A 55,587-nucleotide genomic window follows, 5' to 3' on the forward strand; every position below is an offset into this window, starting at 1 on the left:
GCCGAGCAGCAGCACCGCCCACACCACGCCGATCGTCAGCTGCGGAACGGCTTCGCGCATCGCGTTGCCGAGCCGGTCGATGTCGGTGGTGATCCGGGACAGCAGGTCACCGGTCCCGGCCCGCTCCAGCACGCCGGGCGGCAGCCCGACCGACCGCACCAGGAAGTCCTCGCGCAGATCGGCCAGCATCCGCTCGCCGAGCATCGCCCCGCGCAGCCGGACCTGCCGGACGAACACCGCCTGGACCAGCAGCGCGACCACGAACAGCGTGGCGGTGAGTTCCAGCCGCAGGTCCCGGGTCGGGTCCGGGACCCGTTCCACCAGGCCGCCCAGCAGGTAGGGGCCCACCATGGAGGCGAGGACGGCGACCGTGTTCACGGTGACCAGCAGGACGAAGGCCCGCCGGTGCCGGCGCAGCAGCTCGGCCACATAGGCGCGGACGGTCGTCGGGGCCCCCACGGGCAGGGTGCCCGCCGTGGTCGGGGCCGCCGGGTCGTAGGCGGGTGGGGCCACGCCGATCATGCCGTCTCCTCGATCTCTTCCCGTCGTGGCAGGGCCTCGTCCCCGTGGGGCACCGGCTGCCGCGGCCCGCCGATCGCCTCCCCGCGACGTGCTCCGCCGCTGTCCTCCGCGCGGACGGCCCCGGCACCCGGCGCCGTCGCAGAGCCGGCCTGCACGCTCTCGACCCGCGCACCCCCGGCCCGTACACTCCCGGCGCCAACGGCGTCGACGGCGTCGACGCCTTCCTCCGTCTCCCGCGTCACCACGGCCCGGTACCGGGGCTCCGTGGTCAGCAGCTCGCGGTGGCCACCGGTGGCCACGACGGTTCCGTCGTGCAGGAACACCACCCGGTCCGCGCGGTCCAGCAGCAGCGGGGACGAGGTGAACACGACCGTGGTGCGCCCTGACCGCACCCGGCGCACGCCGCGGGCGATGCGGGCCTCGGTGTGCGAGTCGACGGCCGACGTCGGCTCGTCCAGGACGAGCACCTCGGGGTCGGTGACCAGCGACCGGGCCAGCGCGAGCCGCTGGCGCTGGCCGCCCGACAGGGAGCGTCCGCGCTCGGTGATCCGGGCGTCCATCGGGTCCTCGACGGCCGTCGAGCCCTGCACCAGGGCCGCCAGCACGTCCGCGCACTGCGCCGCCTCCAGCGCGGCGGCCGGCTCGGTCCGCCCGGAGCCCGGCACGTCGAGCAGTTCCCGCAGGGTGCCGGACAGCAGCACCGGATCCTTGTCCTGGACCAGGACGGCGGCACGCGCGCAGTCCAGCGGCAGTTCGTCCAGGGGCACCCCGCCGAGCAGCACCGAGGCGCCCTCGGACGCGGCGTGCCCGCCCAGCCGTTCGGCCAGCCGTCCCGCCGCGTCCGGGTCCCCGCACACCACTGCCGTCAGCCGGCCCTCGGGGGCGAGCAGCCCGCTCTGCGGGTCGTACAGGTCGCCGGAGGGGTGGACCGCGGGCCGCGATCCCGCGGTGTCGGTCGGCCGTTCGAGTGACAGCACCCGCGCGGCACGCGTGGCCGAGGGCCGCGAGAAGGAGTACGCCATCGCGATCTCCTCGAAGTGCCGGATCGGGTACGCCAGCAGCATCACCGAGCTGTACACGGTGATCAGTTCACCGACGGTGATCCGCCCCTGGCGGGCCAGGTGGACGCCGTACACGACGACGGCGATCAGCAGCAGGCCGGGCAGCAGAACCTGGACGGCGGCGATCAGCGCCCACATCCGGGCGCTGCGCACGGCGGCGTGCCGGACCTCCTGGGAGGCGCGGCGGTAGCGGTCGAGGAACAGTTCCTCACCGCCGATGCCGCGCAGGACGCGCAGGCCGGCCACGGTGTCGGAGGCCAGCTCGGTGGCCCGGCCGGACTTCTCGCGCTGGATGTCGGCCCGCCGGGTGGCCGGGGGCAGCAGCGGCAGGACCGCCAGCGCCATGACCGGCAGTCCCACGGCGACGACGACACCGAGCGCCGGCTGGTGGACGACCAGCCCGGCACAGACCGCCACGATGGTGACCGCCGCCGCGGTGAACCGGGACAGGGCCTCCACGAACCAGCCGATCTTCTCGACGTCGCTCGTGGAAACCGCCACCACTTCACCGGCCGCGACGCGCCGGGTCAGGGCGGAGCCGAGCAGGGCGGTCCGGCGGGCCAGCAGTTGCTGGACGCGGGCGGCGGCGGTGATCCAGTTGGTGACGGCGGCCCGGTGCAGCAGGGTGTCGCCGACCGCCAGACCGGCCCCGGCCAGCGCCAGCAGACCGCCGGCCAGGGCGAGTCGGGTGCCGGACCGGTCGACGGCGGCCTGCACGGCGATGCCGACTCCGAACGGCAGGGACGCCACGGCGACGAAGTGCGCCAGCCCCCAGGCCAGGGCCTTCAGCTGCCCGGCCAGTTGGCTGCGGAAGAGCCACCACAGGAAGCGGGGGCCCGACCGCGCGTCCGGCACACCCGGATCGGAAAACGGAAGGTCTTGGATCTGCATGACGTCGTCGCGGCTCGTCTCGGGGCGGTCGGTTCGGCGGCGGGCCGCACGCGGCGGCACGCGGCGCACGTGCGGGCAGGGGTCGCGCGCCGTCCCGGGACGGCGGGCAGCAAACCGTGACAGGTTGACCCCGCAGCGTGTGCGGAAGCAAGCGGTTTTCCACGCCGGGCGTCCGGAACCGGCGGGCCCTGCAGCTCCCCCCGGAGGTGCCGGCCGATCCCGCCGGAGGTGCCGGCCGGTCCCCCAGAGGTGCCGGCCGATCACCCCCGCGGTGACGGCGCCGAGGCGGTCAGCCCACGGTGTGGCGGCAGGGCGGGGCGACGGCCCCGTCGACCAGGGTGTCCAGCAACTGTCCGAGGACCGCGCGCTGTTCGTCCTCCAGCGGTGCGAGGATCTCCTCGGCGGCGGCCCGGCGCGCGGCGTGCAGTTCGCGCAGCGCTGTGCGGCCGGCGTCCGTGAGCTCGATGCGGATCACCCGGCGATTGGCCGGATCCGGTACCCGTCGCACCGTGCCGCCCGCCTCCAGCCCGTCGACCAGTGTCGTCACCGCCCGGGGCACCACTTCGAGGCGCTCCGCCAGATCGGCCATGCGCGGCGGCGACGGGTAGTGGGCCAGCGTCCGCAGCAGCCGGGACTGGGCCGGGGTGATGCCGAGCTCACGCCGCTCCAGATGGTGTTTCTGGATCCGGTGGACCCGGCGGGTGAGCCGCAGCAACTGCTCGGCCAGCTGGCCGTCGGGGTCGGGGGAGGTCATGCGGGAACATTATCAGGATGCCGTTCATTGTGAATACAGGTAACAATGAGCGGGGTTCCGACGTCTGCCGCGGGACCGCCATCCTCCGGAGGAGACGTAGAAGGAGACCATGTACCCCGACCGCCAGCCCGCCTGGACCCCGCCCGCCGACGGCGGGCAGCAGCCCCGGCAGGTGCGCCGCATCCTGCGGTTGTTCCGGCCCTACCGGGGCCGCCTCGCCGTCGTCGGCCTGCTGGTCGGGGCGGCGTCGCTGGTCTCGGTAGCCACCCCGTTCCTGCTGAAGGCGATCCTCGACGTGGCCCTCCCGCAGGGCCGCACCGGACTGCTCAGCCTGCTCGCCCTCGGCATGATCCTCGGCGCCGTCCTCACCAGCGTCTTCGGAGTCCTGCAGACGCTGATCTCCACGACGGTCGGTCAGCGGGTCATGCACGACCTGCGGACGGCCGTCTACGGGCGGCTCCAGCGGATGTCGCTCGCCTTCTTCACCCGCACCCGCACCGGCGAGGTCCAGTCCCGCATCGCCAACGACATCGGCGGCATGCAGGCCACCGTGACGTCCACCGCCACCTCGCTGGTGTCCAATGTGACCAGCGTGGTCGCCACCGTCGTCGCGATGCTCGCGCTCGACTGGCGGCTGACCGTGGTCACCCTGGTGCTGCTGCCGGTGTTCGTGTGGATCAGCCGCCGGGTCGGCGACGAACGGCGGAAGATCACCACACGGCGTCAGAAGCAGATGGCCGCGATGGCCGCCACGGTCACCGAGTCGCTCTCCGTCAGCGGCATCCTGCTCGGCCGCACGATGGGCCGTTCCGACTCCCTGACCCGGGCCTTCTCGGACGAGTCCGAGCGGCTCGTGGACCTCGAGGTGCGGTCGAACATGGCGGGCCGCTGGCGCATGGCCGTCATCACCGTCGTCATGGCCGCCATGCCCGCCGTCATCTACTGGACGGCGGGCATCGCCCTGCACACCGGCGGGCCGGAGGTCTCGATCGGCACCATCGTCGCGTTCGTCTCGCTCCAGCAGGGCCTGTTCCGGCCCGCGGTGAGTCTGCTGTCCACCGGCGTGCAGATCCAGACCTCGCTCGCGCTGTTCCAGCGCATCTTCGAGTACCTCGACCTCCCCGTCGACATCACCGAGCGCGAGGATCCGGTCCGCCTCGACCGGATCAAGGGCGAGGTCCGCTTCGAGAACGTCACCTTCGGCTACGACGGCAAGGGCGGCCCGGTCCTCGACCGCATCGACATCACCGTCCCCGCGGGCTCCAGCCTCGCGGTCGTCGGCTCCACCGGGGCCGGCAAGTCCACGCTCGGCCACCTCGTGCCCCGTCTGTACGACGTGACCGGCGGCCGGGTCACACTCGACGGGGTCGACGTCCGCGACCTCGACTTCGACACCCTCGCCCGCGCGGTCGGCGTGGTCTCCCAGGAGACGTACCTCTTCCACGCCTCCGTCGCCGACAACCTCCGCTTCGCGAAGCCGGACGCCACCGACGAGGAGCTGTACGCGGCGGCGGAGGCCGCCCAGATCCACGACCACATCGCCGGTCTGCCCGACGGCTACGACACGATCGTCGGTGAACGCGGCCACCGGTTCTCCGGCGGCGAGAAGCAGCGTCTGGCGATCGCGCGCACCATCCTGCGCGACCCGCCCGTGCTGGTCCTCGACGAGGCGACCAGCGCACTGGACACCCGTACCGAGGCCGCCGTGCAGAAGGCCATCGACGCGCTGTCGGCCAACCGCACCACGCTCACCATCGCCCACCGGCTGTCCACCGTCCGGGGCGCCGACCAGATCGTGGTGCTCGACGCCGGACGCGCCGTCGAGCGCGGCACCCACCGGGAACTGGCGGAGCGGGACGGGCGCTACGCGGCTCTGGTGCGCCGGGACGCCCAACTGGAGCCGACAAGATGACGATATGCCAGGTTTGCGGCGTTTCGCGGGTTACCGTGCCCGCATGCAGACGAACACTCCGCCACGGAGCACGATCCGACTGACGCGCCGAGGCCGTCTCGCCCTCGTCGTGACCGGGGCCGTCGTGGCCGGCACCGCCGTGGCGGTGCCGCTGCTGACGCTGGGCGACGACGGGGAGTCCCGGCCGACGACGCTGGTGATCCCGGAGGGCCGGCGCGCGAGCCAGGTGTACGCGGCCGTCGACAAGGCCCTCGCCCTCCCCGCGGGGACGACCCGCAAGTCCCTGCCCAAGGCCGGCCTCAAACTGCCCCAGGAGGCCGAGGGCAACCCGGAGGGCTACCTCTTCCCGGCCACCTATCCGCTCGAGGACAAGGCCACCCCCGAGAAGCTGCTGTCCGCGATGGTCGACGCCGCCAACAAGAAGTTCAACGGCGCCCCCGTCGCCGCCGGCGCGCAGCGCAACGCGATGAACGTCTACCAGGCGGTCACCATCGCCAGCATCGTCCAGGCCGAGGCGGACGACCCGGCCGACATGGGCAAGGTGGCCCGGGTGATCTTCAACCGGCTGGAGCGCGGCATGCCGCTCCAGATGGACTCCACCATCAACTACGCCCTCAACCGCTCCTCGCTGAGCACCACGGCGACCGACACCAAGATCGACAGTCCGTACAACTCGTACGAACGCATGGGTCTGCCGCCCACCCCGATCGACAACCCCGGTGAGGCCGCGGTACGCGCCGCGATCAACCCGACGCCCGGCGACTGGCTGTACTTCGTCACCGTCAAGCCGGGCGACACCCGCTTCACCGCCGACTTCCAGGAGCACCAGCGCAACGTCGCCGCGTTCAACGCCGAACAGAAGAAGGCCGCGGAGCAGAAGAAGAGCTGAGGGCGTGCGGTCACCGGGCGGGCGTCAGGCCGCGACCGGTTCCTCCTCCAGCAGCCGCCGGATGTCCCGCACGGCCGCGCGCCCGGCCCGGTTGGCACCCACGGTGCTGGCCGACGGGCCGTAGCCGACCAGGTGGACGCGGGGATCGGCGACCGCCCGGGTCCCCTCCACCCGGATGCCGCCGCCCCGCTCCCGCAGCCGGAGCGGGGCGAGGTGCTCCACGGCCGGCCGGAAACCGGTCGCCCACAGGATCACGTCGGCGCTCACCTGCCGCCCGTCCGCCCACGCGACACCGTCCGGGGTGATGCGGTCGAACATGGGCTGCCGGTCCAGCACCCCGTCGGCGAGACCCTGCCGGATCGCGTCGTTGAGCGGCAGCCCCGTCACCGAGACGACACTGCGCGGCGGCAGCCCCTGACGCACCCGCTCCTCCACCAGCGCCACGGCGGCCCGCCCCGCCTCCTCGTCGAACGGGCCCTCCCGCCACACCGGCGGCCTGCGCGTCACCCACGTCGTCTCCGCCGCGAGCGGGGCGATCTCCAGCAGGTGCTGCGTACCGGAGGCGCCGCCGCCGACCACCACCACCCGCAGCCCCGCGAACGCCTCCGGCCCCGGGTACTGCGCGGTGTGCAGCTGCCGTCCCCGGAACGTCTCCTGTCCCGGGTAGCGCGGCCAGAACGGCCGGTCCCAGGTCCCGGTGGCATTGATCAGCGCACGGGTCGACCAGTCGCCGTCGGACGTCTCCACCAACAGCCGTCCACCCGTCCCCTCCCGCACGGCCCGGACGGCCACCGGGCGCCGCACCCGCAGGTCGAAGGCGCGCTCGTAGCGGTCGAAGTACTCGCTGATGACCTCGGAGGAGGGCCGCGCCGGATCAGCGTCCGTGAGCTCCATGCCCGGCAGCGCGTGCATCCCGTGCACCTTGCCGTAGGTCAGCGAGGGCCACCGGAACTGCCAGGCTCCGCCGGGGCCGGGGGAGTGGTCCAGCACCACGAAGCCGCGCCCCGGCTCGAAGCCGGTGCGCCGCAGGTGGTAGGCGCTGGACAGCCCGGCCTGCCCGGCACCGATGACGACTGCCTCGACCTCACGGATATCGTTCACATTTCTACTAACGCGGGGACGGTCGTGGATCTTCCCCACGGCCGGGCGCCGGGCAGCCGACCGCCGCAGCCGCCCCCGCTCAGCCCAGGAAACTCAGCCGCACCGTGCGACGGCTGCACCCGTCAGGCGGACGGCCGCATGATGACCGCTGACCTGCGCATCCTGCATCCGTGCGATACCGAGGAGGGGGGCGAGGGTGAACGTCGGCCTGCTCAGCGGCACCGCCATCGTTCTACGCCGCGGTCAGCGTCGCAAAGACCACGACATTTCCCTGGTAGCCGGTTTCTTCAGCGTATGGGCCCCCACAGGTGATCACGCGCAGTTCGGGCCGGTGGGAGTTGCCGTAGACCTTCTCATCCGGAAACGCCTTCTTGTCGTAGAGTTCCACGGCGTCGATCGTGAAGACGGCTGTCCGCCGGTCTGACCTGATGATCTCGATGGTGTCGCCCTTGGCGAGTGCTCCGAGGCGGTGGAAGACTCCGGGTCCTTGCGGCGTGTCGACATGCCCTGTAGTGACGGCTGTGCCGACTGAGCCAGGAGGTGTACCGGCGCCGTACCACCCGGCAAAGTGGGGCATGTTGAACGATGGCGGGCGCAGTGCTCCGGTGTCGTCGAGGCCCAGTTTCGTCATTGGGGCATTCACGCCGATGGCGGGGATTCGCAGCCGGACCGGAGCCGACGGGGGTAGGGGCGACACGAAGGGATACCGGGTCGAGGCGGTGCTGTTGGGTCCGGGTGACACGGGGGAGAAGGACTGCGCGGTCGAAGGTTGCGGAGGCCCTTCGCCTCGGAGCGCCGTGATCACCAGCAACATGCCCGCCAGTAGAGCGTAGGCGAGATGCTTGGCGGACGGGGTGGACGAGGGGGAAGTACCGCAGGGCTCGTGCCTCGGTTCCATCGCTGTGGAGCCTCCGCTTCGCGATGATCCCCCCAGCCCTCGGACACGGGCCTGGGGGCTGGGTCGGCAGGGCAGAGCGTCAAAGGCGGGTACGTGCCCTGGGGCGGCGCATCTTGATCGCGCCGCCGGCGGCGGCTCCGGCGAGCAGCACCGCCCCGACGGCAAGTTGCGTGCTCTTGTCGTTCGCCGTCCCGAAACCCGCGTCGATCGCCCCGCTGGGGTTGCCGGTGCCGACCCAGTATGTGCCCGTGATCTTGACTCGTGGCGGGCACTTCAGAGTGATGGTGTAACTGCCGGCCGCGGTGCCGCCCGGCACCTTGAATCCGCCGGTCAGTACACCCTCACTGTCGCCTGGGAGGAGATGGAACTTACCTCCTGCCTCAGACTCGCCCTTCCCGTAGACCTCCGAGCCACAGGCTCCGGTGCTGACCGTGACGGTGGAACCTGGGGCGGCATGGCGCGGGCTGATGTGCATACCTGGATCATCGGTGGGGCCGTTCGCGGCTGCGGCGGCCGGGCTCGAGAGGCCGACGACGCCGACAAGGAATCCGATGCCGATGCCGGCGCCTGCCCACTTGATACGCATGAAGTTCCTCCGAGATGCAGTGGCCGGGCGGAGTGCGCGGCGCCTTGTTGTGCTCCGCTCATGAGGAAACCGACAGACCGTCAGGGCTGCAACACGCATACGGACAGATGGGTCATCCGGCCGGGCCCGGCGGCCGCACTCCTTCGATCGTTTACGCAGGTGAGTGCTCCTGAGGGCGACTTAGGAAGAACGCACCGCACGGGCGACACGGGGGCCGGCGTCGCTTCGGGACGATCTTGAAAAGGCACAGGACACCCTGTGGCTGCCACAGCCGTCATACCCCCTCCTGCGCGGCGCGACGACGGGCGCGGTGACGTCGAGAGCCGGCCGGGGGCATGCCGTATCACTTCCGGTCGGCTGGGTGTGCCCGGTTGTCGGCTTGTTCTGTCGCCACCGGCAGTCAGGTCCATCTGCAACCGGCGGCGTCGCCTGCTGTTCCGGTGATGTGCCTGACTGACGAGAGAACATCGGGGAGTCGCCGCTGTCAGGGCTCTATACCGTGGCCCGCGAGGGCAAGCAACGGTGGTCGGCCGCCGGTTGTCACCGACCACGCGTTCCACACCGTCCTGCGCCGTCGGGCGAACGGCGAGACGGCCGATCAGATCCAGCCCGACCTGATCATCCCCACCGGCAGGCGCAAGGGCCACCACTCGAGCCCGGCGAACACCTACCGGGCGCTCGCCGAGCACCACAAGCGGCAGGCGTACCAGCGGCCCGGACCGACGTCACCGCTCTTCAGCAGCGCGACCGCAGTCCCAGGTAGTTTCTCAGCGCACGTGTCCGTTCGCCGAAGCCCCACGAGAACAGGGCCGCGGCGGGTGCTGCGGTCGCGGTCGCCGAGCGCATCCCCTCCTGTTCGAAAGAGGGTCGGCCAGTCCCGGGCTGCCGCCCATTCCCGCAGGTCACAGCCCTGTGCAAGGGGGGCGGGTGGGACTTGAACCCACGGCCGATGGATCATGAGTCCGCTGCTACGTCCAGCCCATCCGAACCACGGCCGATCAGAGACAAGGCCCGTGCTCGGGCAACAAAGCAGCACCCCTGCCTCCGGTTTCCTCAGTCACCGCATGGCTCGAAGCCAGGTGCGGGTGGACTGCTGACTGCGAGATCCAGACCCGTTTGGTTCGGCCGGACTTCAGACCTGCAGTCGGCACCCTCGTCACGCAAGGAACGACAGTCGAACCTGCCGACGAGGGTTGTCCTTGTTGGTGTCGACCAGACACACCGACTGCCAGATGCCCAGCTCCAGCCGCCCGCCCATCACCGGGAGCGTCGCGTGGGGCGGGACGATGGCGGGCAGGACATGGTCACGCCCGTGCCCGGGACTGCCGTGACGGTGCTGCCAGCGGTCGTCCGCGGGGAGCAGCGTGTGCAGGGCGGCGAGCAGGTCGTCGTCGCTTCCGGCCCCCGTCTCGATGACCGCGATCCCGGCGGTGGCGTGCGGCACGAAAACGTTCAGCAGCCCGTCACGCCCCGCCGCGGCCTCTCGCAGGAACGCCTCGCAGTCACCGGTGAGATCGACGACCCGCTCCTCGGAGCCGGTGGAAACGGTCAGGACTCGGGTGGTGAAGGTGCCAGACATGCTCCCCATCCTGACCCATCCACCGCCCCACACCCGGCAGCGCGGCACGAGAACCGGGCTGTGGGAGCGTGCCTGCGGCTCGCTGCCGCGAGCGACCTGGCGTCACCGGGATTCGCCCTGGGCTCCGGACTCCGCCACCTGTCGAACCGCTGGTCCAGCCAGTTGAACACCGTCCTCGACGCCTGCGCCCGCATCGCCGACCACATGCGGGTGACCAAGAAGATCCACAACGGGGACGAGGCCTACCTACAGCGGCAGATGAACAGCATCGACGTCCCCGACGCCGATTTCGACGAACGGGTCGGCGGATCCAGGGCGTTTCATCGTCCCCTTCACGAAGGCCGTCGAGACGTCGGACGCGTGTGACGGGCCCTGAACCGGTGGGCCGGCGGCCCGGGGCGCCTGGTGCCCCGGGCCCGGTGCCACGCCCGAGGCTCAGCTTCGTGGGCAGGGGAAGGACTTCAGGGCCACCGCGAGGCCGGATTCGTCGGTGCCGATCTTGCGGTAGACGGAGGAGAGCAGGTGCCGGACGCCCTGCTCGGTGAGGTGGAGGTCGCCGGCGATGGCCGGGGCGGGGACGCCCCGGGCGGCCAGTTCGGCGGCCTTGCGTTCGGCGGCGGTCAGGGTGTCCGTCTGGCCGTACCGCAGGGGGAGTGGACGCAGGCCCGCGGCGGCCAGTTCGTCCCGGGCCCGGACGGCCAGTGCCTCCGCGCCGCAGTGCACCGCGCCCTCCAGTCCCTGGTAGAGGCGGTCGGCGGCCTCCTGGAGCCGGCCGTTGCGGGAGAGTGCGGCGCCGTGCCCGACGAGGGCGCGGGCCAGATCGTAGGCGGCGGGGGAGCGCTCCAGGTGGTCGACGGCCTCCGCGTACAGGTCGGGCGCGGCCGGCCCGCCGGTCACCTCGGCCAGGGTGTGCACCGCCCGTCCGATCGCCGAGGCGGCGCCGAAGTCCCGGGCCCGTTTCACCGCCTCCCGCGCATGACGGACGGCCAGGTCGGGTGCGCTGCGGGCGAGGGCCGAGGCGAGGCCGGACTGCCAGGGGCACCAGGCGGGGTTGCGCCAGTCCCGCCGGTCCAGCCACTCCCCGACCTCGGACAGCAGGGCGGCGGCGTCGGCGTGGCGGCCCTCGGCGAGGAGCAGTTCGGCGTACACGGTGCGCGGGTCGGGGTAGATGACCGCGTTGGGGACCAGCTTGCCGAAGCGGTAGCGGTCGGCGAGCCGGCGGGCCGCGGCCGTCCGCCCGCGGGCCAGCAGCGTCTGGATGAGGATGCCTACGGCGAACCACTGCGCGGGCACCGCGCCCTCGACCCGGTCGGCGATGCGCAGCCCCTCGCGGACCAGGTTCTCGGCCTCGGCGAGGCAGCCCCGCCGGTAGCGGATGTACCCGGCGAGTGCCTGGCCGAGGGCCAGGTGGGAGCCGCGCCAGCCCTTGTCCTCGCACTCGGCCATGCCCCGGGCGAACAGCTCCTCGGTGCGCCGCGGCTGGTCGCAGTACATGAACACCAGGGCCACCGAGACCGGAACCTCGAAACCCCGGTTCTCGTCGGTCCAGCTGAGCCCGCCGCGCAGCGCCTCCTCCGCGTGGTGGAGCGCCGTCCCGCGGGGCTCGCCGCACAGCACGGCGTCCCAGGCGCGCAGGCCCAGGATGTAGCGTTCCTCCAGCCCGCGGCCGGTCACCCTCGCGGCCAGCCGGGCGAGCCGGCGGGAACGAGCGGCCGAGTCGGGCTCGTCGGTGCGGAAGGCGCTCCAGACGAACGCGTCGGCCTGCATGCGCAGCCGGATGCGGGGGTGGCGGGCCCGCCGGGCCTCGTCGCCGGCGACCGTGGCGGCCTCGGCCATCCGGTCGGTGTGGGCCAGGGCCTGGGTGAGCCGGTACACGATCGAGGCCCGCAAGTCCGGTTCCACCCCCGGCTCCGTCAACGCCTCCCGTAAGTGGGCGACGGTGGCTGTGGGCTTGATGAGGAAGGTGGAGCAGGCGAGTTCGTGCAGCAGGGCGGCGCGCTCCTCGGGCAGCGGCGGTTCCTGAAGGGCCCGGGTCAGCAGGCGCCGCGCGGCCTCGGGGGCTCCCGCGCGGGTGTATGCGCGGGCGGCCTCGCGCAGGCAGGCGACCGCCTCCGGGCGGCCGTCGGCGGGCACTTCGAGCAGGTGCCGGGCGGCGGCGGCCGGGCCGAACCCGGCCGCGCGGATCGCCTCGGCGGCAGTGTTGTGCAGGCCGACGCGCAGCCCGGTGGGGATGGCCCGGTAGATGGTGGTGGCGATCAGCGGGTGGATGAACGCCAGGCCGTCGCCGCTGCCGTCGTCCTCGGCCAGGATCCGGCCGGCGCGCAGCCGCTCGGTCGCCTCGGCGGCGGCCTCGCTGCCGACCACGGCGAGGGCGGCGGCGAGTTCCTGCGAGACGGTCTCGCCCAGGACGGCCGCCGCGTAGGCGAACCGGACGGTGGTGGTGCCCATGGCGTGCAGGCGCTCCATCAGCCCCGGGCCCTCGATCGCCGCGGCGAGGTCCCGCATCGCCCGCAGGTCCTGCCGGGTGCCCTTGAGGTTGCGTTCGCCCAGCTGGATGGCGAGTTCTACGGCCTCGAAAGGGCTGCCCCCGGTGACCGCCCAGCACTCGTCGCAGAACGCGTCCTCCGCCTCGTCCCCGACCTCGTCGCGGACGATCCGGGCGACGCTTCCGGCGCTGAGCGGAGCGAGCTCGTAGGGGCGCCCGCCGAGGCCGCCGGGCAGGGTGCGCAGGGGCTCCGCCTCGGGCGGCAGGTCGTCGGGCCGGTAGGCGAGGACGATCAGCAGGGGCAGGTCGGCCACCCGCGGGGCGAAGGAGATGAGCCAGCCGAGCGATTCGGCGTCCGCCCAGTGCAGGTCGTCCAGCAGCAGCACCAGCGGGGCCCGCTGCACGGCGAGGCGGGTCACGACCCAGTCGAGGCCGTCCCGGACGCCGGTCGGGTCGGGGACGTGGGTGGCGTGCCCCGCCTCCAGGCCGAGCGCGGCGCCCACGATGTCGTACCAGCTTCCCAGGGAGTCGCGCAGTTCGGCCTCGGACATGGTGGCCAGCGCGGGCTGCAGAAGCCGGCGCACGACACGGAACGCCAGCTCCTGCTCGTTGGCACCGCCGCTGCCGGAGAGCACGTTCACACCGTGCGCGGCGGCGAGGTCGCGGGCGCGGGCCAGCAGGGTCGTCTTGCCCATCCCTCCCCGGCCGGTGAAGCTGAGCAGTCCTCCGTGCGGCACGTTGTCCCCGGTGTCCCGCAGGGCCGCCAGCGCCCTTTCGAGGGCATCCAGTTCGCGTTGGCGCTCGAACAACGGCCTCGGCCGGGTGGGAAGGTGCCGCAGCTCGTTCGCCATGTGCCGTACCGCTTCCTGTTGTTCGGCATGGGTGGCAGGAGAGCGTACGCCGCCCACCGGACCCGGGACGGGTGTCCGGGACCGGCGGAACGAGTACGGGTGAATCACGTCGGGTAGGGGGTTGGTTTTCTTCCGTCAGGGGTAAGGAAAGGCGAATGGGCGCCGCCAGGACGGCAGTTGCGGTCGTCAGGACAGGGCCGACACCGAGGCTGTGTCCGCGTACCGCGGGACGGTGCGGGACCAGTGGTAGCACCCGCGGATCCAGCCGGCCATGCCCTCCACGTAGCCGATGGCCGAGGGGCTCAGCCGGGGCCTGATGTCGGCGAACAGCTCCTCGAACTCCCGCACCGCCGCATTGATCTGACGGATCGCCAGCACGGTGGCGACCGGAAGGGTGCACCGGTGGGCGCGCTGGTGGGCGAGGGCCAGGTTGATCAGCTCGCCCGCCTGCTGTTCCTTCACCGCGGAGTACAGGTCGGGTATCCACACGGCCGCGTCGGCCGACAGCCGGGTCAGCCGGCGCATCACCGGGTGGTGCAGTTCCGCCCCGGTCAGTTCCTCGGGCTGGGCCGCCTCGCACAGGGGGTGGAAGGGCTCGACCCCCGCGGTGAGCGCCCGGATCGAGGTGCACAGGGCGGCTCCGGCCGGCGGGGTGTGCGCCTGGGCGACCGCCTCGTGGAGCAGGCCGTGCACGTACTCCCGGCTCTTCCAGGCCCATCGGTCCGCCTGCGCGGGAGTGCACCGCTCGCGGACCTGTCGCAGCAGGTCGGCGAGGGCCGCGCCGAGGGCCGTGCCGGGGGAGGCGTCGTCCCGCAGCACGGCGATGCTCTCGTGCAGCAGGGGCAGCAGCCGGCCCGGCTTCCGCTTCCCGACCTCCTCCGCGAGATCGTCGAACACGAACTGGTAGGCGATCTGCCGGGCCACGATGTGCAGTACATCGCGGTCCATGTACGGGCTGTTGAAGGAGGCGAGTTCGGCCGGCCGGGTGCGGGCGATCATCTCCGTCACGCCGGGCTCCGCCGCCAGGCCGGTCTCCCGCAGCCACTGCCCGACCCCTTCGGTCACCTCCCGCTCGTGCGGGCTGCGGGCGAACGGGAAGGGCATGTACAGGTGGGCGTCGATCAGCTCCGGGAGACTGGATCCGGTCCTCACGTCCGCCGTGGCTGTCATGGTCACCTCACGCATCGTCGACACCGGTGGCACCTGCCTCTCGGGATTCGCGAACCGCGGACGACGGGCCGGGCCGGGCGGCCCGGGCGCCCGTGGGCGCGGCACCTGCCGGGGCGGGCTGTCCTGGGCGTCGCTCGCAGCGCATGACCAGCGACCTCGGCCCGAGCGTCACCGCGGGCCGTACGGGAGGGACCGGGCCCGGGGGACGGCGCAGCCGCCACCGGCGGGCGATGGTCGCGAGTGTCACCGTGGCCTGCGCGAGGGCGAAGGTGTCCCCGAGGCACTTCCGGGTCCCGGCGGCGAACGGGACCATCGCGCTGTACGGTCCGCCGCCGTCCCCGCCACCCTCCCTGCCGGCCTGCCACCGCTCGGGCAGGAACCGCTCCGGGTCGGCGAACGACCCGCGGGAGTGGTGCAGGAGGTAGGGGCTGTACAGCACGGTCGCCCCGGCGGGCAGCAGGCGTCCGCCGAACTCGACCTCCCGGGTGGTCAGCCGGGTGAACAGCCAGCCGGGCGGCGCGAGGCGCAGGGACTCGTCGACGACGGACCGGGTGTACACCAGGCGCGGCAGGTCGTCGAGGGTGGGCCTCGTCCGTCCGGCGAGCACGGTGTCGACCTCCTCGTGGAGCCGGTGCTCGGCCTCGGGGTGCCGGCCGAGGAGGCCGAAGGCGGAGGAGAGGCACAGGGCGGCGCTCTCGGCGCCGGTGAGCAGCAGGGAGACGAGCTGGTCCTGTACCTCGCGGCCGGTCACCTCCGGCGCCGGGCCGTCGGCCGCGGCCAGCAGCGTGCCGAGCACGTCGTCGCGTGCCTCGCCCGTGAGCCGTCGCTGCGTGACGACCTCGTCGACGATCGCCCGCAGCCGGGCGACGGCCCGGGTGTAGCGGCGGTTGCCGGGCGTGGGGAGACGGAAGAAGGCGTCGACCGGCACGACGGTGCGGACGAACAGCCCGCGCACCACCGTGGTCAGACAGTCCCGCACCTCGGCGGCGCGCCCCACGTCCAGCGCGTCCGAGAACAGCACCCGGCCGACCACGCCGGTCGTCACCGTCATCATGGCCGCGCTGACGTCCACCTCCTGGCCGTCCCGCCAGTCGCGGCACAGGGCCTCGGCCTCCTCGGCCATCGGTTCGGTGAGCCGGGCGACCCGGGCCGGGCGGAAGGCGGGCTGCAGCAGGCGGCGCTGTCTGCGGTGGTCCTCGTGCGGGCAGGTGACGACGCCGTCGCCCATCAGGGCCCGCAGCCGGGTGTAGAGCGGGCCGCCCTTGTCGAAGGTCCGGGTGTCCCGCAGCATCTCGTGGACCAGACGGGGGTGGCAGACGACCCACGCCCTCCCCGGGCCGAGGCGTATTTCCACCAGATCGCCGTGCGCGGGAAGGGAATTCAGGAAGCGCAGCGGACGCCGGAACAGAGAAATACCATGGGTGACGGACGGCAATATTCCGGGAGCGGTTCCGGATGTCCAGGCTGTGGGTGGGTGTTCCGCGGTGCAGTGATTCATCGCCTACCACCTGTCTCGCGCGACACAAGGAATGCAGCGATGTCCCACGTGTGTGGGACGTGAATCCTCTTCCTGCCCACTCAAACCGGCCACCCGATGTGGCGAAACCTTTTTCCATGGGGGCGCACGGGAGCGTGGCGGAGCATTCACCACCAGGGCGGACGCTGTTGCCCCGCGGTACAAACGATGCTTCCCCCAGTGGCCCGCGGCCCCGCCCGGTGTCGTCAGTCCTTGCCGCGGACGACCGTCACGGGGCAGTCGGCATGGTGCAGCAGCGCCTGGCTGACCGAGCCGAGCAGCATCCCGGCGAACCCGCCGTGCCCGCGCGCCCCCGCCACTACCAGCTGGGCGTCCCGGGTGGCCTCCAGCAGCGTGTGCCGCACCCGTCCCCGCTCCAGCCGCAGGTCCACGGCGACGCCGGGATGCGCGGCCCGCCACGGTGCCACCGCCTCCTCCAGGCGCCGCCGATGCGCCTCACGGAGGGCGTCGAGATCCACCACCACGTTCAGCGGATCGGCCGGACCGTCGTACGGCGTCGGCTCGCTCCAGGTGTTCCACACATGCAGGGCGACCAGCGGGGCGTCGCGCATCGCGGCCTCCGCGAAGGCGAACCGGGCCGCGGCGGCCCCGGCCGGTGAGCCGTCCACGGCCAGCAGCACCGGTCCCTGCGGGTCGGTCCGGCCGCGGACCACCATGAGCGGGCAGTGCCCGTGGGCGGCCAGCTGCACGACCGTCGACCCCAGCAGCAGATCGCCGAACCCGCTCCGGCCCCGGCTGCCGAGGACCGCCAGCACCGCGTGGCGCGATTCGCTCTGCAGCACCGTCAGGGTCTCGCCGGACGCCACGGTCCTGGCCATCTCCAGGCCCGGAGCACGCTCGTGGGCACGGCGCTCGGCCCGGGCCAGCACTCCGTGGATCATCGGGTCCAGGTCCACCAGACGGCTGAACGCGTGCACGATCCGCAGCTGTGCGTCCCGCAACTGCGCCTCACGGGCCGCGACGTCGACCGCCGCGAGACTGGACGACGAACCGTCCACTCCGACGATGACCGTGTCCCTCACCGCTCACTCCCGTCCCCGTCCCCGCCCGGTCCTGGACCGGCCGACGCGGTGCCCCGATGTCCGGACGCCGGCAATTACGTGCGGAGTACCCGCCCGACGCCCCGCCTACCCGTCGCCCGGCCCGGGCGCGGCCCCGGAGCGCGCACCTCCGGAAGAACCGGGGCCGTCCCCTTTCGGATCGGGCCGGATCAGGCCGGATCAAGCCGAATCCGCACCCGCGTCCTCGCGCTCGCCGCGCACCACTGCCACCGGGCAGTGCGCGTGATGCAGCATCGCCTGGCTCACCGACCCCAGCAGCAGCCCGGTGAACCCGCCCCGGCCCCGCGCCCCGACCACCAGCAGGCGGGCCGTACGGCTGGCCGCGATGAGGGCCTCACGGCTGCCTCCCCGCACCAGCTCGTGCCGCACCTTCACACCGGGGAACCGCTCCCCGTACCCGCTCAGCGCCTCGGCGAGCAGCCGCTCCTCGCTCGCGGCCAGCGCCCCCGGTTCGTTCGCGTACGGCACCGTGGCGTCCTGCGGGGCCGGCAGCGGCGCGTTCCAGGTCGTCCAGGCGTGCAGGGCGACCAGCTCGGCCCCGCGCGCGGCCGCCTCCGCGAAGGCGAAGTCGATCGCCTTCCGGCCCGCCGCGGAACCGTCGACGCCGACCACGACCGGCCCGTCCGGCGTGCCCGTCTCGCGCACCACCATCACCGGACACTTGCCGTGAGCCGCCAGATGCACCGCCGTCGAACCGACCAGCAGCCCCACGAACCCGCCCATCCCCCGCGATCCGACGACCACCAGGTCCGCCTGACGCGACTGCGCCTCCAGCACGGTCAGCGGCTCACCGGTGATCACCGCGTGCGAGACCTCCACGTCCGGCGCCGCCGACCGGGCGTGCTCGACGGCCTCGGCGACCAGCCGGTCCGCCGCGGCCTGCAGCCCCCCGTCGGCCGGCCCCATCGGCGGGGCGCCCAGGGGCACGTGCAGCGCGGGCCACAGGAACGCGTGCACCACACGGAGCCCCACCCCGCGCCGCTTCGCCTCCCCGGCAGCCGTTTCCACGGCAGCCAGGCTCGATTCCGAACCGTCCACCCCGACGACCACCGGACCGCTCATCACGCCTCCTCGTCTCCCTGTGTCCGTGTCCCTGCTGTCCCCCTCCTCTCCAGGATGTGCCACCGCGCCCTCCACGGCGCGGGACCAATGGGCCCGCGCCGTGGGCCGAACGGCACCGGACCGGCTCTGCCGCACGCCCGGCAGAGGCCCCGACCGCGGCGGGGCGCCCCGCGAGCAGCCCCGTCGGTCATGGGCTTGTGCCGAGTTCGGTGTCCATCCGTGACACCACCCATGTCCTCAGCATCGTTGGGGGATGGCACGATGTGCGTCGTGGGTGTGGATCAACCGTGCGAATACGGGTCGGCACCCATGACGGACATCGAAGAGAAGACCTGGAAGGGGACGGGCTGTGCCTGCTCCACGGATGAGCACCACGCCGCTGCCCGGCATCGGCGTGCAATACGACCTCACCACGCGTGAGCACCAGCATCTGTCCGTCATCGCGCACCGGGACGGCGCGCGCACGGTGAACGTCTACCGGTCCGACGACCCCGACGCCTGCGCCCAGTCGCTGCGCCTGACCACCGCCGAGTCGGCCGCCCTGATCGACGCGCTGACGCCCGATCACCACAGCCCCAGCGTGCTCCACACGACCGACCTCGGCCTGGTCGCGGAGCGCATCGAGCTGTCCGCGGTCTCGCACTGGAACGGCCGCGTGCTGGGCGAGACCCGGATGCGCACCGACACGGGTGTCTCGATCGTGGCCGTCCTGCGCCGTGCCGAGGCGATCCCTTCCCCGGCCCCCGACTTCCGCCTCGCCGGTGGTGACACCCTGATCATGATCGGCACCCGCGAGGGCATCGACGCCGCCGCCGAGATCCTCGGCCGGGAGTGATCGCGTGCACTCTTCCGCGATCTTCCTGATCGAGTTCGGCGCGATCATCCTCGGCCTCGGCCTGCTGGGGCGCCTCGCCGGACGGCTCCAGTTCTCCCCCATCCCCCTCTACCTGCTGGCCGGGCTCGCCTTCGGCGAGGGCGGCCTGCTGCCGCTCGGCGCGAGCGAGGAGTTCGTCGCGATCGGGGCCGAGATCGGCGTGATCCTGCTGCTGCTCATGCTCGGCCTCGAGTACACGGCCAGCGATCTCGTCTCCAACCTGAAGACGCAGTACCCGGCCGGCCTCGTGGACATGTGCCTCAACGCCGTGCCGGGTGCGCTGCTGGCCCTGCTGCTCGGCTGGGGACCGGTCGCCGCCGTCGTCCTGGCCGGCGTCACCTGGATCTCCTCCTCCGGAGTCATCGCCAAGTGCCTCGGCGACTTCGGCCGGCTCGGCAACCGGGAGACCCCGGTGATCCTGAGCATCCTCGTCCTCGAGGACCTCGCGATGGCGGTCTACCTGCCCATCGTCACCGCCCTGGTGGCCGGCGCCGGTCTCGCCACGGGCAGCATCACCCTGGCCATCGCGCTCGGCGTCGCCGGGCTCGTCCTCTTCGTCGCCGTCCGCTACGGCCGGATCATCTCCCGCTTCGTCTCCAGCGACGACCCGGAGAAGCTGCTTCTGGTGGTACTGGGCCTCACCCTCCTGGTCGCGGGGCTCGCCCAGCAGCTCCAGGTCTCCGCCGCCGTCGGCGCGTTCCTCGTGGGCATCGCCCTGTCGGGGGAGGTCGCCGAGGGCGCCCACAACCTGCTCGCCCCGCTGCGGGACCTGTTCGCCGCCGTGTTCTTCGTCTTCTTCGGGCTGCACACCAACCCGGAGTCCATCCCGCCGGTGATCCTGCCCGCGTTCGGGCTCGCCGTCGTCACCGCCCTCACGAAGGTCGCCACCGGGTACTGGGCCGCCCGGCGGGCCGGCATCTCGCCCAAGGGCCGCTGGCGCGCCGGCGGCACGCTGGTGGCACGCGGCGAGTTCTCCATCGTCATCGCGGGACTCGCCGTCACGGCGGGGGTCGAACCGCGCCTGGGACCGCTGGCCACGGCCTACGTCCTGGTCCTCGTCGTGATCGGCCCGCTGACCGCCCGTTACACGGAGCCCGTCGCGCTGTGGCTGACCCGGCGCCGCTCGCCGGTCACCGACACCGCCGCCGTGGCCGCCCCGGTGACGGTGCCCGCGGAGCGCCGGGAGACCCCGGACGACCTGTCGAGCGAGCGCGCGTAGCACCGGCATCGCGCCCCGGCGGGTACGGCCACGCCGGGGCCCGGTGCCTCCGCGCCGCGGGGCGGTTGCGCAGACCGGGCAGCCCTTGGCCCCCCGGGTGTCGGTTCGTGTGCGAGCGGGTCGCGTTCTGAACGGACGGCCCCGTCACTGAATACCTGTTTGACCGGGCCGTTGCGCCGTACGGGTGACGGCTTCACCCGACCCGGCGGACGGGGAGCCTCCCGCGTACCGCCGGTACGCGGTGCGCCGTTGCCCCGACATGGACAGGACTGAGACGGCGCGGCGCCTTCTCGGGAACGACGCCGCGCACCGGCCGTACGCGGGACCCTCCGGGGGGTCCGACGGTCACACGCCGATCTACACGGCCCTCGTCGCTGAGTGGCGGGCCAGGGGACAGACGGTTCCGGGCCACCGGGAAGCCCGCTGGGCCTTTTTCGCCGCCGCCACGGTGAGCGGACAGGAGACGCCCGCGCCGACCGTACCGGCCGCGCGGTCCGTCCCCTTCCGCGTCCCGGTGCCCGTGCTGCCTCCGGAGCCCGCGCGGGCATCCGGCAGGGAGCCGGAGGCCGACGCGGACGCGGGCGCTGACCGTGCCGGCCCCGGCCTCGCCGGGGCCGGCGGCGGAGGCGGGACGAACGCCCGCGTGACAGACGCCCGCGTGACGGATGCCCACGCCGACGTTGACGCCAACGCCGGGATGGGCGCGCACGCCGGTACGGACGCCAGCGCCGGGACGGGCACGGACGCCGACACGGGCGCAAACGCCGGGACGGATAGGCACGCCGGCATGGACTCCCACGCCGCGACGGACGCCGACCGCCCCGGCGGCGCCCACCCCCACCGCTCCCGCGGCGACGCCCCCGCCCCGGGCGGCCACCCCGCGCTCCACCTCCGCGCGGCACCGCCCGGGGAGGCCCTCACCAGCCGTCCGGCCCCACCGGCTCCGCACTGACCGGCGCCAGCACGGCGAGCGTGCCGGTGGCCTTGCGCAGAGCCAGCTCCAGCGGGCCGGGGGAGTGCAGGGTCCCGCTGCCGTCCGGTGGGACGAGCCATTCCAGCCGCCCCGCGGCCCGGTACGGCGGGGGAACGGCGACCCAGGAACCCGGGCCGACGTGCCGCACGCCGAAGCCGACCCACTCGCTGACCGGGTCGGGCGGCAGGAAGAAACCCACGCGGCGGGCAGTGACGTCCACCAGCGTGGGTCCCGGCGTCTTCAGCGGGTCGCGCCACAGGACGTCCAGGGCGAGCAGCCCGAGACGGTCGGGCACGCTCAGCACGTCCCAGTAGCGCCCGGCGGCCAGCAGGGCCGTGCCGTTGCCGTGGTCCCAGGCCCGTTTGCAGGCCTGGGGATCGGTGGCCGCCGCGGCCAGCCACTCGACGGCCTGCTTCCACATGTGGCTCTGCATGTCCCACCCCGGGCACGGTCGGCTGCGCCTCACGAGCGCGTGCTGGCCCCATGCTGGTAGATATTTCTATCCGCCGGAAGGGGTGGCGCGGGCTGGCGTTTCCGGCGCCCGGAGTCCGGGCGGCGGACCGGGCCGGATCAGTCCTGCCCGGCGGCGCGTTCCGCGTCCCGCTTCTTCAGCCGCGCGTTCTCCTTGCGGACCTCGGCCTGGGTGGCGCGCTCCCGCTCCAGCCACTGCGGAGACTCCTGCTTCAGCGCCTCGATCTGCTCCGTGGTGAGCGGTTCCGTGACCCCGCCGCGGGCCAGGCCGGCGATGGAGACGCCCAGCTTCGCCGCCACCACCGGGCGGGGGTGCGGGCCGTCGCGCCGCAGGTCCCGCAGCCACTGGGGCGGGTCCGCCTGGAGCGCGTTCAGCTCGGCCCGGGAGACCACGCCCTCGCGGAACTCGGCGGGGGTGGCCTCGAGGTACACACCCAGCTTCTTCGCCGCGGTCGCGGGCTTCATGGTCTGGGTGTTCTGGTGCGACGTCATGGAGCCCAGGGTATCGAGCGTGTGCACGACCGCCGACCACGGCCGGTAACCTGGCCAGGTGACAGGCTCGGAAGTGCCCTCCTCGTTCCGGCTCGTGTACGCACCCGGGGTGATGCCCGGCAAATGGGTGCGCATCTGGAACGAGCGACTGCCCGGCGTACCCCTCACCCTCACCCAGGTCCCCGCCTCCCGGGCCCCGGAGCTGCTGGTGAGCCGGGACGCCGACGCGGGTCTCGTCCGGCTGCCCGTCGACCGGACGGTGCTGAGCGCCATCCCGCTCTACACCGAGCAGACGGTCGTGGTGGTCCCCAAGGACCACCTCGTCACCGCGGTCGACGAGGTCTCCGCGGACGATCTGGCCGACGACATCGTGCTGCACCCCCTCGACGACGTCCTCGACTGGGACCGGCTGCCCGGACGGCCCGCCCTGGAGCGGCCGGCCACCACGGCCGACGCCGTCGAGCTGGTCGCGGCGGGGATCGGCGTCCTGGTGGTGCCGCTGTCCCTGGCCCGGCTGCACCACCGCAGGGACCTCACCCACCGCCCCCTCACCGGCGCCCCGGAGTCGCGTGTGGCCCTGGCCTGGCCGGAGGACGCGACGACGGACCTGGTGGACGACTTCATCGGCATCGTCCGCGGCCGGACGGCCAACAGCACCCGCGGCCGCCGGACGCAGCAGCCGGGCCGGGAGCAGGCCCCGCAGAAACAGGGACAGCAGGGACGGCAGAAGCAGGGACAGCAGAAGCCCGGGAAGACCGAACGCTCGGGGCGGGAAGCCGGCCGCGGGCAGCGGGCGGCGGAGCGGACGTCCGGCAAGGGCCGCCGGGCGGGCGGCGGCCCCACACCGAAGAACCCGCGCCGGGGCAAACCCCGGCGCGGGTCCTGAAGCGGTGAGGGTCCGTCGTGACCCTCACGAAGGAGCGGGCGTCACTTCACCGTCGGAGCCGGCGTCGGCGCCGGTGAGGCGGTGTTCAGGTCCTCCAGCTCCTTGGGGATCTTCAGCACGAGCACCGGCGCGCCCGCGGCCGGCGCCGGCGGAGTCACCTGCTCCTCCGGCATCTTCGGCGGGCTCGTCTGCTGGAAGTTGACCTGCTCGTGGTTCACCAGGCCCGTCTTCTCCAGCACCGTGATGTGGTCCAGCACCGTGTCGTTGGCCTGGTCGGCCAGCTGCCGGACCAGCGTGTTCCGGGTGTTGGCCCGGACCTTGGCGATCACCGGGAAGATCTGACCGTGCGTCACCCGCATGATGTTCACCGCCACGGAGTCGAACTCCTTGCCGGTGGTGGACTCCACGGTCTGCACGAACCCCTCCTGCTGGGGCGAGGCCTGGTTCGGCAGAGTGATCCCCATCTCCAGGGCGATCTTGCGGCAGCTCTCGTCGAGCCGGCCGTGTCCGACCACCAGGTGCTCGCCCGCCTCCTTCATCTCCGGCGTCGTCCCTCGCTCGATGGCCATCAGCCCCAACGGGTGCTCCCACAGCCCCGCCGCGCGGACCTTGACCACGAAGTCCCGGTCCGCCTCGGTCAGCGGGCCGTAGTTGGTGTTGGCCACCACCCGGTCCTGCTTGGTCGAGGTGTTCTGCACGCCCAGCATGGTGGGATAGGCCAACGCGGTGAGAGTGAGGATCATGGCTCCGCCCACGAACGCGGTTCCTGCCGTGCTGCGCGAGATGCGCATCGTGCCTCCTGGAATAAGAACGGCCCAACACCAGGGAGTACGGATGGAAGCGGCAAGACAATCACCGTTCGGGGAGAAATTTTCGATCGAGGTGCCGGTACGGCGTGATCCGTGCGGTCACCTCCCCCCGGCCGCCCGACTTGTCGGCTCAAGGTGCCCCACCGGTGCCCCGGCGGCCCGGCCCGGCCGGTCCCCCCGTCAGCCGGTCCCGGCCAGGTGCTTGAGCCACTCCACGGCCGCTCCGGCCGTGAACTCCCGCTGCCCGCCGCGCAGCAGCAGACCGGCGGTGGCGAACTCCGGGGCGTCGGCCTGAGCGGCGACGTAGGGGATCGCGATGCACTGCATGCCGGCCGCGTGGGCAGCGGCCGCGCCGGGAGCCGCGTCCTCCAGCACCACGCAGTCGGCGGGGTCCGCGCCGATCCTGCGGGCGGCCTCCAGGAAGACGTCCGGCGCCGGTTTGCCGTGCGCGACCTCCTCGGCGGAGACGACGGTGCCCAGCCGGGCGTCCAGCCCCGTGACGGCGAGGATCGCCTCGATGGCCTCCGGGGACGAGCCGGAGGCCACGGCCGTCGGCACGCCCTCCGCCGCCAGGACGTCGACGAACGCCCGCATCTCCGGATAGGCGCGCGTGGTGGAGCCCGCCAGTTCCAGGTAGTGGCGGTTCTTCACGGCGAGGATCTCCTCCGCCGGGGCCCGCAGCCCGTAGCGCTCGCGCCAGTCGGCGATCGTCTCCCGGGTACTGATGCCGACGTAGCGTTCGTGCTCGTCCCAGGTGAAGTCGGGGACGCCGTACTCGGCGAGGGTCCGCCGGCCCGCCTCGTAGTAGTTCGGCTCGCTGTCCACGAGCGTTCCGTCGAGATCGAAGATGACCGACAGGGTACCGAAGGTGCTCATGGGGCCCAGGATGCCAGGAGCTACCGGCCCACCGTCCGGCCGATCGACTCCACCAGCGGCAGCAGCCGGTGCGGGACCCGCTCCCGCAGCGCCACCTCGGTACGGGTGCGCACCACGCCCGGCAGGTTGATCAGCTTCTGGACGACGTCCTCCAGGTGCGCGTTGTCCCGCGCCACCACCCGGGTCATCAGGTCCCCGCCGCCGGTGATGGAGAACGCCTCCACGATCTCCGGCACCGCGGCCAGTGCGTCGCCCACCTCGTCCAGGTGCCCCTGGGTGACCTCGATGTGCACGAAGGCCAGCACGGGGTGGCCCAGCGCGGCGGGGGACAGGGCCGGCCCCGTCCCGGTGATCACGCCCTCGCGCTCCATCCGGTCCAGCCGGGCCTGCAGGGTGCCGCGCGCGATATGGAGGATGCGGGCGTACTCGCGCACGCTGGTGCGCGGCTGCTCCAGCAGCAGCCGCAGGATGCGGGTGTCGAGTTCGTCGACGGCCATGGCGTCCGGCCTCCTGGTCCCTCGATGGTCGCTCCGACTGTACCAACGGCCCGGCGGAGTGCCGGGTGGCTGGACCACCGGAGACGGACCAATGGCGCTCCGTGGTCCCGCCCGTGCCCACCCCCACTGGGCCGATGGACCAGTCGGACGGGTGCCGGTTGAGCCGTCGGTGCCGGGGATGCTGATATAGGGACGTCGATGGCGCTGCGGACCCCCGCGGCGCCTTTTTCATGCCGGTTCACACGGATCATCACGGGGGGACACGCAGTGCTGAAGAGGGTGTTCATGGCGCCGGACCCGGGCCGGGTGCGGCTGCGCTTCGCGGCGCGGGCCGTGCTCGGCATCGCGGCGGCGGTCGCCCTGTGCGGACTGGCCGGACACTCCCTCCCCGGCGCCGTCACCGGTGGGCTCGCGGCCCTGCTCGCCCTGTTCACCGTCACCGACGCGACCGTCAGGGAGCAGGCCGTCACCACGGCCCTGCTGCCCGCCGTCGGCCTGCCGGTCCTCGCCGCCGCCGCGGTCCTGCACGACCAGCCGGCGGCCCGCGACCTCACCTTCCTCGCCGTCGTCGGGCTGGGCGTGTACGCCCGGCGCTGGGGTCCGCGCGGGCACAGCCTCGGCGTGTTCGCCTTCATGACCTACTTCGTGGCCCAGTTCCTGCACACCACGCCGGGACAACTGCCCGAGATCTGCGCGGCCGTCCTGCTGTCGGTGCTCGCCGCGGCCGGCACCCGCTTCGGGCTGTGGTGCTACGAGCGCCGCCTGCCCCCGGCCGTCTCGCCCGCCCCGCCCGAGGGCCGCGGCCTGGCCCGGATCACCACCCGGCAGGCCGTGCAGGCCACCGCCGGCGCGGGCTTCGCCCTCCTGGTGGGCCAGCTGGTGTCCGGGGAGCGGTGGTACTGGGCCGTCGGCGCCACCTGGTGGGCCTTCGTGAACACCGCCTCGCGCGGCGAGACCCTGGTCCGGGGCTTCCGACGGGTGCTGGGCACCGTCCTCGGCGTCGCCCTCGCCCTGGGCGTCGCCGTGCCCGCGCACGGGGCGGCCCTGCCCACCGCCGTGATCGTCGCGGTGTCGGTGTTCGGCATCTTCTACACGGCCGCCCTGTCCTACACCTGGATGATGCTCTGGGTGACCGTGCTCGCCGCCATGCTCTACGGCCTGCTGGGCGTCCTGACGCCCGGCCTGCTGGCCCTGCGGCTGGTGGAGACCGGTGTCGGGGCACTGGGCGCCGCGCTGGCCGTGGTGTTCGTGCTGCCTGTGACCACCCACAGTGTCACCGACCACTGGATCCGGCGGGCCCTGCGCTGTGTGCACGCCTGCACCGCGGAGGCCGCGGCACGGCTCGCCGGGGCCGAGGACGCGGACCCGGAGCCGAGGATCGCCGAACTGGAGCAGCTGCTCGCCCGGGTACGGCTCTCGGTCGCCCCGCTGGTGCACCCCCTCCACCCCGTGCTCGGCCGCAAGCGGCGCGCCCGGCGGGTGCTCGCCCTGCTCGACGACTGCGCCCGGGAACTCCGCGGCCTGGCCGCCGTCGCCGCCGACCCGGAGGCGTCCCACGACGCCCGGCTCGCCGCGGCCTGCCGACGCGTCGAAACGGCCGTCGAAGCGCTCACCGAGGGCCGGGCCATCACCTCCGGCGACCACCGGGCCGCCCCGGAGCCCGCCCTGGCCCACCTGCACGGCCTGGAGCGGGCGCTCGCCGAGCTCGCCGCGCCGCTCCGGGCGCCCTCGGGATCACCGCTGGTCGGAGCCTGAAGCCCGCCCCGAAGCCCCCCTCTGTGGTCCAGACCTGAGGCGCGCGACTGCTACGGTCGCCCCGGACCGGCAGTGGCGAGAGGGGTCAGTGGTGGCGGACGGCGCTCGGCGGGCTTTCATCGGATCGTTCACGGCGGCGGGCGGGCCGGGCATCGTCACCGCCGCGGTCGCGCCCGACGGCGGACTGACCGCCCTCAGCACCGCCAACGGCGTGCCCGACCCGTCCTATCTGGCCCTCGCGGCCGACGGACGCACCCTGTACGCGGTCAGCGAGACCGACGAGGGCGCGGTGGCGGCGCTCCGGGTTGCCGGGGACCGGCTGGAACCGGCGGGCGGCCCGGTGGCCGTCGCCGCGAGCGGGCCGACCCACCTCGGTCTCTTCGACGGGCACCTGCTGACCGCCAACTACGGCTCCGGCAGCGTCACCGCCGTCCCGGTCCGCCCCGACGGCACCCTGGCCCGGTCGGCCTCCGGGGTGTTCGAGCACAGCGGTTCGGGACCCCACCCGCAGCGGCAGCAGGGCCCGCACACCCACCAGGTGCAGCCCGACCCGAGCGGCCGCTGGGCCGTCGCCGTCGACCTCGGCACCGATTCCGTGCTCGTGTGCACCCTCACCGACGGCGCACCGGTCCTGCACCGGGAGATCGCGCTGCGGCCCGGCTCCGGGCCGCGTCACCTGGCCTTCCATCCGGACGGCCGCCACGCCTACGTCCTCAACGAACTCAGCCCCACCCTCCTGGTGTGCCGCTGGGACGCCGACGGGGGAATGCTGCAGCCGCTCACCGAGGTCCCGGTGCTGCCCGGCGCCCCCGCCGGGGACGCTTACCCGTCCGGCATCGCCGTCTCGGCGGACGGCCGGCGCCTGTGGACCGCGACCCGCGGCGAGGACGTCCTGTCCGTCCTCGCCCTGGACGCCCCCTCGGGCGGTGGCAGGACGCAGCCGCGCCTGCTCGCCACCGTCCCGTGCGGCGGCCGGTGGCCGCGCGACCTGACCGAGGCGAACGGCGTCCTCTACGTGGCCAACGAGCGCTCCGGCGACGTGACCTGGTTCGCGACCGACCCCGACACGGGGCTGCCGCACCGCGGGGGCTCCCTCCCGGTGACCGCGGCCTCCTGCCTCGTCCTGCGCTGACCCGCCCGCCGAGCCGGACGCGCGGCACCGGCAGGCAACGGCAGGGGCCCGCTCCCCGGGAGGAGCGGGCCCTGTCGGCGTCGTGTGTACAGCGGGGTCAGCGGACCGGCGACCCCTGGGCCTGCGGCGTGGCGATGCCCAGCGCCGTCGTGTACTTGGCGAGGGCCAGCTTGCCGATCGCCGGGTAGGGGCCGAGGGACTCGGCGGCGGAGCAGCCGACCTCCTTGGCCGCGGCCTCGATCAGGCTCGCGTCGATCTCCGGGCCGATGAGGTACGGCGCCAGCGCCAGCTGCTGCGAACCGGCGTTGCGCAGCTGCTCGGCGACGGAGGCGATGGAGCCCTCCTCGTCCAGGGCGGCGGCCATCACCGGGACGGCGAGCCGTGCGGCCAGCAGCATGCCGGTGATCCCGGCCGCCTGCACGGCCTCGTCCCCGCCCACGGACGCCAGGACGATGCCGTCCGCGGCGGTCGCCACGGTGAACAGGCGGGCGCGGTCGGCGCGGGCCAGCCCGGCCTCCGACAGCCGCACGTGCAGCGCCTCGGCGAGCAGCGGGTGCGGGCCGAGGACATCGGTCAGGTCGGCGGCGACGCGGCTGTCCATCACGGCCTGGCGCACCCGGCGCAGCAGGGCACTGTCCGGGCCCGCGAGCAGCGGGACGACGACCGCGACGGGGCCGTCGGGCTCCTTGACATCCATTCCGGCGGCGCGGGCCTGCTCGAAGCGGGCGGTGCGCTCCTCGGCGGCGTGCGCCAGCACGGCCTGCAGCGTGGGGAACTCCTGGTCGTCGCCGTCCAGGTAACCGATGCGGGCGTCCAGGCCGGGCAGCTCGGAGCGCGCGATGCTCACGACCTCGTCGGCGAGGGAGCGGGTGGCACTACTGGGCGTACCCGGCACGGCGAGGACGAGCGCGGGCGCGCCCTCGGGAGCCACCAGGGGTTCGGGGCGGCGGTGCCTCCCGGGCTGGCGGGGGCGCGGCATTCGTACTGGCAGGCCGGACGCGGGCCCAGTGGGGGTGCTCATGGTGCGGCATGTTAGTGGTTTCCCGGGTTCCCCTGTTCGGGGAGGGTGCAGGTGAGCGGTATCCGTCCGCATTTGTCGGATGAGTTACGTCCGGATATCGGGCAGCGGGACTGCCTGTTCACCTGCCAGGCCCGTTACGGACGCGCGTCGACCACCACGTACAACAGCGCGTCATCACCCGGAAGGGTGAATGAGTCGGTCGCGAGGTCCGTCGCCATCCGCACCGACCCGTGCAGGGGATCCCCCTCGGCCGTCACCCGCCGCGCCCCGGGCAGCCGTTCCGCCAGCTCCTCGGCCAGGGGGGCGAGCAGCGGGTCCCCGATCCCGGTGAGCCCGCCGGTGACGGCGACCAGCGGTTCGACGCCGTCGACGGCCGGGCAGACCGCGGCGGCCGCCTCGGCCATGTGACGGGCCGCGGCCCGCAGGATCGTGCGGGCGACCGGGTCGCCGTCCGCGGCGCACGCGCCCACCCGGGGCGCGAAGGAGGCCAGCACGGCGGGCCGGTCGGAGCGCGGGTACAGCCGCCCCGGCAGACCGGCCGCGGGGCCGAACACGGCCTCGGCGTGCGCCAGCAGCCGGGCGGAGCCGCCCTCCCGCCCGTCGTACGCGCGCAGGGCGGCCTCCAGTCCCGCCCGGCCGATCCAGGCGCCGCCGCCGCAGTCGCCGAGCAGATGGCCCCAGCCGTCCGCGCGCCGCCAGCCCGACAGGTCGGTCCCGACCGCGATCAGCCCTGTGCCGGCGGCGACGACGGCACCCGGGCGCGGGCCGAGGGCGCCGACATAGGCGGTGACCGCGTCGGCCGCCAACGCCACCCGCCGCACCCCCAGTTCGCGGGCCAGCGCGCCCGGCAGTTCGGCGCGCAGTGCGTCACCCAGGCTGGCCATGCCGGCGGCACCGACGACGGCGGTCTCCAGCCGGCCGATCCCTACCCCGGCCGCCAAGGGCCTGACCAGGGCCAGTAGTTGTGCCATGAGGTGGTCCGGGTCGATGCCCCGGTCGCCGGTCCGCACCGGTTCTGTGGAGGCGTCCCGGGCCAGCGGGCCGCTTCGGGTCGTGCCGACGACCACGCGCAGCCCGGAGCCCCCGGAGTCCACGGCCAGGAACCCCGTTCCGCCGGGCGCCGCGCCCGTCGCCGCCCTCGTCGACGTCGGCGTCGGCGTGTCCCCGGTCCGGGTGCCGGTCACGGCAGGCGCCAGTCCACCGGTTGTCCGCCCTGACGGATCAGCAGGTCGTTCGCCCGGCTGAACGGGCGGGACCCGAAGAAGCCGCGGTCGGCGGACATCGGCGAGGGGTGCGCCGACTCCACCGAGGGCAGGTCGCCCAGCAGGGGACGGCAGTTGCGGGCGTCCCGGCCCCACAGGATGGACACCAGCGGCTTCCCGCGCGCGGCCAGCGCCCGTATCGCCTGTTCGGTGACCTCCTCCCAGCCCTTGCCGCGGTGGGCGGCCGGTCTGCGCGGGGCGGTGGTGAGGGCCCGGTTGAGCAGCAGCACACCCTGCTCCGTCCACGGGGTGAGATCGCCGCTGGAGGGCTGCGGCAGGCCGAGGTCCTGGTGCAGCTCCCGGAAGATGTTGATCAGGCTGCCCGGCAGCGGCCGCACGTCCGGCGCGACCGAGAAGGACAGCCCGACGGCATGCCCGGGTGTCGGGTAGGGGTCCTGTCCGACGATCAGGACGCGTACCTCGTCGAAGGGTTGCTGGAAGGCGCGCAGGACGTTCGCCCCGGAGGGCAGGTAGGTGCGTCCGGCGGCGATCTCAGCGCGCAGGAAGTCCCCCATCTCCGCGATCCGCCCGGCCACCGGTTCCAGGGCCTTCGCCCAGCCCGCTTCGACGATCTCATGCAAGGGTCGTGGTGCCACGGGCGTCACCCTACTGCCGTAACGGCAGCAGTGATCAACCGATGGCCAAAGCCGCCGGACGCGGCCCGGCGGCTCATCCGACGACCGCGGCCCGCACGCACAGCACGTCCGGCAGGTGCTCGGCCAGCCGGCTCCAGCTGTCGCCGTCGTCGGCGGACGCGTACACCTCGCCGTTGCGGTTGCCGAAGTACACGCCGGCCGGGTCGGCGCCGTCGTGGCACATCGCGTCCCGCAGCACCGTGCCGTAGTGGTCGCCCTCGGGCAGGCCCGCGGCCAGCGGCTCCCAGCTGCGGCCCGCGTCGGCCGTCCGGTAGACCCGGCAGCGCCGCCCGGCCGGCACCCGGTCGGCGTCGGCGTTGATCGGGAACACGTACGCGGTGCCGCCGCGGCTCGGATGGGCGACCACGGCGAAGCCGAAGGTGGACGGCAGTCCCTCGCCGATGTCCGTCCACTGCGCGCCGGCGTCGTCGCTGCGGTACACGCCCCAGTGGTTCTGCAGATAGAGACGGTCCGGGTCGGCCGCGTCCCGGGCCACCTTGTGCACGCACTGCCCGAACTCGGGGTTCGGGTCGGGCAGGAACACCGCGGAGACGCCGGAGTTGGACGGGTCCCAGGTGGCGCCGCCGTCGAGGGTGCGGAAGACGCCCGCCGTCGACACGGCGACCGTCACCGCCCGGGCGTCGCGCTCGTCGGTCAGGACGGTGTGCAGCCCCTCGCCGCCACCGCCCGGCATCCAACGGGAGCGCGTCGGGTGCTCCCACAGCGGACGGATCAGCTCGAAGGTCTCTCCGCGGTCCTCCGAGCGGTAGAGCGCGGCCGGTTCCGTGCCCGCGTAGACGACGTCGGGCTCGGCGGCGGCCGGGTGCAGCTGCCACACCCGCTCCAGCGAAGCGCCCGTGTCCTTGGGGAACTTGACCGCGGGACGGGAGGGCTCGGTCCAGGTCCGGCCCAGGTCGTCGGAGTGGAACACGGACGGGCCCCAGTGGGAGCTGTCGCCGCCGGCCAGCAGCCGCGGGGCCGGGCCCCGAGTGTCGATCGCGACCGAGTACACGGCCTGCGCGTTGAAGTAGGGACTTTCGTCGAACTCCCAGCTGCCGCCCCGCCGGCGCCCGATGAACAGGCCCTTGCGGGTGCCGACGGCGAGCAGTACCTCGGTCATGCCGATCACCTCCGCGGCGCCATCCCCGACGCCTTCGCTCGGACACGGGTCAGTCTGCACCTGACCACTGACAGTCACCTCTGGATCAGGCGACGTGGCTGGTCAGCGCGGTGTGCCGGGTCAGGGGGACAGCGTTCGGGCGGGACCGAAGGGCGGGGGATCGCGGGGACGGGGGACGGGGGGTGCGGAAGGCTGCGGAGGGTTGCCCGCGCAGCCACAGGTCCGGTCGCGTGCCCCCGGCGGCGCCCGCCCCGACCGTGGCGCCGTCCGTCCCCGGCGCCACGGTCCTCGCCGGACGTGCCGGGACGGAGTGTCACCTCGCCGGGCGGGTGTGCCGCACCGGCGGCGGGGCACGGTCGGGCGGGTGTGCGCGCCGACGGCTGGCACGGTCGGGCGGCGCCGGTATGAGAGAACCCGGGGCCGGCCGGCCGTCCGTCCGCGCGGCACGGTGTGGGGGAACCGTGGGCCGTCCGCGCGGCGCGGTGTGGGGGAACCGTGGGCTGTCCGCGCGGCGCGGTGTGGGGGAGCCGTGGGCCGTACGCGCGGCACGTTGCGCGAGAGCCGTGGGCGCACCCCGCGCTGTCAGTCGCCGACCGGCAGGGCGCGCTCCAGGATCGCGCCGGTGGGGGCCGAGTCGGGCAGCGTGCCGAAGGCGTGGCCCCAGTCGCCCCCGAGCCGGGTGGCGCAGAAGGCGTCGGCGACCGCGGGCGGGGCGTGACGGACGAGCAGGGAGCCCTGCAGCGCGAGCGCCATGTCCTCGACCAGTCGGCGCGCTCCCGCCTGCGATCCCTCGGCCACCCGGTCCTTCAGCCGGTCCACGGCCGCGTCCAGCCGCGCGTCCGCGCCCCGGCTGAGCGCGAGTTCGTCGAAGAGGGCCTGGCCGGTGGCGGTGTCCCGGCCGAGCGCCCGCAGCACGTCCAGGGCGTTGACGTTGCCCGACCCCTCCCAGATCGACAGCAGCGGGGCCTCCCGGTAGTGCCGGGGCATGCCGGAGTCCTCGACGTAGCCGTTGCCGCCCAGGCACTCCAGTGCCTCGGCGGTGAAGGCGGGACCGCGCTTGGTCACCCAGTACTTGCCGACGGCGGTCGCGATCCGGCGGAACGCGGCCTCCGCCCTGTCGCCGCGCACCGCGCGGTCCGCCGCGCCGGCCAGCCGCAGCGTCAGGGTGGTGGCGGCCTCCGACTCCAGCGCCAGGTCGGCCAGCACGTTGCGCATCAGGGGCTGGTCCACCAGGCGGGCCCCGAAGGCGCTGCGGTGGCGCGCGTGGTGGCCCGCCTCGACGAGCGTCCTGCGCATCAGCGCGGCCGACATCATCACGCAGTCCAGGCGGGTGCAGTTGACCATCTCGATGATGGTCTTCACGCCCTGCCCCTCGGGGCCGACCAGCCAGGCCACGGTGCCGTCGAACTCGGGCTCCGAGGAGGCGTTGGAACGGTTGCCCAGCTTGTCCTTGAGCCGCTGGATGCGGAACGTGTTGCGGGTGCCGTCGGGCAGGACGCGCGGCACCAGGAAGCAGGACAGCCCTCCTGGGGCCTGGGCCAGGACCAGGAAGACGTCGCACATCGGGGCCGAGGTGAACCACTTGTGCCCGCGCAGGGTGTAGACCCCGCTCTCCGCGGTCGGCGTGGCCGCGGTCGTGTTGGTGCGGACGTCGGAGCCGCCCTGCTTCTCGGTCATCCCCATGCCGGCCAGCAGTCCGCGCTTGTCGGCCGGCAGCCGCAGGCCGGGCTCGTACTCCCGGCTGGTGAGCAGGGGCTCGTAGACCGCGGCCAGTTCCGGCTGCCGGCGCAGGGCGGGCACCGCCGCGTAGGTCATGGACGTCGGGCATCCGTGGCCGGCCTCCGTGTGCCCCCAGACCAGCCCGCCCGCGGTGCGCACCACGTGGGCGCCCGGCCGGTCGTCCGCCCAGGGGGCCGCGGCCAGTCCTTCGGCGACGGCGATGCGCATCAGATGGTGCCAGCTGGGGTGGAAGTCCACCTCGTCGACGCGGTGTCCGTAGCGGTCGTGCGTGCGCAGTTCGGGTGCGTGGCGGTTGGCCTGTTCGCTCCACTCCTGCACCTGCGCGCTGCCCGCCAGCAGCCCCAGCCGCCGCACGTCGTCCTCGGCCCAGCCGGCGCCCTCGCGCCGCAGCCCCTCCAGCAGGGCGGGGTCGTCGGAGGCGTCGTAAGGGGTCAGGGGGCCGGGCTGGTTGGTGACGTCGTGGGTCGCCCCGCCGCGGTGTCCGCTGTCCGCCCCGGGCGCGCTCACGCGCGTGCCGCCCCGCTCCTCGGCCGTCCCGTGCTGCTGTTCGTCCGCCCATGTGGTCGCCATGGACCGAGTGTTGCACTTCTTCTACGGTTGCAGCAATAGTGCAACACGTGGCGGCGCCGTAGAGTACCCACCCATGCGGACGAACGCCCCGGACCAGCCCGGCGACCTGCCGCCGCGGCCCCTGTCCGCGCGCTCGGTCGTCCTGAGCCTGCTGCTCGGCGCGCATCCGCCGGAGCTGTCGGCGCGGGACCTCGGGCGGCTGGTGGAGGGGTTCGGCGTCGGCGGGTCCACGCTCCGGGCCGCCCTCAGCCGGATGATGGCCGCCGGAGACCTGCGGCGCACGGACACCGGGTACCGCCTCAGTGACCGTCTGCTCGGCCGTCAGCGCCGCCAGGACGACGCCCTGCGGCCGCACACGCGCGTGTGGGACGGCGACTGGGAGATGGTCGTGATCACGGCCACCGGTCGCGGCCCCGCCGAACGCGCCGACCTGCGCACCCGGCTGACCGCCCTCCGCCTGGCCGAACTCCGCGAGGGCGTCTGGCTCCGGCCGGACAACCTGGGCCGCCCCCTGCCGGGGGAGCTCGGCCGGGTCGCCGAACGCTGCACCGCCCGCCCGGACCGCCCCGCCGCCGACCTGGCGGCCAGGCTGTGGCCCCTGGACGCCTGGGCCCGGACCGCGCGGTCGCTGCTGGCCCATGCCGGCCGGGCCGAGCACCCGGCCGACCGCCTCGCGGCGTTCGCCGCCGCGGTGCGTCACCTGCTCACGGATCCGGTCCTGCCGCCGCCGCTCCTGCCCGCGGACTGGCCGGGCGAGGCCCTGCGCGCCGCGTACACCGCGTACCAGCGGGAGCTGACGGACGAGGTGCGCACGCGGGTGGGCGGGACGTGACGCAGACCGAGAGGCGCACCGGCGGGGGCCGGGCGCGGCCCGACGCGCGCGCCGCACACCGTGCCTGGGCGGCCGAGGTGTCACGCGCGTGCGCCGACAGTGTGCCTGGGCGGCCGAGGTGTCACGCGCGTGCGCCGACAGTGTGCCTGGGCGGCCGAGGTGTCACGCGCGTGCGCCGGACAGCGTGCCTGGGCGGCTCAGGTGCCACGCGTGTGCGCCGGGCGAGCGTGCCCTGGGCGGCTCAGGCGTGACGCGTGCGTGCGCCGGACAGCGTGCCCGGGCGGCCGAGGCCTCACGCGTGCGCGCGGAACCTCAGGTCTGCGTCTACGGCCAGGGCCTGGGCACCGTCGGCCTCACGCGTGCGCGCGGAACCCAGGTCTGCCTCTACGACCAGGGCCTGGGCACCGTCAGCCTCGCGCGTGCGCGCGGAACCCGAGGCCGGTGAGGCTACGGCTGCCCTCGCCGGCCCCTCCTGCCGCGCACGGCCGGGCCGTCTCTACGGCCGAACCGTCCGCGCCGCCGCCAGCAGGGACTCCCAGTCGGGCAGTTTGACCACGTTGCGGCCCAGGGACGCGCCGAGTTCGGCCTCGGCCCGTTCGATCGCCTGCCAGCCGGTCCAGGTGACCGGCTCGACGCCTTCCGCGCGCAGTGCCGCGAGCGGCTCGTCCGGCACGTTCCGGAGGGTGAGCGCGGCGGCGTCCTCCAGGAGCGAGGTCACGGTCTCCTTCGCGCACGGCCGGTTGGTGCCGATGACGCCCGTCGGGCCGCGTTTGATCCAGCCCGCCACGTACTCGCCCGGCGCGACGGCGCCCTCCCGCAGCACCCGCCCCGCCCGGTGCGGCACCGTACCGCTCGCCGGGTCGAACGGCAGGCCCTCCAGCGGGACACCGCGGTAGCCGACGGACCGCAGGACCAGTTGGGCGCCGATGTCCTCGAAGCGGCCCGTGCCGGTCACGCCGCCCCGCCCGTCCGGCACCGTCCGTTCGAAGCGCACCCCCGCCGCGCGGCCGTCCCGCGCGAGCACCTCGACCGGGCGGAGGTAGAAGCGCAGCCGGATGCGACGTCTGGCGTCCGGGGCGGGCGCGCCGGTCCAGCCGCGCAGCACCTCCACATTGCGCCGCTGCGGCGCGGGCAGGGCGGCCGGGTCCTGGCAGGCGGGGTCGGAGGTCAGCTCGGCCGCGTCGACGGCGACGCCGCTTTCCGGCAGGGTGGCCAGCTCGCGCAGCTCCTTGGTGGTGAAGCGGGCCTGCGAAGGTCCCCGGCGCCCCACCATGTGGATGTCCGTCACCGCGCTCGCCGCCAGGGCGGTGAGCGCGGCGTGCGGGACGTCGGTCCGGCTCAGCTCTGCCGCTCGGCGCGCCAGGATCCGCGTGACGTCCACCGCGACATTGCCCAGGCCGATGACGACGGCGGACCGCACACCGCGCAGGAACCCGTCGGCGGCCCGGTCGCCGTCCGCTCCCTCGCCCGGGGCGTCCGGGTGGGCGCTGTACCAGGCCACGAACTCGGTCGCGGACCAGCTGCCCGGCAGGTCCTCGCCGGGGATGCCGAGGCGCCGGTCGGTGGCGGCGCCCACGCAGTACACCACCGCGTGGTACAGCTCCCGCAGCCGGTCCGCGGGCACCCCGCCCGGGCCGACCGGGACCCCGCCGAGGAAGCGCACCCGGTCGTGCTCCAGGACGGCGCGGAGGGTGTTCTGCAGCGACTTGATCTTCTCGTGGTCCGGTGCCACGCCGTACCGGACCAGGCCGTACGGGCACGGCAGCCGGTCCAGGACGTCGACGTGCACTCCGGGGTCCTGCTGGACGAGGCCCTGGGCGGTGTAGCACCCGCTCGGTCCGGAACCGACGACGGCGACACGCAGCACGGCAGAACTCCTCACCCGGGGGGATCCGTAGGAGACCGCTGGTGCTCCCAGCATCGCACCGCTGCGGCTGAGCTGACAGGGTGCCGTGCGCTGCCGTCGGAGCGTGTTCGGCGGTATAAAAAGTGATCACGCGATTACGTTGCGTTTGTGCTCGATGCCACTTTTCTCGCTCTTTGTGATCGTTCTCCTGCGGAAGGCGCGGTGTCCGTGTGGCCCGCGTGGGCGGTGCGGGAGGGAGGACGCGCGACGCACTGGTTCCACGTCCGGCTGCTGTTCGCCGACGGCGCGCGGGTCGAGGGGCTGGTGACGGTGTCCGAGGACGGCGTCGGCGTGGAGGACCTCCGGGCCCGTCCCGCGCTCTCCCTGGACGACCTCGCGGCCTTCGCCGACTGGATCGAGGAGCCATTGGCCCGGGCGTGCGGCGCCGCCCCGGAACCGTCCGCCGGGAGCGCTGACGCCACCGGCAGGCACCGGCGCCGCCCCGTGGGGCCGCGGGGCGTCGAGGGCAGGCGGCTCGCGGCGCGCGAGTACACAGCCGCCCGCCGCGAGGGCGCGGACCCGGTGCTCGCCGTGATGGGGGCGACCGGGCACAGCCGGCGCGGGGCGCTGAGGCTCATCGGCAGGGCGCGCGACGAGGGTCTGCTGGCCCCTCGGCACGCCCGGCGCTGAGCCGCCCGCCCCGGACGCCGGGGCGTCTCACAGCATGCCGCGCATGCGGGTGATCTCGCTGGTCTGCTGGGCCACGACGTCGTCGGCCATCTCCTCGATCCGGATGTTGTTGCCCTGCGCCTTCACCTCCGTGGCCATGGTGATCGCCCCCTGGTGGTGGGTGATCATCAAGGTCAGGAAGAGCTGGTCGAAGGCCTTCCCCTCGGCCGCCCGCAACTGCTTCATCTGCGCCGGGGCCACCATGCCCGGCATGGTCGCGTGGTCGTGGCCGTCCCCGTGCCCCTTGCCGTGTCCCTCGTCGGTCTCCGACTCGCCGTGCGTCTTCAGCCAGCCGCGCATCGCCTCGATCTCCGGGCCCTGGGCGGCGGCGATCCGCTCGGCCAGCTTCACGATCCTGCCCGACTCGGCGCGGTCCGGGACCAGTTCGGTCATCTCCAACGCCTGGGCGTGATGGACGATCATCATCCGCGTGTAGGAGACGTCCGCCGCGTTGGGGGAGTCGTCCTCCGCGCGCTGCTCGGCGGCCTCCTCGGCCGACAGGGTCCGGTTCTGCCCGCCCGGTTCACCCGGCGCGATGACCGAAGGTCCCTTCGTCGCGGCGGACCGGTCCTCCTCGCCGCCCGACTCACAGGCGGCCAGGCCGAGAACGGCGAGGGCGACGAGTGCGGCCGGTCCGGCCGTCCGGGCCGAAGGGCGGTTCGGGCGGCGGAAGAGCACATCGGCCTCCTGTGGCGGGGGGTGTGGGGCAGGAGTGCACGGCACCTCGACGGACTGCGTGGCCGCTCCGGCACGCTTCCACATGTCGCCGGTCGGAAAACCTCGTTGCGGCTGCATTGCCCCCTATTGATATGTGCATGACTGCCACGATACTGCCGGAGCGAAAACCGTTCGCACCGAACGGAACCAGGGAGGAAAAACAGTGATCCTGTTGCCCGATTCCCGAACCCGTCGCAGACGACTCGGAGTTGCCGCCGCCGCCGCCGGCGGGCTGCTGGCCGCGCTCCTGACCGCCGCCCCCGCCACGGCGATCCCCGACCCGGGAGACGTGCCGGCCGCCCCCGAAGAGGTGTCGCAGAGCGACCGCGCCGAAGCGCGCACGGCCATCGAGAACGGCGAGATACCAGGCCAGGACGAGGTCGCCCACTCCCGCAACATGCGCCACGTGGCCAACATCCCCAAGGACGCCCTGCCGGGGACCAACTCCGACCTGGCCTTCCAGGGCCGGTACGCCTTCGCCGGAAACTACGACGGCTTCCGCATCTTCGACATCAGCAACCCCAGGTCGCCGAAGACCGTCGCCCAGGTCCTGTGCCCCGGCTCGCAGAACGACATCTCCGTCTCCGGGGACCTGCTGTTCCTGTCCACCGACTCCTCGCGCAGCGACAGCAGTTGCAACAGCACCACCCAGCCGGCCACCGAGAAGTCCTCCTGGGAGGGCATGAAGGTCTTCGACATCAGCGACAAGCGGAACCCGCGCTACGTCGCCGCCGTCGAGACCGCCTGCGGCTCCCACACCCACACCCTGGTGCCCGAGCGCAAGAACGTCTACATCTACGTGTCGTCGTACTCGCCGAGCGCCTCCTACCCCGACTGCCTGCCGCCGCACGACGGCATCTCCGTCATCAAGGTGCCGCGCAAGGCCCCGCACAAGGCGGCGGTCGTCGGCTTCCCGGTGCTCTTCCCCGGTGAGGGCCCGGACGGCGGCGGCAACCCGGGTGCGCCCACCAACCCGGGCGTCTCCAAGACCACCGGCTGCCACGACATCACCGTGCTGCCCTCCAAGGACCTCGCGGCCGGCGCCTGCATGGGCGACGGCATCCTGTTCTCCCTCCGCAACCCGGAGCGGCCGAAGGTGATCGACCGGGTCCAGGACAACGTCAACTTCGCGTTCTGGCACTCGGCGACCTTCAACCAGAAGGCCGACAAGGTCGTCTTCACCGACGAGCTGGGCGGCGGAGGCGGCGCCACCTGCAACGCGGAGGTCGGGCCCCACCGGGGCGCCAACGGCATCTACGACATCAAGGGCAGGGGCGACCACCGCAAGCTGGTCTTCCGCAGCTACTTCAAGATCCCCCGCCACCAGGCCGACACCGAGAACTGCGTCGCTCACAACGGCTCACTGATCCCCGTCAGGGGCCGCGACCTGATGGTCCAGGCCTGGTACCAGGGCGGCGTCTCGGTCTGGGACTTCACCAACTCCTCGAAACCCAAGGAGATCGCCTGGTTCGAGCGGGGACCGCTGACCACCGACCGCCTCGTCACCGGCGGTGCCTGGTCGGCGTACTACTACAACGGCTACATCTACTCGAACGACATCGCCAAGGGGCTGGACGTCCTGCGCGTCGACGACCGTCGCACCGATCCGGCCCGCCGGATCCACCTGCGTGAGCTCAACGTCCAGACGCAGCCGGACTACTTCGACTGACCCTCCGGCCCGGGACGGCGGTGCGGCACCGGGCAGTCGGGTGCCGGTCCGGTCGCGAAGAACCGTGACAGATCCGTCCGGCCGGCCTCACGCGTCCCGCCGGGTGCCTCGGTGCCCGGCGGGACACCCATCTCCCAGTCCAGCCGGTAGCGCTTGAACAGCTCCGCGCGCAGGACCGGCAGCTCCATGGGCGCCCCCGGCATCAGGGCCGCGAACACGGCCCCCATCAGCAGCGCGCGCAGCATCGGATAGTCGGTCCCGGTATCGGACGAGCCGTGCCGCGCCACCGTGTCGCTCAGCAGCTCCGCCAGACGCCGCTGCTCCGGACACGGCACGAAGCCCTCCGCCTGCAGCAGCCCCGCCATGTGCTGGCGCATGAGCACCGGCCGGTCGCGCGCCAGGCCCAGGATCGCGTCGATGGCCCGCGCCATCCGCTCCCGGCCGTCCTCGGTGCGCGGCTCCCGCTCCAGCGCCTCCTCGAGCGTGCGGTGCATCAGCCGGTGCACCGCGGACTGCACCAGGGTGCGCTTGCCCGGGAAGTAGTAGGAGACCAGACCGCGTGCGGTGCCCGCCCGGTCGGCTATGTCGCCGAGTGTCGTCGCCTCGTAGCCGCGCTCGCTGACCACCTCGACGGCGGCCTGCAGAAGCCGCTCCTTCGAACGCCTTCGCAACTCTTCATTGACCGAGGCGCTGCGCGGGGACATGCTTGACTCCTGCGTTGACTGGCTGCCAGCCAACTATACTCAGCGCGTCCGGCCGTGCCCCTCGCGGGGCGCGGTCCGGCTGCCGCTCTCCTCGGGCGACGCGGGGGATCGTCCGAGGGGAGTGGTGTTTCCCCTGGTCAGCGGGGCACGGGGGAGCGGGAGTGGGGCAGCCTCGCGGCGTCAGGGGTGGTGTCGCAGGCCGTGGACCCACACCGCCGCGGCCACGACGAAGGCGCCCAGCAGCCAGCCGGCCAGGACGTCCGTGGGCCAGTGCACGCCCAGCCACACGCGCGTGAGCCCGACGCCCGCCACCGAGATCACCGCCAGCGCGACCGCCGTCCACCACAGCCGCGGGCCCACGCCCCGGCGGTGCAGCAGCCACAGCAGCAGGCCGAGGACCACGGTCGCGGTCATGGCGTGACCCGACGGGAAGGCCGCGTAGTGGGCCGAGTCGACGGGGTCGGGCCAGACGGGGCGGGCACGGCCCACGGCCGCCTTCATCCCCTGTTGCAGCGCCGCGGCCAGGGCGACCGTCAGCACCAGCCACACCGCCGTCCAGCGGGCCGCGTACCGCCACAGCAGCAGGACGACCACCGCCCCGCACAGCACCCGCAGCGTCAGCGGGTCCCACACCCAGTCGGTGAGGATCCGGGCCGTCCGGGTCAGTCCGGGCTCCTCGACCGCCCAGCGGTGCGTGGTGCGGGAGATGTCGCGGTCCAGGGCCAGCAGCGGACGCCAGCGGAGGGCCACCAGGAACAGCAGGAGCGCCGAGCACAGGGCCAGGACACCGGCGGACCGGGCGGCAGGGCGGGGGTCCGGCGGAGCGGGCGGTGCGTCCACGTGGGGGGTGTGCATGCGGTGATCCTCGCCGACCTGGGGGCGTGGGGCCGAACCCGGTCGCGGCCCGCGCGGCCCCCTGGACTACCCCAGTGCCCGCAGTCCCGGCATGAATGCCAGCAGCACCGGAACCACCGGCACCAGCGACGCCGCGGCCGTCAGCCGCAGCCGGCGGCCCGTGGTGAGCCGGTCCGGGGGCGTCAGCAGCCGGTGCACGCGGGCGCGGACGTGGGCCTGCGGGGTGGGGCAGGGTCCGAACACCCCGCGGTCCTCGTTGAGTTCCACCAGCGCGAGCGCGGTGGTGAGGCGGCCGAAGCGGCGGGAGGCCACGTCGTCGGCGGCGAGTTCCACCAGCCGGTGCATCTCGTCGCGGAACGCCGCGAAGACCCGCACCTGGGGGAAGCCGGCGGCCAGCGCCCCGGAGCAGTTCAGCAGCCAGTCGTGCCGGGCCCGGGCGTGTCCCCGCTCGTGGGCGAGGACCGCGTCCAGCTGCCGCCCCTTCAGGCGGCGCAGCGCGGCCGTGGTGACGACGAGTTGGGGCGGCGTCCCCGGCAGCCACCAGGCGTCGGGGCGTTCGCCCTCCAGGACCACCAGCCGGTCCTCGCCGGGCTCCTCACCGGGCAGCAGCGGCGCCCGCACGACCAGCTCGGCCCGGCGCGCGCGGCGCCGGGCACGCGCCCGCAGGACCTCGCGGACGAGCATCGCGGCGCTCCACAGCCCGCCGCACGCCAGGACCACCGCGGTGGCCGCCGCCGTGGGTCCGGCCGTCCCGAGGGCGTACGCCTCCACGACGGCGCCGGGCGCCGTGGCGAAGACGGGGCCGCCCACCGCCTGCCAGGCGGCCGCCGCGCTGAAGGTCATGGACAGGGCGCAGCACACCAGTACGGCCGCGACGACGCACTGCCACACCCACAGCGCCACCACCGGTTCCCGGTCCGTCCAGTCCGCCCGGGCGAGCAGCCTGGGTCCTGCCACGGCGGTCAGCACGCCGAGCAGCAACAGGGCCGCGGGGAGCATCATGCGCCCAGCCTAGAGCGCGGCCCGGCCCGGTGGTACGGCCCGGCCGGCGAAGTGACGCAGGCAACGGCCCTGCGCGGAGGCGGGCGCAGGGCGCGTGCGGGCCGCAAGTGGGGGCGGCGGTCCGGTCGTTGGACGCCCGTGCGCCGGGCGCGCGGTCACATCATGAGCAGCATCGCCACCATCGCCATCCCCATGGAGAGCCGGCAGGCACGCGCCACCTCGGGCCGGTCGCCCCACCCGGGGGCCGGACCGGCACCCGCGACGGCCGGTACGGGGATCAGCCGGACCCCCGCCACCAGCACGTAGGCGCAGAAGTAGAGCAGCAGGAGGCCGGTCAGCAGGGGCAGGCCCGAGCCGCCGTGCCGGTGACCGGAGGACCCCGCCATCGCCACCGACATGTGGACCATGGCGCCCGCCTCCACCAGATGGTGGAGATGACGCGGTCTCGCGCGCGCCGCCCACAGCGCGTGGAGGCCGACCGCCCCGAACAGCAGCGCGTAGGCGGACCAGGCCCAGGACGGCGGGGTGAACACCGCCGCGGGCACGGCCATGGCGGCCATCCCGAACCCCATGAGGGCCTCCCCGCCCGCGGCGCGGCGCTGCTCCTCGACACCGCTGCGCATCCGCAGCAGGCAGTAGGCGCCGGTCGCCGCGCAGAGCGCGACGAGCAGCCAGCCGGACGACGCCGGTCCGTGCACGCGAACCTCCCCCTCGACCCGTCGGCGGTCGGTCAAGGACTGCCCGGGGTCCGTGCCGTGCACGCGAGCGCACGGGTGTACACGGGGAGCGTTCGGGGGAGCGTGACGGCGCCGAGGAATACTTTACAAGTAAAACACATGCTAACGTTGTGCGTCATGAGCAGTGCGACCCCCACCCCGCCCGACGCCCCCCGCACTCCTCGCCTCCCGGTCGCCGGCGTGCTCCGACTCGGCCGCCCCTCCGGCATCTGGTTCAAGCCCGCCACCAGCGTGGTCGTCGCGGCCGCCCCGCCCAACCTGCTGCTCGTCGCCCTCGGACGGCTCGACCTCGCCCTGTACACCATGGCCGGGTCCCTGTGCGCCCTCTACGCCCACAACCGGCCCTACGCGGCCCGTGCCAAGGTCCTGGCCGGGGTGGTGGCCGGCATGGTCGGCAGCCTGGGCGTCGCCCTCCTGGCGGCCTCGCTCACCCGCCACGCCGTCCTCCTGGTCACCGTCGGCGCCGTCCTCGCGGCCGTGCAGAAGGTGGTCTGCGACGCCACCCGGATCGGCCCGCCCGGCCACGTCATCCTCGTCTTCGTCAGCTCCGCCGCCCTCTTCATGCCCCAGACCCCCGGTCAGCTTCCCGGCCACCTCGGCCTGGCCCTCGCCGCCGGGGCCTGGGCCTGGCTGGTCGGCATGGCGCCCGCCCCGTTCCGTCCGCACGGCCCGGAGCGCCGCGCCACCGCCCAGGCCCTGAACGCCGCCGCCGGGTACGCCGAGGCGGCCCGTTCCGGCGCCACCGGGGCTCGCGCGGGCGCCTACGCCGCCGTGCAGGCCGCCTGGCAGACCCTGCTCGCCGCCGGCGCCCGCTCCGCCACCCGGGACGCCCTGGAGCGCCTCGTCGTCCGCGCCGAGATCGTCCTCGCCGACCCCGCCGCCACCCACCCCGCCCGGCTGCGTGCCTGGGCCCGCTCCCTGCGCGGCACCGGCCCCGTCCCGCCGGCCGACGACCTCGGCGGCGCGGCAGCCGAACTCCTCGGCACGGCCGCCGAGCGGGCCGCCCCGCCCCGCCCGCTGTGGACCCGGATCGCCCCCCTCGCCCCGATCGCCGTGCGCACCGCCCTCGGCTGCGCCCTGGCCGGCTACGCCTCCCTCGCCCTCGGGATCGGCCGCCCCTACTGGGCGCTGGTCACCGCTGCCTCGCTCTACCAGGCCAACATCACCCTCACCTGGGGCCGCACGGTGCAGCGCGTGGTCGGCAACCTCCTCGGCGTGCTGCTGTTCGCCGCGGTGGCGCCGCTGGCCCACGTGAGCCCGCTCGCCCTGGTGCTGTGCTGCCTCGCCTTCAACTTCGGGGCCGAGGCCCTGATCAGCCGCAACTACTGGCTCGGCACTGTCTGCGTCACGCCCCTGGCCCTGCTCGTCACCGAGTTCGCGGGCCACCAGCGGACCGACGCCCTCGTTGCCGAGCGGGTGGCCGACACCCTCGTCGGTGCCCTGGTGGGCTTCGCCGCCGCCCTGGCCGTCACCAACCGGCGCGCCGGCAGCCGTGTCGAGCACGCACTCGCCACCGCCGACGCCGCGCGCGAGCACACCGCCCGCCTCCTGGCCGGGCCGCAGCCGGAGCCGGCGGCCCTGGAGGAGGCGCGCCGCCGGCTCACCACCGCGCTCGTCGCCCTCCGGGACGCGGCCGAGGCCGCCGCGGGCGAATGGTGGCAGCGCGCGCTGTCCCAGGAGCGGGTGGTACGCGCCGAACAGGCGGGACACCGTACGCTCGCCGCGACGGTACGACGCCAGGGACTGCTCGCGGGTTCCGGCACGGGCACACACACGGAGGACGTACGGCCATGACGGCGACCGCAGGACCATCGGCCACCGGAGGAGCCCCGGCGCCCGAGGGTGACGTGACGGGCTTCCCGGCGGGCGCCGGGCGTGACGACACGGTCGCCGCGGTCGTCCGCCAGTGGCGGGCCGTCCACCCGGACCTCGACACCGGCCCGATGGAGGTCATCGGACGCATCAACCGGTGCGCCGCCCTCCTCCAGCAGGCCGAGGACGCGCCGCTGCGCCGGGCGGGCCTGACCCGGCCCGAATTCGATCTGCTGGGCGCGCTGCGCCGCACCGGGCACGAACTGACCCCGGGGGACCTGGCCCGCGAGACCTTCTCCTCGGGGGCCGCCGTCACCAAACGCCTCAAGCAGCTCGGGGAGCGCGGGCTGGTGGAACGCCGCGGCGACACCCGCGACCGGCGCGTCACCCACGTGCGTCTCACCGGCGCGGGACGCGACCTCGTCGACGCGGTCCTGCCGGTGCAGCTCACCTACGAGAGTGCCGTGCTGTCCGGCCTGGACGGGCCGGAACTCGGCGAGCTGGCCGCACTGCTCGGTGCCCTGCTGGGCCAGCTGGAGGGACGCCTGGGCGCGCTGCGCGCGTGACCCGCGGCGCGGCAGCGGTCAGGCCGCGCTGTCCGCCGCCCGGTACACGCCGAACACGGCCCCCTGCGGGTCGCGCAGGACGGCGATACGGGGCCCCGCGTCGGGGAGCGAGGCGGGCTCCATCAGCACGGTGCCGCCCGCGCGGGTGGCGGTCAGGGCGGTGTCGTCGACGTCGGCGACCGCGAAGTAGGGCAGCCAGTGCGCGGGGACCTCGTGCGGGAACTTCTCGTCCATGGTCACCATGCCGCCGAACCGTGCGCCGCCGATGCTCCACCGCGGGTACCGCTGGTCCAGGTCCGTGCTCCAGCCGAACACGGCCCCGTAGAAGCCGGCGGAGGGCCGCGGCGCGCGGGTCAGCAGTTCCACCCAGCCCAGCGTTCCCGGCGCGTTGAACCGCCCGGCGCCTGGGAATGACTCCGGCTGCCAGAGCTGGAACACGGCCCCGCCCGGGTCGGCGGCCACCGCGAAGCGGCCCACGTCGAACACGTCCATCGGGCCGAGGATCACGCTCCCGCCCTCCGCCAGCACCCGGCGCAGGGTGGCCTCGGCGTCGGTCACCGCGAACGAGACGGTCCAGGCGACGGACTGGGACTGCTGGAAGAGCGGCGCGAGCGCGGCGACCGCCGCGTCGTCGAGGTGGGCGACCGTGTACCCGCCCGCCTCCTGGCGGTCGTCGGTCTCCGGACGCCAGCCGAACAGCCGGGTGTAGAACCGCTTGGCACCCTCCAGGTCGCTGGTCCCGAGCTCCGCCCAGCAGGGCCCGCCGGTCACCGGCTCGGTCAGCTCCATGACACACCTCCCGCGTGATCCCCCGGCCGCCCTCTCCAGCACGCTAAGCGGAGGCTCGCCGTCCGGCCATCCCGGCGCGACCCCTCCGCGGCGGACGGGCCCCGGCGCGGGCGGGGCGCAGCGCGCCCGGGCGGGGTCAGATCCCCGGGCGGTACCGCAGCGGATGATCGGCCGGCGTCTCCACCAGGACGATGGGGGTGCCATCCGGGTCGGCGATCCACATCTCGATCAGTCCCCACGGCTCGCGCACCGGGGGCCGGACGATCTCCACGCCCCGCTCCCGCAGCTCCGCGTGCGCCGCGGCGACGTCCTCGACCTGGAGCCACAGCCGGACCGACGGGGACGGCGCCGCGTCCGAGCGGCCCGACAGCTCCAGGAAGCCGCCGCCGAGGAAGTACACGGTGCCCCGCTCGGGACCGGTGCCGAACTCGCGGTACACGGCGAGCCCGAGCCGCTCGCCGTAGAAGTCCCGGGACCGCTCGGGATCGGAGGGGCGGAGGAGGACGCGGCTGCCCAGTACGTGCACCATGCGGCCGAGCGTAGTGGCCGCGCTAGTCTCGTCCTGGCCGAGCCGCGCCCCGACGCGGTGAAGACGCACAGAGCAACCGGAGAAGCGCCCATGGAATCCGCCGCCACCCCTCCCCTGACCTACCGCGACGCCACCGACGCCGACGTGGACGAGCTCGTCGCGCTGATCGAGTCGGCGTACCGGGGCGACGCCAGCCGGGCCGGCTGGACCACGGAAGCGGACCTCCTGGACGGGCAGCGCACCGACCCGCAGGGCGTGCTGGAGGTCATCAAGACCCCCGACAGCCGGCTGCTGACCGTCGAGCGCGACGGCCGCATAGTCGCCTGCTGCCAGCTGGAGCGCCGCGGCGAGCAGGCCTACTTCGGGATGTTCGCGGTCAGCCCCGCGCTCCAGGGCGGCGGACTCGGCAGGACGATCATCGAGGAGGCCGAGCGGCAGGTCCGCGAGAGCTGGGGCGCCCGCGAGATGCACATGACCGTGATCACCGCGCGCGAGGAGCTGATCGCCTGGTACGAGCGGCGCGGCTACCGCCGTACCGGCAGCACGAGCCCCTTCCCGTACGGCGACGAGCGCTTCGGCATCCCGCGGCGCCCCGACCTCCGGTTCGAGCTGCTGATCAAGGAGCTGGGCTGACCGTCACGCGGTGAACCGGCCGGTGCGTTTGATCTCGGGGTAGTCGGTGGTCGCCCCGTCCAGGCCGAGGGCGCGCACCAGCCTCAGGTGGTCCTGGGTGTTCACGACCCAGCCGATGACCCGCAGGTCCGCCTTGCGCGCGTGCTCCACGGTCTCCAGGGTGAGCCGGCGGATGTTCAGGCACACGGTCGAGGCGCCGGCCGCCACCGCGCGGTCCACGACGTCCGTGCCGATGGGGAGGCTGGCCACCAGCGCCGTGCGGACGCCCGGCACCAGCCGGGCGATCTCGGCGATCGCCTCGTCGTGGAACGAGGACACCTCCACGCGCCCGGCGAGGTCGCGCGCGTTCATCACCTCGGCCAGGGCGCGGGCCGCCTGCACGTCCTTGATCTCCGCCTGGAGGGGTGCCCGGACGGCGTCGAGCACCTCCTCGAACACGGGGATCCGCTCGCCGCCCCCGGCGTCCAGGGTGCGCAGTTCGGCGAGGGTCTTGTCGGCGATCGCGCCGGTGCCGTCCGTGGTGCGGTCGACGTCCGGGTCGTGCATGACGACGAGTACGCCGTCCTTGCTCAGGTGCAGATCCAGTTCGATGACGTCGAGGCCCGACTCCTGGGCGGCGACGAAGGACCGGAGGGTGTTCTCGGGCTCGACACCCATGACTCCGCGATGACCGATGGTGAGGAAGTTCAAGACTGGACTCGCTTCCGTCGACGGCGGCGGGGGGCCGCGTCCCTGCGGCCCTCCTGGACCGTATCGCCTGTGCCCGCCGCGTCCAGAGGATGAACCCTGTTCGCGCACAGCGTCGCCCACCCGCGTGATCGACAGGAAAAAATGCAGTGAAGAAGGGGGTGCGGCAGGATGATTTCCCGAGGGCCCTCTTGCTGAGCGAAACCTTGTATGTATACGGTCTCCATACGCTAGGTTCTCCCGTGGAGTGTGGATGATGACGGAAATTCTTGTGCAAGTGGGTGCGGAGGGGAAGGTTCCTTCGACAGGCAGGGTGGTCGATCACCCGGCATGGCCCGTGCTCAAGGATGCCGTGGAGCGGATCCGGCCCTGGCAGTCCAAGGACGGCTCGATCGACTTCGACGCCGAGGGCGCACCGGACCGCTCCGACGCGGCGCACGCCGTGAGCGAGGTGGCCGAGGCCGTCAAGGAGCTGTCGCCGCTGCTTCCGCACGACCGCGCCTACCACGATGCGCTGGTCCAGGACCTGGTCCGCTGGGCCGAGGGCGGCTTCCAGGTGCCCGACTTCCTCGACTCGCTGATGGCCTTCCAGCCCGCCGAGCAGCGCGAGCACGGCCTCCAGCACCTGGTCGTCTTCCCGATGTACACCCAGAACGGCAACCCGGACCGCAACCTGGAGGCGGTCGTGCTGCGCATGGTCTGGCCCGACTGGCTGGCCGAGCTGGAGCGCACCCGCTACGACAACCCGCTGTTCTGCGGCATCACCTTCGAGGACTTCACCTCGGGCTACGACACCAACTCCGCGGTGCTCTTCCCCGAGACGATCGCCGTGCGCGAGGCCCCCGAGCGCTTCACCTGGGGCGGCATCTTCTGCGACCGAGAGGCGGCCCGCTTCCGCCGCGTCACCGCCGCCGCGGTGGACATCCTGGGCCTGGAGCTGCCCGAGGACGTCGCGGCCATGGTCCACGACCAGAAGCGCTGCGAGGAGGCGTTCGTCCTGTGGGACATGGTCCACGACCGCACCCACAGCCACGGCGACCTGCCGTTCGACCCGTTCATGATCAAGCAGCGCCAGCCGTTCTGGATGTACGGCCTGGAGGAGCTGCGCTGCGACCTCACTGCCTTCAAGGAAGCCGTCAAGCTGGCCGGTGAGGGCGTGCCGCAGGCCCGCGACGTCCAGGTCGCGGTGCTGTTCGACCGGATGTTCCGCTTCCCCGTCACCGGCGAGCGGGTCCGCAACTACGACGGCCTCGGCGGCCAGCTGCTCTTCGCCTACCTGCACAAGCACGACGTGGTCCGCTGGACCGACAACAAGCTGACCATCGACTGGGAGCGCGCCCCCGAGGTCACCAACCAGCTGTGCGCCGAGATCGAGAAGCTGTACCGCGACGGCATCGACCGTCCCAAGCTGGTCCACTGGTTCGCCGGCTACGAACTGGTCTCCACCTACCTGTCCCCGCACCCGGGCTCCACCTGGGTCAAGGGCCCCGACGCCCTCGACCTGACGCTGCCGCCGCGCAAGCTGGTCGACGAGGTGCTGCCCGACGAATTTCCGCTGAGCATGTTCTATGAGGCACTGTCCAAGAAGCTGAAGCACGTGATCGCCTCCACCAAGGGCATCACGGCGGACAGCGCCGAGCGGGTCGCCGCGTGAGCGATCTCGTTCACACCACTGCTCAGGAGGCGAGAAAAATGGGGCACGGGGCGCTCGACGGTGCGGTGATCGCGGTGGCCGGCGCGGGGGGACCCGCGGGACGGGCGGCACTGCTCAGGCTGGCCGAGGCGGGAGCGACCGTCGTCGGTTCGGACAACGACCCGGAACGGCTGGCGGAGGCCGTCGACGCGGCGCGCTACGCGCACGGCGGCGCCACCGTCACCGGTGACACGGTGGACCTGCTGGACCTGGACTCCACCCGCGAGTGGGCCGCCCGCACCGAGAAGGAGTTCGGCCGGATCGACGGCCTGGTCCATCTCGTCGGCGGCTGGCGGGGCAGCGAGACCTTCACCAAGACCAGCCTGGACGACTGGGACTTCCTGGAGCTGCTGCTGGTGCGTACCGTGCAGCACACCTCCCTCGCCTTCCACGAGGCGCTCCAGCGCAGCGACCGCGGCCGCTACCTGCTGATCAGCGCGGCGGGCGCGACGAAGCCCACCGCCGGCAACGCCGCCTACGCGGCGGGCAAGGCCGCGGCCGAGGCCTGGACGCTGGCCATGGCCGACTACTTCCGCAAGGCCGGGGGCGAGCAGGGGCCGACATCGGCGGCTGCGATCCTGGTCGTGAAGGCGTTGGTGCACGACGCGATGCGCGCCGACCGCCCCAACGCGAAGTTCGCGGGCTTCACGGACGTCAAGGACCTGGCCGAGGCCATCGTCGGGGTCTGGGAGAAGCCCGCCGCGGAAGTGAACGGAAACCGTCTGTGGCTGACCGAGAAGCCGTGAACCCGCCGAGGACCGACGCGCGTCGTCATCACGACCCGGACGTCCGCGGCTTCGCCAGCGACAACTACGCCGGCGCCCACCCGGAGGTGCTCGCCGCCCTGGCCCTGGCCAACGGCGGGCACCAGGTGGCGTACGGCGAGGACGCCTACACCGAGAACCTCCAGCAGGTCGTGCGCAGCCACTTCGGCCCCACGGCCGAGGCGTTCCCGGTCTTCAACGGCACCGGCGCCAACGTGGTCGCCCTCCAGGCGGTCACCGACCGCTGGGGCGCGGTGATCTGCGCGGAGAGCGCCCACATCAACGTGGACGAGGGCGGCGCCCCGGAGCGGGTCGGCGGCATCAAGCTGCTCACCGTGCCGACCCCGGACGGCAAGCTCACCCCCGAGCTGATCGACCGGCAGGCGTACGGCTGGGACGACGAGCACCGCGCGATGCCGCAGGTGGTCTCCATAGCCCAGGCCACCGAACTGGGCACGGTGTACACCCCGGACGAGATCCGGGCCATCTGCGAGCACGCGCACGCGCACGGCATGAAGGTGCACGTGGACGGCTCGCGGCTGGCCAACGCGGCCGCCACGCTGGACGTGCCCCTGCGCACGTTCACCAACGCGGTCGGCGTCGACCTGCTCTCCCTGGGCGGCACCAAGAACGGCGCCCTGTTCGGGGAGGCCGTCGTCGTCCTGCAGCCGGACGGGATCCGGCACATGAAGCACCTGCGCAAGCTGTCCATGCAGCTCGCGTCCAAGATGCGCTTCGTGTCGGTGCAGCTGGAGGCCCTGCTGGCCCGGGACCTGTGGCTGCGCAACGCCCGGCACGCCAACGAGATGGCCCAGCGCCTGGCCGAGGGCGTCCGCGCGGTGCACGGCGTGGAGATCCTCTACCCGGTGCAGGCCAACGCGGTCTTCGCCCGCCTGCCGCACGCGGTGAGCGAGCGCCTGCAGCAGCGGTTCCGCTTCTACTTCTGGGACGAGGCCGCGGGCGACGTGCGCTGGATGTGCGCCTTCGACACGACCGAGGACGACGTGGACACGTTCGTCGCGGCGCTCAAGGAGGAAATGGCCCGCCTGTGACGGCGGCGCCCGCACGACCGTGCGGCCGGTCCGGAGACCGACGGTCTCCGGACCGGCCGCACCGTCATGTACGGGGCCGGCCCGCCACCGGGAACGCGGACGGCCGCGCCCCGGCCCCGGGCGGGGCGGGACGCGGCCGGAAGCCGGGGCGTCAGCGGGCCTCGGCGGCGCGGACCTGCTCCGCCGTCGGGGCCGTGCCACCGAGGTGGGCGGGCATCCACCAGGTGTCCTCCGGGCCCTTGGGACGCACCGGGTAGGCACGCTGCGCGGCCTCCAGGAGCTCCTGCACCCGCTCCCGCAGCTGGCGGGTGATCGCGCCCGCGTACTTGTCCTTGGACGCCTCCAGCGCCTCGCCCACACGGATCGTGATCGGGGTGTGGCTGCGCTTGAAGTTGCGCGGGTGGCCCTTGGTCCACAGCCGCTGCGTCCCCCACACGGCCATCGGGATCAGCGGCACGCCCGCCTCCTGGGCCATGCGCGCGGCACCCGACTTGAAGCTCTTCAGTGTGAAGGACTGGGAGATCGTCGCCTCCGGGAAGACGCCCACGATCTCGCCCGAGCGCAGCGAGTTCAGCGCGTGCGCGTACGCGGCGTCGCCCTGATTGCGGTCCACGGGGATGTGCTTCATGCCGCGCATCAGAGGGCCGGAGATGCGGTGGCGGAAGACGGACTCCTTGGCCATGAAGCGCACCAGCCGCTTCTGCGGCAGCGCGGCCAGGCCGTTGAACACGAAGTCCAGGTAGCTGATGTGGTTGCTCACCAGCACCGCTCCGCCCGAGCGCGGGATGTTCTCCGAACCCCGGCAGTCGATCTTGAGGTCCCACACCTTGAACAGTGTCTGGGCGAAACCGATCACGGGACGGTAGACGAGTTCTGCCATGAGCGGGGTGGAAACCTTCCTTCTCTGCCTGGGAAGGAGGAACTCCCAGTCGAAGTTACGCAGCCGTAGGTTTACGGCTTGTGGCTGATGGTGCCCCAATAACGGCGCGGGAACCAGCCCTGCCGCCTGCCCGCCGCGAGATTCTCGTCACGTCGACGCCGTGATCCACCTCGTGCTTTTGCGCCCCGTGATGCCGCCGCGCGGCGCCGCAGGTCCCGCGGACGCTCCGCGCGGGAATCATCACGCTTCCCCGGACGCTGCACACAGTGACGACGGCGACGTGCCGTGGCGGCGACGGACGAGGGGAGCGCGCGGGTGCCCGAGAAGGAACGGACGCGGGACGGGGGCAGCCCGCCCGGAGCGGCGGAGACCGGGACACCGGCAGGTGCCGGACTCGGCGACCGCCTCGGCGCGCGCGCCACCCTGGTGCAGTTCTCCAGCGCCTTCTGCGCGCCCTGCCGTGCCACCCGCCGCGTCCTCGACGAGGTCGCCGGCATGGTCCCCGGGGTGAGCCACGTGGAGATCGACGCGGAGGCGAACCTCCCCCTCGTACGGCGGCTGGAGATCGTCCGCACCCCGACCGTGCTGGTCCTCGACGCCGACGGCCGCGAGGTGCGCCGGGCCACCGGACAGCCCCGGCGGGCCGACGTGATCGCCGCGCTCGGGGAGGCCGTGCGCGAGCGTGACGGCGCGTCGTGACTCATCTCCCAGAAACCCGGACCGACTTGACTGTGTGTGGCACCCATCGTCAGCCTGACACCATGTCGGAACTCCTTCGCTCCAGGTGGGTACCCGGCCGTCCGGCGGCCGCCGGACGCGCCGCGCCGCCGCGGGGACGGGCCCGGTGACCTGCCGCGCCCGCCCGCACCACCCCGAGTTCCACCCGCAGAAGGACGGTTCATGACGGCACCCTCCGACCTCGGCACGGCCCGGCCCGGCTCGCCCGGCCTGCTGCGCTCCGTCTTCCGGAAGCACGCGGCGGGGGTCGCGGTGATCACCGCGCGGGGCGACCGGGGACCGGTCGGCTTCACCGCCACCTCCCTCGCCTCCGTCTCCGCCGACCCGCCGATGCTCTCCTTCGGGGTCGCCACCGGCGGCTCCACCTGGCCCGCCATCGCGGCCGGCGACCACGTCGGCGTCCACCTCCTCGGCGAGCACCAGCGGGAGCTGGCGGCCACCTTCGCGCGCAGCGGCGCCGACCGGTTCGGCGCGGCGACCGCCTGGCGGGACGGGCCGGAAGGGGTGCCGCTGCTGGACGACGTGCTGGCCTGGATGGTGTGCCGGGTGGTCGCGCGGGTGCCCGCGGGGGGCCACCGCATCGTGGTCGCCGAGGTCCTGCTGGGCGACCCGGCCGGTGCCGGGCGTCCGCTCCTGTACCACCAGGGGCGCTTCACCGGTCTGCGGGACTGAACCGGGGCGCCTCCTGCTGCGCGGTGGTCCGGTTCCGGTTACGCTGCGTTGCGAAGGTCACAGTTCAAAGCGCTTGCTTAGCGGGCAGGAACTGGGTGTACTGACGAGTAATATTTCGTTCGGAGCGTGGGTCGCCCCGACCGGGATCGGCCGCTTCAGGCGCCTATGCTGCCTGCAGGCAGGCAGCCAGAAATGACGATGCAGTAGGAGAGCCGGCGTGAGCTTGAGGATCGTTGTCACTGTGAAGTACGTGCCCGACGCCACTGGCGACCGGCACTTCGCCGATGACCTGACCGTGGACCGTGACGATGTGGACGGTCTGCTCTCCGAGCTGGACGAGTACGCGGTCGAGCAGGCGCTGCAGATCTCGGAGAACTCGGACGACGACGTCGAGGTCACCGTGCTGACGGTGGGCCCCGAGGACGCCAAGGACGCGCTGCGCAAGGCGCTGTCCATGGGTGCGGACAAGGCGATCCACGTCGAGGACGACGATCTGCACGGCACCGACGCCATCGGCACGTCCCTGGTGCTGGCCAAGGCGATCGAGAAGGCCGGCTACGACCTGGTGCTCTCCGGCATGGCCTCCACCGACGGCGCGATGGGCGTCGTCCCGGCGCTGCTCGCGGAGCGCCTGGGCGTGCCGCAGGTGACGCTGCTGTCCGAGGTGTCCGTGGCGGACGGCACCGTCAAGGGCCGCCGCGACGGCGACGCCGCCTCCGAGCAGCTCGAGGCGTCCCTGCCCGCGGTCGTGTCGGTGACCGACCAGTCCGGCGAGGCCCGCTACCCGTCCTTCAAGGGCATCATGGCGGCCAAGAAGAAGCCGGTTCAGTCCTGGGACCTGTCCGACCTCGACATCGACGCCGGCGAGGTCGGTCTGGACAACGCGTACACGGTCGTGGAGTCGGCGGCCGAGCGGCCGGCGCGCACCGCGGGCACGATCGTCAAGGACGAGGGCGAGGGCGGCAAGCAGCTCGCCGCCTTCCTCGCGGA

Annotated in this window: 53 protein-coding genes (2 of these 53 running past the window's edge); 21 read left to right on the plus strand and 32 right to left on the minus strand. The window is 73.5% G+C overall.

Features of this window, described 5'->3' with window-relative positions:
* The 3 genes from ACIRPP_RS00825 to ACIRPP_RS00835 form a co-directional block, all read right to left on the minus strand.
* On the minus strand, positions 1-522 hold the 5' end (the start) of the coding sequence (locus ACIRPP_RS00825; RefSeq protein ID WP_403636776.1) for an ABC transporter ATP-binding protein. The gene continues 1,260 nt to the left of window position 1, outside the view; the window shows 522 of its 1,782 coding nt (coding positions 1-522); the start codon lies at positions 520-522; the stop codon falls past the left edge of the window.
* Positions 519-2,474: an ABC transporter transmembrane domain-containing protein gene (locus ACIRPP_RS00830; protein WP_403636778.1), complete on the minus strand. Its 1,956-nt coding sequence runs from the start codon at positions 2,472-2,474 to the stop codon at positions 519-521. Before ACIRPP_RS00830 ends, ACIRPP_RS00825 begins: the two co-directional genes overlap by 4 nt.
* Before the next feature lie 289 nt (positions 2,475-2,763).
* Complete coding sequence (locus ACIRPP_RS00835; protein WP_403636779.1) at positions 2,764-3,228, minus strand: MarR family winged helix-turn-helix transcriptional regulator; 465 nt, start codon at positions 3,226-3,228, stop codon at positions 2,764-2,766.
* 109 nt (positions 3,229-3,337) lie between these two features.
* On the opposite strand from ACIRPP_RS00835, the gene ACIRPP_RS00840 reads away from it, so the two are divergent.
* Together ACIRPP_RS00840 and mltG are read left to right on the plus strand one after the other, a co-directional pair.
* A complete protein-coding gene (locus tag ACIRPP_RS00840) occupies positions 3,338-5,140 on the plus strand; it encodes an ABC transporter ATP-binding protein (protein WP_403636780.1) in 1,803 nt (600 codons plus the stop codon).
* 43 nt (positions 5,141-5,183) lie between these two features.
* A complete protein-coding gene (gene mltG / locus ACIRPP_RS00845) occupies positions 5,184-6,029 on the plus strand; it encodes an endolytic transglycosylase MltG (protein WP_164442913.1) in 846 nt (281 codons plus the stop codon).
* 24 nt (positions 6,030-6,053) lie between these two features.
* Here mltG and ACIRPP_RS00850 read toward each other — a convergent pair whose 3' ends face one another.
* From ACIRPP_RS00850 to ACIRPP_RS00865, 4 genes are all read right to left on the minus strand, one after another.
* Positions 6,054-7,130 carry an NAD(P)-binding domain-containing protein gene (locus ACIRPP_RS00850; RefSeq protein WP_403636782.1) on the minus strand — a complete coding sequence of 359 codons (1,077 nt, stop codon included), beginning with the start codon at positions 7,128-7,130 and terminating at the stop codon, positions 6,054-6,056.
* Positions 7,131-7,362: 232 nt separating this feature from the next.
* On the minus strand, positions 7,363-7,944 hold the full coding sequence (locus ACIRPP_RS00855) for a class F sortase (protein ID WP_403636783.1): 582 nt from the start codon (positions 7,942-7,944) through the stop codon (positions 7,363-7,365).
* Between the two features lie 163 nt (positions 7,945-8,107).
* Complete coding sequence (locus ACIRPP_RS00860) at positions 8,108-8,614, minus strand: sortase (RefSeq protein WP_403636784.1); 507 nt, start codon at positions 8,612-8,614, stop codon at positions 8,108-8,110.
* Positions 8,615-9,770: 1,156 nt separating this feature from the next.
* The gene (locus ACIRPP_RS00865) at positions 9,771-10,193 is read right to left on the minus strand and encodes a YjbQ family protein (protein WP_403636785.1); all 423 of its coding nucleotides are present in this window, start codon (positions 10,191-10,193) and stop codon (positions 9,771-9,773) included.
* A 60-nt stretch (positions 10,194-10,253) separates the two neighbouring features.
* On the opposite strand from ACIRPP_RS00865, the gene ACIRPP_RS00870 reads away from it, so the two are divergent.
* Positions 10,254-10,559, plus strand: a complete 306-nt coding sequence (locus ACIRPP_RS00870) for a hypothetical protein (RefSeq protein WP_403636787.1) — start codon at positions 10,254-10,256, stop codon at positions 10,557-10,559.
* A 69-nt stretch (positions 10,560-10,628) separates the two neighbouring features.
* On the opposite strand, the gene ACIRPP_RS00875 is transcribed toward ACIRPP_RS00870, so the two are convergent.
* From ACIRPP_RS00875 to ACIRPP_RS00895, 5 genes are all read right to left on the minus strand, one after another.
* Entirely contained in the window at positions 10,629-13,529 is a 2,901-nt protein-coding gene (locus ACIRPP_RS00875) for an ATP-binding protein (protein ID WP_403636789.1), read from the minus strand.
* A 186-nt stretch (positions 13,530-13,715) separates the two neighbouring features.
* Positions 13,716-14,699: a (-)-alpha-amorphene synthase gene (locus ACIRPP_RS00880; RefSeq protein WP_403637552.1), complete on the minus strand. Its 984-nt coding sequence runs from the start codon at positions 14,697-14,699 to the stop codon at positions 13,716-13,718.
* Between the two features lie 7 nt (positions 14,700-14,706).
* Positions 14,707-16,053 (minus strand): cytochrome P450, encoded by a 1,347-nt coding sequence (locus ACIRPP_RS00885; RefSeq protein WP_403636791.1) that lies wholly within the window; start codon positions 16,051-16,053, stop codon positions 14,707-14,709.
* Between the two features lie 368 nt (positions 16,054-16,421).
* Positions 16,422-17,258, minus strand: coding sequence for a universal stress protein (locus ACIRPP_RS00890; RefSeq protein ID WP_403636793.1), 837 nt, complete (start codon positions 17,256-17,258; stop codon positions 16,422-16,424).
* A gap of 198 nt (positions 17,259-17,456) precedes the next feature.
* Positions 17,457-18,359 carry a universal stress protein gene (locus ACIRPP_RS00895; protein ID WP_403636795.1) on the minus strand — a complete coding sequence of 301 codons (903 nt, stop codon included), beginning with the start codon at positions 18,357-18,359 and terminating at the stop codon, positions 17,457-17,459.
* Between the two features lie 349 nt (positions 18,360-18,708).
* Here ACIRPP_RS00895 and ACIRPP_RS00900 point away from each other — a divergent pair, with 349 nt between their 5' ends.
* Together ACIRPP_RS00900 and ACIRPP_RS00905 are read left to right on the plus strand one after the other, a co-directional pair.
* On the plus strand, positions 18,709-19,194 hold the full coding sequence (locus ACIRPP_RS00900) for a cation:proton antiporter regulatory subunit (RefSeq protein ID WP_192234802.1): 486 nt from the start codon (positions 18,709-18,711) through the stop codon (positions 19,192-19,194).
* Positions 19,195-19,198: 4 nt separating this feature from the next.
* Positions 19,199-20,452: a cation:proton antiporter gene (locus ACIRPP_RS00905; protein ID WP_403636797.1), complete on the plus strand. Its 1,254-nt coding sequence runs from the start codon at positions 19,199-19,201 to the stop codon at positions 20,450-20,452.
* Between the two features lie 917 nt (positions 20,453-21,369).
* Here ACIRPP_RS00905 and ACIRPP_RS00910 read toward each other — a convergent pair.
* A complete protein-coding gene (locus tag ACIRPP_RS00910; protein WP_403636799.1) occupies positions 21,370-21,858 on the minus strand; it encodes a hypothetical protein in 489 nt (162 codons plus the stop codon).
* A gap of 137 nt (positions 21,859-21,995) precedes the next feature.
* Entirely contained in the window at positions 21,996-22,388 is a 393-nt protein-coding gene (locus ACIRPP_RS00915; RefSeq protein ID WP_192235873.1) for a DUF5997 family protein, read from the minus strand.
* Between the two features lie 58 nt (positions 22,389-22,446).
* Between ACIRPP_RS00915 and ACIRPP_RS00920 the strand changes: the two genes are divergently transcribed.
* Entirely contained in the window at positions 22,447-23,274 is an 828-nt protein-coding gene (locus tag ACIRPP_RS00920) for a LysR family substrate-binding domain-containing protein (RefSeq protein WP_403636801.1), read from the plus strand.
* 41 nt (positions 23,275-23,315) lie between these two features.
* Here the strand turns inward: ACIRPP_RS00920 and ACIRPP_RS00925 are convergent, their stop codons facing one another.
* From ACIRPP_RS00925 to ACIRPP_RS00935, 3 genes are all read right to left on the minus strand, one after another.
* Complete coding sequence (locus ACIRPP_RS00925; RefSeq protein ID WP_403636802.1) at positions 23,316-24,065, minus strand: DUF4142 domain-containing protein; 750 nt, start codon at positions 24,063-24,065, stop codon at positions 23,316-23,318.
* A gap of 198 nt (positions 24,066-24,263) precedes the next feature.
* The gene (locus ACIRPP_RS00930; protein ID WP_403636804.1) at positions 24,264-24,959 is read right to left on the minus strand and encodes an HAD family hydrolase; all 696 of its coding nucleotides are present in this window, start codon (positions 24,957-24,959) and stop codon (positions 24,264-24,266) included.
* A gap of 20 nt (positions 24,960-24,979) precedes the next feature.
* On the minus strand, positions 24,980-25,456 hold the full coding sequence (locus tag ACIRPP_RS00935; protein ID WP_403636805.1) for an Lrp/AsnC family transcriptional regulator: 477 nt from the start codon (positions 25,454-25,456) through the stop codon (positions 24,980-24,982).
* Between the two features lie 267 nt (positions 25,457-25,723).
* On the opposite strand from ACIRPP_RS00935, the gene ACIRPP_RS00940 reads away from it, so the two are divergent.
* Complete coding sequence (locus ACIRPP_RS00940; RefSeq protein WP_403636807.1) at positions 25,724-27,211, plus strand: FUSC family protein; 1,488 nt, start codon at positions 25,724-25,726, stop codon at positions 27,209-27,211.
* A 91-nt stretch (positions 27,212-27,302) separates the two neighbouring features.
* A complete protein-coding gene (locus ACIRPP_RS00945) occupies positions 27,303-28,343 on the plus strand; it encodes a lactonase family protein (RefSeq protein WP_403636808.1) in 1,041 nt (346 codons plus the stop codon).
* 97 nt (positions 28,344-28,440) lie between these two features.
* Here the strand turns inward: ACIRPP_RS00945 and ACIRPP_RS00950 are convergent, their stop codons facing one another.
* The 5 genes from ACIRPP_RS00950 to ACIRPP_RS00970 form a co-directional block, all read right to left on the minus strand.
* The gene (locus ACIRPP_RS00950; protein ID WP_403636810.1) at positions 28,441-29,364 is read right to left on the minus strand and encodes a sirohydrochlorin chelatase; all 924 of its coding nucleotides are present in this window, start codon (positions 29,362-29,364) and stop codon (positions 28,441-28,443) included.
* A gap of 134 nt (positions 29,365-29,498) precedes the next feature.
* A complete protein-coding gene (locus ACIRPP_RS00955) occupies positions 29,499-30,464 on the minus strand; it encodes an N-acetylglucosamine kinase (protein WP_403637554.1) in 966 nt (321 codons plus the stop codon).
* An 80-nt stretch (positions 30,465-30,544) separates the two neighbouring features.
* On the minus strand, positions 30,545-31,222 hold the full coding sequence (locus ACIRPP_RS00960) for a uracil-DNA glycosylase (protein ID WP_403636812.1): 678 nt from the start codon (positions 31,220-31,222) through the stop codon (positions 30,545-30,547).
* A 73-nt stretch (positions 31,223-31,295) separates the two neighbouring features.
* On the minus strand, positions 31,296-32,381 hold the full coding sequence (locus ACIRPP_RS00965) for a WD40/YVTN/BNR-like repeat-containing protein (protein WP_403636814.1): 1,086 nt from the start codon (positions 32,379-32,381) through the stop codon (positions 31,296-31,298).
* Positions 32,382-32,963: 582 nt separating this feature from the next.
* Positions 32,964-34,691, minus strand: a complete 1,728-nt coding sequence (locus ACIRPP_RS00970) for an acyl-CoA dehydrogenase family protein (protein WP_403636815.1) — start codon at positions 34,689-34,691, stop codon at positions 32,964-32,966.
* 73 nt (positions 34,692-34,764) lie between these two features.
* Between ACIRPP_RS00970 and ACIRPP_RS00975 the strand changes: the two genes are divergently transcribed.
* Both ACIRPP_RS00975 and ACIRPP_RS00980 read left to right on the plus strand, forming a co-directional pair.
* Positions 34,765-35,523, plus strand: coding sequence for a PaaX family transcriptional regulator C-terminal domain-containing protein (locus ACIRPP_RS00975; RefSeq protein WP_403636816.1), 759 nt, complete (start codon positions 34,765-34,767; stop codon positions 35,521-35,523).
* 298 nt (positions 35,524-35,821) lie between these two features.
* Positions 35,822-35,968, plus strand: a complete 147-nt coding sequence (locus tag ACIRPP_RS00980; protein WP_403636817.1) for a hypothetical protein — start codon at positions 35,822-35,824, stop codon at positions 35,966-35,968.
* Positions 35,969-36,019: 51 nt separating this feature from the next.
* On the opposite strand, the gene ACIRPP_RS00985 is transcribed toward ACIRPP_RS00980, so the two are convergent.
* Positions 36,020-37,390, minus strand: coding sequence for an FAD-dependent oxidoreductase (locus ACIRPP_RS00985; protein WP_403636819.1), 1,371 nt, complete (start codon positions 37,388-37,390; stop codon positions 36,020-36,022).
* A 201-nt stretch (positions 37,391-37,591) separates the two neighbouring features.
* On the opposite strand from ACIRPP_RS00985, the gene ACIRPP_RS00990 reads away from it, so the two are divergent.
* On the plus strand, positions 37,592-38,059 hold the full coding sequence (locus tag ACIRPP_RS00990) for a DUF6214 family protein (RefSeq protein ID WP_403636820.1): 468 nt from the start codon (positions 37,592-37,594) through the stop codon (positions 38,057-38,059).
* A 27-nt stretch (positions 38,060-38,086) separates the two neighbouring features.
* On the opposite strand, the gene ACIRPP_RS00995 is transcribed toward ACIRPP_RS00990, so the two are convergent.
* Positions 38,087-38,776 carry a DUF305 domain-containing protein gene (locus ACIRPP_RS00995; protein WP_403636822.1) on the minus strand — a complete coding sequence of 230 codons (690 nt, stop codon included), beginning with the start codon at positions 38,774-38,776 and terminating at the stop codon, positions 38,087-38,089.
* A gap of 202 nt (positions 38,777-38,978) precedes the next feature.
* Here ACIRPP_RS00995 and ACIRPP_RS01000 point away from each other — a divergent pair, with 202 nt between their 5' ends.
* Positions 38,979-40,484 (plus strand): LVIVD repeat-containing protein, encoded by a 1,506-nt coding sequence (locus ACIRPP_RS01000; protein WP_403636824.1) that lies wholly within the window; start codon positions 38,979-38,981, stop codon positions 40,482-40,484.
* Here the strand turns inward: ACIRPP_RS01000 and ACIRPP_RS01005 are convergent.
* From ACIRPP_RS01005 to ACIRPP_RS01020, 4 genes are all read right to left on the minus strand, one after another.
* On the minus strand, positions 40,472-41,188 hold the full coding sequence (locus tag ACIRPP_RS01005) for a TetR/AcrR family transcriptional regulator (RefSeq protein WP_403636826.1): 717 nt from the start codon (positions 41,186-41,188) through the stop codon (positions 40,472-40,474). The genes ACIRPP_RS01000 and ACIRPP_RS01005 overlap by 13 nt on opposite strands.
* 180 nt (positions 41,189-41,368) lie before the next feature.
* Positions 41,369-42,043: a phosphatase PAP2 family protein gene (locus tag ACIRPP_RS01010; RefSeq protein ID WP_403636828.1), complete on the minus strand. Its 675-nt coding sequence runs from the start codon at positions 42,041-42,043 to the stop codon at positions 41,369-41,371.
* A 66-nt stretch (positions 42,044-42,109) separates the two neighbouring features.
* Positions 42,110-43,045, minus strand: a complete 936-nt coding sequence (locus tag ACIRPP_RS01015; protein ID WP_403636830.1) for a M56 family metallopeptidase — start codon at positions 43,043-43,045, stop codon at positions 42,110-42,112.
* Between the two features lie 155 nt (positions 43,046-43,200).
* Entirely contained in the window at positions 43,201-43,743 is a 543-nt protein-coding gene (locus tag ACIRPP_RS01020) for a DUF5134 domain-containing protein (protein WP_164338307.1), read from the minus strand.
* Between the two features lie 156 nt (positions 43,744-43,899).
* Between ACIRPP_RS01020 and ACIRPP_RS01025 the strand changes: the two genes are divergently transcribed.
* On the plus strand, positions 43,900-45,576 hold the full coding sequence (locus ACIRPP_RS01025) for an FUSC family protein (RefSeq protein ID WP_403636832.1): 1,677 nt from the start codon (positions 43,900-43,902) through the stop codon (positions 45,574-45,576).
* Entirely contained in the window at positions 45,573-46,160 is a 588-nt protein-coding gene (locus ACIRPP_RS01030) for a MarR family winged helix-turn-helix transcriptional regulator (RefSeq protein ID WP_403636834.1), read from the plus strand. Before ACIRPP_RS01025 ends, ACIRPP_RS01030 begins: the two co-directional genes overlap by 4 nt.
* Positions 46,161-46,178: 18 nt before the next feature.
* Here the strand turns inward: ACIRPP_RS01030 and ACIRPP_RS01035 are convergent, their stop codons facing one another.
* Together ACIRPP_RS01035 and ACIRPP_RS01040 are read right to left on the minus strand one after the other, a co-directional pair.
* Entirely contained in the window at positions 46,179-46,949 is a 771-nt protein-coding gene (locus tag ACIRPP_RS01035; protein WP_403636836.1) for a VOC family protein, read from the minus strand.
* A gap of 136 nt (positions 46,950-47,085) precedes the next feature.
* Positions 47,086-47,478, minus strand: a complete 393-nt coding sequence (locus tag ACIRPP_RS01040) for a VOC family protein (protein WP_403636838.1) — start codon at positions 47,476-47,478, stop codon at positions 47,086-47,088.
* 90 nt (positions 47,479-47,568) lie between these two features.
* Here ACIRPP_RS01040 and ACIRPP_RS01045 point away from each other — a divergent pair, with 90 nt between their 5' ends.
* A complete protein-coding gene (locus tag ACIRPP_RS01045) occupies positions 47,569-48,111 on the plus strand; it encodes a GNAT family N-acetyltransferase (RefSeq protein WP_403636840.1) in 543 nt (180 codons plus the stop codon).
* A gap of 3 nt (positions 48,112-48,114) precedes the next feature.
* Here ACIRPP_RS01045 and ACIRPP_RS01050 read toward each other — a convergent pair whose 3' ends face one another.
* On the minus strand, positions 48,115-48,801 hold the full coding sequence (locus tag ACIRPP_RS01050; RefSeq protein ID WP_403636842.1) for a glycerophosphodiester phosphodiesterase: 687 nt from the start codon (positions 48,799-48,801) through the stop codon (positions 48,115-48,117).
* A gap of 253 nt (positions 48,802-49,054) precedes the next feature.
* On the opposite strand from ACIRPP_RS01050, the gene ACIRPP_RS01055 reads away from it, so the two are divergent.
* Genes ACIRPP_RS01055 through ACIRPP_RS01065 form a run of 3 tightly spaced genes read left to right on the plus strand, consistent with a single transcriptional unit; the run spans position 49,055 to position 52,307 of the window.
* Entirely contained in the window at positions 49,055-50,452 is a 1,398-nt protein-coding gene (locus ACIRPP_RS01055) for a DUF6421 family protein (RefSeq protein ID WP_403636844.1), read from the plus strand.
* A 38-nt stretch (positions 50,453-50,490) separates the two neighbouring features.
* Positions 50,491-51,237 (plus strand): SDR family NAD(P)-dependent oxidoreductase, encoded by a 747-nt coding sequence (locus ACIRPP_RS01060; protein ID WP_403637556.1) that lies wholly within the window; start codon positions 50,491-50,493, stop codon positions 51,235-51,237.
* Positions 51,234-52,307, plus strand: coding sequence for a threonine aldolase family protein (locus tag ACIRPP_RS01065; protein ID WP_403637557.1), 1,074 nt, complete (start codon positions 51,234-51,236; stop codon positions 52,305-52,307). The genes ACIRPP_RS01060 and ACIRPP_RS01065 overlap by 4 nt, the downstream gene beginning before the upstream one ends.
* 151 nt (positions 52,308-52,458) lie before the next feature.
* On the opposite strand, the gene ACIRPP_RS01070 is transcribed toward ACIRPP_RS01065, so the two are convergent.
* A complete protein-coding gene (locus ACIRPP_RS01070; RefSeq protein WP_164339112.1) occupies positions 52,459-53,187 on the minus strand; it encodes a 1-acyl-sn-glycerol-3-phosphate acyltransferase in 729 nt (242 codons plus the stop codon).
* 315 nt (positions 53,188-53,502) lie between these two features.
* Here ACIRPP_RS01070 and ACIRPP_RS01075 point away from each other — a divergent pair, with 315 nt between their 5' ends.
* From ACIRPP_RS01075 to ACIRPP_RS01085, 3 genes are all read left to right on the plus strand, one after another.
* The gene (locus tag ACIRPP_RS01075) at positions 53,503-53,886 is read left to right on the plus strand and encodes a thioredoxin family protein (RefSeq protein ID WP_403636845.1); all 384 of its coding nucleotides are present in this window, start codon (positions 53,503-53,505) and stop codon (positions 53,884-53,886) included.
* Between the two features lie 201 nt (positions 53,887-54,087).
* Entirely contained in the window at positions 54,088-54,597 is a 510-nt protein-coding gene (locus tag ACIRPP_RS01080) for a flavin reductase family protein (protein WP_403636846.1), read from the plus strand.
* Positions 54,598-54,814: 217 nt separating this feature from the next.
* On the plus strand, positions 54,815-55,587 hold the 5' portion of the coding sequence (locus ACIRPP_RS01085; RefSeq protein WP_403636847.1) for an electron transfer flavoprotein subunit beta/FixA family protein. The gene runs 16 nt beyond the window's last position; 773 of the gene's 789 nt are visible here — the first part of the coding sequence; its start codon is at positions 54,815-54,817; its stop codon lies beyond the right edge, outside the window.

The sequence above is a fragment of the Streptomyces sp. NPDC101219 genome (assembly GCF_044767675.1).
Lineage (GTDB): Bacteria > Actinomycetota > Actinomycetes > Streptomycetales > Streptomycetaceae > Streptomyces.

What these genes read in the sequence shown, in the direction of transcription:
- ACIRPP_RS00830 (WP_403636778.1), bottom strand. Translation starts at nt 2,474, where the DNA reads ATGCAGATCCAAGACCTTCCGTTTTCCGATCCGGGTGTGCCGGACGCG.
- ACIRPP_RS00835 (WP_403636779.1), bottom strand. Translation starts at nt 3,228, where the DNA reads ATGACCTCCCCCGACCCCGACGGCCAGCTGGCCGAGCAGTTGCTGCGG.
- ACIRPP_RS00840 (WP_403636780.1), top strand. Translation starts at nt 3,338, where the DNA reads ATGTACCCCGACCGCCAGCCCGCCTGGACCCCGCCCGCCGACGGCGGG.
- mltG (WP_164442913.1), top strand. Translation starts at nt 5,184, where the DNA reads ATGCAGACGAACACTCCGCCACGGAGCACGATCCGACTGACGCGCCGA.
- ACIRPP_RS00855 (WP_403636783.1), bottom strand. Translation starts at nt 7,944, where the DNA reads ATGTTGCTGGTGATCACGGCGCTCCGAGGCGAAGGGCCTCCGCAACCT.
- ACIRPP_RS00860 (WP_403636784.1), bottom strand. Translation starts at nt 8,614, where the DNA reads ATGCGTATCAAGTGGGCAGGCGCCGGCATCGGCATCGGATTCCTTGTC.
- ACIRPP_RS00865 (WP_403636785.1), bottom strand. Translation starts at nt 10,193, where the DNA reads ATGTCTGGCACCTTCACCACCCGAGTCCTGACCGTTTCCACCGGCTCC.
- ACIRPP_RS00875 (WP_403636789.1), bottom strand. Translation starts at nt 13,529, where the DNA reads ATGGCGAACGAGCTGCGGCACCTTCCCACCCGGCCGAGGCCGTTGTTC.
- ACIRPP_RS00880 (WP_403637552.1), bottom strand. Translation starts at nt 14,699, where the DNA reads ATGACAGCCACGGCGGACGTGAGGACCGGATCCAGTCTCCCGGAGCTG.
- ACIRPP_RS00895 (WP_403636795.1), bottom strand. Translation starts at nt 18,359, where the DNA reads ATGAGCGGTCCGGTGGTCGTCGGGGTGGACGGTTCGGAATCGAGCCTG.
- ACIRPP_RS00910 (WP_403636799.1), bottom strand. Translation starts at nt 21,858, where the DNA reads ATGCAGAGCCACATGTGGAAGCAGGCCGTCGAGTGGCTGGCCGCGGCG.
- ACIRPP_RS00915 (WP_192235873.1), bottom strand. Translation starts at nt 22,388, where the DNA reads ATGACGTCGCACCAGAACACCCAGACCATGAAGCCCGCGACCGCGGCG.
- ACIRPP_RS00925 (WP_403636802.1), bottom strand. Translation starts at nt 24,065, where the DNA reads ATGCGCATCTCGCGCAGCACGGCAGGAACCGCGTTCGTGGGCGGAGCC.
- ACIRPP_RS00930 (WP_403636804.1), bottom strand. Translation starts at nt 24,959, where the DNA reads ATGAGCACCTTCGGTACCCTGTCGGTCATCTTCGATCTCGACGGAACG.
- ACIRPP_RS00935 (WP_403636805.1), bottom strand. Translation starts at nt 25,456, where the DNA reads ATGGCCGTCGACGAACTCGACACCCGCATCCTGCGGCTGCTGCTGGAG.
- ACIRPP_RS00950 (WP_403636810.1), bottom strand. Translation starts at nt 29,364, where the DNA reads ATGAGCACCCCCACTGGGCCCGCGTCCGGCCTGCCAGTACGAATGCCG.
- ACIRPP_RS00965 (WP_403636814.1), bottom strand. Translation starts at nt 32,381, where the DNA reads ATGACCGAGGTACTGCTCGCCGTCGGCACCCGCAAGGGCCTGTTCATC.
- ACIRPP_RS00970 (WP_403636815.1), bottom strand. Translation starts at nt 34,691, where the DNA reads ATGGCGACCACATGGGCGGACGAACAGCAGCACGGGACGGCCGAGGAG.
- ACIRPP_RS00975 (WP_403636816.1), top strand. Translation starts at nt 34,765, where the DNA reads ATGCGGACGAACGCCCCGGACCAGCCCGGCGACCTGCCGCCGCGGCCC.
- ACIRPP_RS01005 (WP_403636826.1), bottom strand. Translation starts at nt 41,188, where the DNA reads ATGTCCCCGCGCAGCGCCTCGGTCAATGAAGAGTTGCGAAGGCGTTCG.
- ACIRPP_RS01010 (WP_403636828.1), bottom strand. Translation starts at nt 42,043, where the DNA reads ATGCACACCCCCCACGTGGACGCACCGCCCGCTCCGCCGGACCCCCGC.
- ACIRPP_RS01015 (WP_403636830.1), bottom strand. Translation starts at nt 43,045, where the DNA reads ATGATGCTCCCCGCGGCCCTGTTGCTGCTCGGCGTGCTGACCGCCGTG.
- ACIRPP_RS01025 (WP_403636832.1), top strand. Translation starts at nt 43,900, where the DNA reads ATGAGCAGTGCGACCCCCACCCCGCCCGACGCCCCCCGCACTCCTCGC.
- ACIRPP_RS01030 (WP_403636834.1), top strand. Translation starts at nt 45,573, where the DNA reads ATGACGGCGACCGCAGGACCATCGGCCACCGGAGGAGCCCCGGCGCCC.
- ACIRPP_RS01035 (WP_403636836.1), bottom strand. Translation starts at nt 46,949, where the DNA reads ATGGAGCTGACCGAGCCGGTGACCGGCGGGCCCTGCTGGGCGGAGCTC.
- ACIRPP_RS01040 (WP_403636838.1), bottom strand. Translation starts at nt 47,478, where the DNA reads ATGGTGCACGTACTGGGCAGCCGCGTCCTCCTCCGCCCCTCCGATCCC.
- ACIRPP_RS01045 (WP_403636840.1), top strand. Translation starts at nt 47,569, where the DNA reads ATGGAATCCGCCGCCACCCCTCCCCTGACCTACCGCGACGCCACCGAC.
- ACIRPP_RS01055 (WP_403636844.1), top strand. Translation starts at nt 49,055, where the DNA reads ATGACGGAAATTCTTGTGCAAGTGGGTGCGGAGGGGAAGGTTCCTTCG.
- ACIRPP_RS01060 (WP_403637556.1), top strand. Translation starts at nt 50,491, where the DNA reads ATGGGGCACGGGGCGCTCGACGGTGCGGTGATCGCGGTGGCCGGCGCG.
- ACIRPP_RS01070 (WP_164339112.1), bottom strand. Translation starts at nt 53,187, where the DNA reads ATGGCAGAACTCGTCTACCGTCCCGTGATCGGTTTCGCCCAGACACTG.
- ACIRPP_RS01080 (WP_403636846.1), top strand. Translation starts at nt 54,088, where the DNA reads ATGACGGCACCCTCCGACCTCGGCACGGCCCGGCCCGGCTCGCCCGGC.